The organism is Dokdonia sp. Dokd-P16, assembly GCF_003095655.1.
In the GTDB taxonomy this organism is placed as follows: Bacteria; Bacteroidota; Bacteroidia; order Flavobacteriales; family Flavobacteriaceae; genus Dokdonia.
In genome coordinates, this window is the sequence record NZ_CP029151.1 from 978,015 (window position 1) to 1,035,685 (window position 57,671).

Annotated in this window: 57 protein-coding genes, 2 tRNA genes and 1 pseudogene (2 of these 60 cut by a window edge); 32 read left to right on the forward strand and 28 right to left on the reverse strand. The window is 37.3% G+C overall.

The window, feature by feature from the left end; genetic code table 11:
- Together DCS32_RS04410 and DCS32_RS04415 are read left to right on the forward strand one after the other, a co-directional pair.
- Nucleotides 1-777 carry the 3' portion of an alpha/beta fold hydrolase gene (locus DCS32_RS04410; RefSeq protein WP_108877168.1) on the forward strand. It extends 18 nt beyond the left edge of the window, so the window shows 777 of its 795 coding nt (coding positions 19-795); its start codon lies beyond the left edge, outside the window; it ends in the stop codon at nt 775-777.
- 174 nt (nt 778-951) lie between these two features.
- On the forward strand, nt 952-1,206 hold the full coding sequence (locus tag DCS32_RS04415; RefSeq protein ID WP_108877169.1) for a hypothetical protein: 255 nt from the start codon (nt 952-954) through the stop codon (nt 1,204-1,206).
- Here the strand turns inward: DCS32_RS04415 and thiL are convergent.
- A complete protein-coding gene (gene thiL / locus DCS32_RS04420) occupies nt 1,203-2,255 on the reverse strand; it encodes a thiamine-phosphate kinase (RefSeq protein WP_108877170.1) in 1,053 nt (350 codons plus the stop codon). The genes DCS32_RS04415 and thiL overlap by 4 nt on opposite strands.
- Before the next feature lie 268 nt (nt 2,256-2,523).
- Here thiL and DCS32_RS04425 point away from each other — a divergent pair, with 268 nt between their 5' ends.
- Complete coding sequence (locus DCS32_RS04425) at nt 2,524-2,745, forward strand: hypothetical protein (RefSeq protein WP_013750994.1); 222 nt, start codon at nt 2,524-2,526, stop codon at nt 2,743-2,745.
- A gap of 16 nt (nt 2,746-2,761) precedes the next feature.
- On the opposite strand, the gene DCS32_RS04430 is transcribed toward DCS32_RS04425, so the two are convergent.
- From DCS32_RS04430 to DCS32_RS04440, 3 genes are all read right to left on the reverse strand, one after another.
- Entirely contained in the window at nt 2,762-3,823 is a 1,062-nt protein-coding gene (locus tag DCS32_RS04430) for a ThuA domain-containing protein (protein WP_108877171.1), read from the reverse strand.
- Nucleotides 3,824-3,898: 75 nt separating this feature from the next.
- Nucleotides 3,899-4,657 carry a sulfite exporter TauE/SafE family protein gene (locus DCS32_RS04435; RefSeq protein WP_108879235.1) on the reverse strand — a complete coding sequence of 253 codons (759 nt, stop codon included), beginning with the start codon at nt 4,655-4,657 and terminating at the stop codon, nt 3,899-3,901.
- Between the two features lie 4 nt (nt 4,658-4,661).
- The gene (locus tag DCS32_RS04440) at nt 4,662-6,713 is read right to left on the reverse strand and encodes a TonB-dependent receptor family protein (RefSeq protein ID WP_108877172.1); all 2,052 of its coding nucleotides are present in this window, start codon (nt 6,711-6,713) and stop codon (nt 4,662-4,664) included.
- Nucleotides 6,714-6,798: 85 nt separating this feature from the next.
- On the opposite strand from DCS32_RS04440, the gene DCS32_RS04445 reads away from it, so the two are divergent.
- Nucleotides 6,799-9,180 (forward strand): alpha/beta hydrolase family protein, encoded by a 2,382-nt coding sequence (locus DCS32_RS04445; RefSeq protein WP_108877173.1) that lies wholly within the window; start codon nt 6,799-6,801, stop codon nt 9,178-9,180.
- A gap of 131 nt (nt 9,181-9,311) precedes the next feature.
- Here the strand turns inward: DCS32_RS04445 and DCS32_RS04450 are convergent, their stop codons facing one another.
- Nucleotides 9,312-11,102 carry a ribonucleoside-diphosphate reductase subunit alpha gene (locus tag DCS32_RS04450; RefSeq protein WP_108877174.1) on the reverse strand — a complete coding sequence of 597 codons (1,791 nt, stop codon included), beginning with the start codon at nt 11,100-11,102 and terminating at the stop codon, nt 9,312-9,314.
- Complete coding sequence (locus tag DCS32_RS04455) at nt 11,103-12,380, reverse strand: ribonucleotide-diphosphate reductase subunit beta (protein ID WP_108877175.1); 1,278 nt, start codon at nt 12,378-12,380, stop codon at nt 11,103-11,105. It lies immediately after the preceding gene.
- A 493-nt stretch (nt 12,381-12,873) separates the two neighbouring features.
- On the opposite strand from DCS32_RS04455, the gene DCS32_RS04460 reads away from it, so the two are divergent.
- The 14 genes from DCS32_RS04460 (at nt 12,874) to DCS32_RS04525 (ending at nt 24,247) form a co-directional block, all read left to right on the forward strand.
- The gene (locus DCS32_RS04460; protein ID WP_013750987.1) at nt 12,874-13,203 is read left to right on the forward strand and encodes a HesB/IscA family protein; all 330 of its coding nucleotides are present in this window, start codon (nt 12,874-12,876) and stop codon (nt 13,201-13,203) included.
- Nucleotides 13,204-13,355: 152 nt separating this feature from the next.
- Entirely contained in the window at nt 13,356-14,801 is a 1,446-nt protein-coding gene (sufB, locus tag DCS32_RS04465) for a Fe-S cluster assembly protein SufB (RefSeq protein WP_108877176.1), read from the forward strand.
- 44 nt (nt 14,802-14,845) lie between these two features.
- Nucleotides 14,846-15,733, forward strand: coding sequence for an N-acyl homoserine lactonase family protein (locus DCS32_RS04470; protein WP_108877177.1), 888 nt, complete (start codon nt 14,846-14,848; stop codon nt 15,731-15,733).
- Between the two features lie 3 nt (nt 15,734-15,736).
- Nucleotides 15,737-16,156 carry a hypothetical protein gene (locus DCS32_RS04475; RefSeq protein WP_108877178.1) on the forward strand — a complete coding sequence of 140 codons (420 nt, stop codon included), beginning with the start codon at nt 15,737-15,739 and terminating at the stop codon, nt 16,154-16,156.
- A gap of 23 nt (nt 16,157-16,179) precedes the next feature.
- Nucleotides 16,180-16,932 carry a Fe-S cluster assembly ATPase SufC gene (gene sufC, locus DCS32_RS04480; RefSeq protein WP_108877179.1) on the forward strand — a complete coding sequence of 251 codons (753 nt, stop codon included), beginning with the start codon at nt 16,180-16,182 and terminating at the stop codon, nt 16,930-16,932.
- Between the two features lie 81 nt (nt 16,933-17,013).
- Nucleotides 17,014-18,327, forward strand: a complete 1,314-nt coding sequence (gene sufD, locus DCS32_RS04485) for a Fe-S cluster assembly protein SufD (protein ID WP_108877180.1) — start codon at nt 17,014-17,016, stop codon at nt 18,325-18,327.
- Nucleotides 18,328-18,451: 124 nt separating this feature from the next.
- Nucleotides 18,452-19,666 (forward strand): aminotransferase class V-fold PLP-dependent enzyme, encoded by a 1,215-nt coding sequence (locus DCS32_RS04490; RefSeq protein ID WP_108877181.1) that lies wholly within the window; start codon nt 18,452-18,454, stop codon nt 19,664-19,666.
- A gap of 107 nt (nt 19,667-19,773) precedes the next feature.
- Nucleotides 19,774-20,250 carry a GNAT family N-acetyltransferase gene (locus DCS32_RS04495; RefSeq protein ID WP_108877182.1) on the forward strand — a complete coding sequence of 159 codons (477 nt, stop codon included), beginning with the start codon at nt 19,774-19,776 and terminating at the stop codon, nt 20,248-20,250.
- 43 nt (nt 20,251-20,293) lie between these two features.
- On the forward strand, nt 20,294-20,722 hold the full coding sequence (locus DCS32_RS04500; protein ID WP_108877183.1) for an META domain-containing protein: 429 nt from the start codon (nt 20,294-20,296) through the stop codon (nt 20,720-20,722).
- Between the two features lie 2 nt (nt 20,723-20,724).
- Entirely contained in the window at nt 20,725-21,150 is a 426-nt protein-coding gene (locus DCS32_RS04505) for a SufE family protein (RefSeq protein ID WP_013750978.1), read from the forward strand.
- An 87-nt stretch (nt 21,151-21,237) separates the two neighbouring features.
- Nucleotides 21,238-21,555, forward strand: a complete 318-nt coding sequence (locus DCS32_RS04510) for a DUF59 domain-containing protein (protein WP_013750977.1) — start codon at nt 21,238-21,240, stop codon at nt 21,553-21,555.
- A 64-nt stretch (nt 21,556-21,619) separates the two neighbouring features.
- A complete protein-coding gene (locus DCS32_RS04515; protein ID WP_108877184.1) occupies nt 21,620-22,129 on the forward strand; it encodes a DUF2480 family protein in 510 nt (169 codons plus the stop codon).
- Between the two features lie 65 nt (nt 22,130-22,194).
- The gene (locus DCS32_RS04520; protein WP_108877185.1) at nt 22,195-23,151 is read left to right on the forward strand and encodes a DUF3078 domain-containing protein; all 957 of its coding nucleotides are present in this window, start codon (nt 22,195-22,197) and stop codon (nt 23,149-23,151) included.
- 154 nt (nt 23,152-23,305) lie between these two features.
- Nucleotides 23,306-24,247: a DUF3078 domain-containing protein gene (locus tag DCS32_RS04525; protein WP_108877186.1), complete on the forward strand. Its 942-nt coding sequence runs from the start codon at nt 23,306-23,308 to the stop codon at nt 24,245-24,247.
- A 160-nt stretch (nt 24,248-24,407) separates the two neighbouring features.
- On the opposite strand, the gene DCS32_RS04530 is transcribed toward DCS32_RS04525, so the two are convergent.
- Together DCS32_RS04530 and DCS32_RS04535 are read right to left on the reverse strand one after the other, a co-directional pair.
- Nucleotides 24,408-24,482 (reverse strand) — tRNA-Pro (locus DCS32_RS04530).
- A 74-nt stretch (nt 24,483-24,556) separates the two neighbouring features.
- Nucleotides 24,557-25,003, reverse strand: a complete 447-nt coding sequence (locus DCS32_RS04535; RefSeq protein ID WP_239057562.1) for a hypothetical protein — start codon at nt 25,001-25,003, stop codon at nt 24,557-24,559.
- Nucleotides 25,004-25,140: 137 nt separating this feature from the next.
- Between DCS32_RS04535 and DCS32_RS04540 the strand changes: the two genes are divergently transcribed.
- Nucleotides 25,141-25,215: transfer RNA gene (locus DCS32_RS04540), tRNA-Pro, on the forward strand.
- A gap of 94 nt (nt 25,216-25,309) precedes the next feature.
- Nucleotides 25,310-26,206, forward strand: a complete 897-nt coding sequence (locus DCS32_RS04545) for a metallophosphoesterase family protein (protein WP_108877187.1) — start codon at nt 25,310-25,312, stop codon at nt 26,204-26,206.
- A gap of 43 nt (nt 26,207-26,249) precedes the next feature.
- On the opposite strand, the gene DCS32_RS04550 is transcribed toward DCS32_RS04545, so the two are convergent.
- From DCS32_RS04550 to trmB, 7 genes are all read right to left on the reverse strand, one after another.
- On the reverse strand, nt 26,250-26,579 hold the full coding sequence (locus tag DCS32_RS04550) for a 2Fe-2S iron-sulfur cluster-binding protein (RefSeq protein WP_108877188.1): 330 nt from the start codon (nt 26,577-26,579) through the stop codon (nt 26,250-26,252).
- A gap of 43 nt (nt 26,580-26,622) precedes the next feature.
- Nucleotides 26,623-27,675, reverse strand: a complete 1,053-nt coding sequence (locus tag DCS32_RS04555) for an NAD(P)/FAD-dependent oxidoreductase (RefSeq protein ID WP_108877189.1) — start codon at nt 27,673-27,675, stop codon at nt 26,623-26,625.
- 75 nt (nt 27,676-27,750) lie between these two features.
- Nucleotides 27,751-27,993 carry a NifU family protein gene (locus DCS32_RS04560; protein ID WP_108877190.1) on the reverse strand — a complete coding sequence of 81 codons (243 nt, stop codon included), beginning with the start codon at nt 27,991-27,993 and terminating at the stop codon, nt 27,751-27,753.
- Between the two features lie 2 nt (nt 27,994-27,995).
- Nucleotides 27,996-29,132: an Mrp/NBP35 family ATP-binding protein gene (locus DCS32_RS04565; RefSeq protein ID WP_108877191.1), complete on the reverse strand. Its 1,137-nt coding sequence runs from the start codon at nt 29,130-29,132 to the stop codon at nt 27,996-27,998.
- A gap of 168 nt (nt 29,133-29,300) precedes the next feature.
- Entirely contained in the window at nt 29,301-29,651 is a 351-nt protein-coding gene (locus DCS32_RS04570; protein ID WP_108877192.1) for an MGMT family protein, read from the reverse strand.
- Nucleotides 29,648-30,277, reverse strand: a complete 630-nt coding sequence (locus DCS32_RS04575) for a LysE family translocator (RefSeq protein ID WP_108877193.1) — start codon at nt 30,275-30,277, stop codon at nt 29,648-29,650. The genes DCS32_RS04570 and DCS32_RS04575 overlap by 4 nt, the downstream gene beginning before the upstream one ends.
- A gap of 9 nt (nt 30,278-30,286) precedes the next feature.
- Complete coding sequence (gene trmB, locus DCS32_RS04580; protein ID WP_013750960.1) at nt 30,287-30,961, reverse strand: tRNA (guanosine(46)-N7)-methyltransferase TrmB; 675 nt, start codon at nt 30,959-30,961, stop codon at nt 30,287-30,289.
- Nucleotides 30,962-31,668: 707 nt separating this feature from the next.
- Between trmB and DCS32_RS16200 the strand changes: the two are divergent.
- A pseudogene (locus DCS32_RS16200) lies at nt 31,669-31,950 on the forward strand (glycosyltransferase); the annotation flags it as partial.
- Between the two features lie 111 nt (nt 31,951-32,061).
- On the opposite strand, the gene DCS32_RS04590 reads toward DCS32_RS16200, so the two are convergent.
- Together DCS32_RS04590 and DCS32_RS04595 are read right to left on the reverse strand one after the other, a co-directional pair.
- The gene (locus DCS32_RS04590; protein ID WP_108877194.1) at nt 32,062-33,117 is read right to left on the reverse strand and encodes a sensor histidine kinase; all 1,056 of its coding nucleotides are present in this window, start codon (nt 33,115-33,117) and stop codon (nt 32,062-32,064) included.
- The gene (locus tag DCS32_RS04595) at nt 33,117-33,800 is read right to left on the reverse strand and encodes a response regulator transcription factor (protein ID WP_108877195.1); all 684 of its coding nucleotides are present in this window, start codon (nt 33,798-33,800) and stop codon (nt 33,117-33,119) included. Before DCS32_RS04595 ends, DCS32_RS04590 begins: the two co-directional genes overlap by 1 nt.
- A gap of 314 nt (nt 33,801-34,114) precedes the next feature.
- Here DCS32_RS04595 and DCS32_RS04600 point away from each other — a divergent pair, with 314 nt between their 5' ends.
- Both DCS32_RS04600 and DCS32_RS04605 read left to right on the forward strand, forming a co-directional pair.
- A complete protein-coding gene (locus tag DCS32_RS04600; RefSeq protein WP_108879237.1) occupies nt 34,115-35,092 on the forward strand; it encodes an acyl transferase in 978 nt (325 codons plus the stop codon).
- Nucleotides 35,093-35,155: 63 nt separating this feature from the next.
- Complete coding sequence (locus DCS32_RS04605; protein ID WP_108877196.1) at nt 35,156-35,605, forward strand: YHS domain-containing (seleno)protein; 450 nt, start codon at nt 35,156-35,158, stop codon at nt 35,603-35,605.
- A gap of 100 nt (nt 35,606-35,705) precedes the next feature.
- On the opposite strand, the gene tyrS is transcribed toward DCS32_RS04605, so the two are convergent.
- The gene (gene tyrS / locus DCS32_RS04610; RefSeq protein WP_108877197.1) at nt 35,706-37,001 is read right to left on the reverse strand and encodes a tyrosine--tRNA ligase; all 1,296 of its coding nucleotides are present in this window, start codon (nt 36,999-37,001) and stop codon (nt 35,706-35,708) included.
- Nucleotides 37,002-37,132: 131 nt separating this feature from the next.
- Here tyrS and DCS32_RS04615 point away from each other — a divergent pair, with 131 nt between their 5' ends.
- Complete coding sequence (locus DCS32_RS04615) at nt 37,133-38,128, forward strand: NAD-dependent epimerase/dehydratase family protein (RefSeq protein WP_162533592.1); 996 nt, start codon at nt 37,133-37,135, stop codon at nt 38,126-38,128.
- On the opposite strand, the gene DCS32_RS04620 is transcribed toward DCS32_RS04615, so the two are convergent.
- Genes DCS32_RS04620 through DCS32_RS04630 form a run of 3 tightly spaced genes read right to left on the reverse strand, consistent with a single transcriptional unit; the run spans nt 38,112 to nt 40,692 of the window.
- The gene (locus DCS32_RS04620) at nt 38,112-38,627 is read right to left on the reverse strand and encodes a DUF4296 domain-containing protein (RefSeq protein WP_108877199.1); all 516 of its coding nucleotides are present in this window, start codon (nt 38,625-38,627) and stop codon (nt 38,112-38,114) included. The two genes, DCS32_RS04615 and DCS32_RS04620, sit on opposite strands and share 17 nt — an antisense overlap.
- Complete coding sequence (locus DCS32_RS04625; RefSeq protein WP_108877200.1) at nt 38,627-39,967, reverse strand: dihydroorotase; 1,341 nt, start codon at nt 39,965-39,967, stop codon at nt 38,627-38,629. Before DCS32_RS04625 ends, DCS32_RS04620 begins: the two co-directional genes overlap by 1 nt.
- A 2-nt stretch (nt 39,968-39,969) precedes the next feature.
- Nucleotides 39,970-40,692: a polyprenol monophosphomannose synthase gene (locus DCS32_RS04630; protein WP_108877201.1), complete on the reverse strand. Its 723-nt coding sequence runs from the start codon at nt 40,690-40,692 to the stop codon at nt 39,970-39,972.
- A 109-nt stretch (nt 40,693-40,801) separates the two neighbouring features.
- On the opposite strand from DCS32_RS04630, the gene DCS32_RS16340 reads away from it, so the two are divergent.
- Nucleotides 40,802-41,461, forward strand: a complete 660-nt coding sequence (locus tag DCS32_RS16340; protein WP_162533593.1) for a DUF4271 domain-containing protein — start codon at nt 40,802-40,804, stop codon at nt 41,459-41,461.
- A gap of 23 nt (nt 41,462-41,484) precedes the next feature.
- On the forward strand, nt 41,485-42,231 hold the full coding sequence (locus tag DCS32_RS04640) for a uroporphyrinogen-III synthase (protein ID WP_035335512.1): 747 nt from the start codon (nt 41,485-41,487) through the stop codon (nt 42,229-42,231).
- Between the two features lie 82 nt (nt 42,232-42,313).
- Here the strand turns inward: DCS32_RS04640 and DCS32_RS04645 are convergent, their stop codons facing one another.
- Nucleotides 42,314-43,087, reverse strand: coding sequence for a DUF3050 domain-containing protein (locus DCS32_RS04645; protein ID WP_108877203.1), 774 nt, complete (start codon nt 43,085-43,087; stop codon nt 42,314-42,316).
- Nucleotides 43,088-43,304: 217 nt separating this feature from the next.
- Here DCS32_RS04645 and aspS point away from each other — a divergent pair, with 217 nt between their 5' ends.
- The 3 genes from aspS (at nt 43,305) to DCS32_RS04660 (ending at nt 45,777) form a co-directional block, all read left to right on the forward strand.
- A complete protein-coding gene (gene aspS / locus DCS32_RS04650) occupies nt 43,305-45,062 on the forward strand; it encodes an aspartate--tRNA ligase (protein ID WP_108877204.1) in 1,758 nt (585 codons plus the stop codon).
- Nucleotides 45,063-45,227: 165 nt separating this feature from the next.
- The gene (locus DCS32_RS04655) at nt 45,228-45,494 is read left to right on the forward strand and encodes a hypothetical protein (RefSeq protein ID WP_108877205.1); all 267 of its coding nucleotides are present in this window, start codon (nt 45,228-45,230) and stop codon (nt 45,492-45,494) included.
- Nucleotides 45,495-45,585: 91 nt separating this feature from the next.
- The gene (locus DCS32_RS04660) at nt 45,586-45,777 is read left to right on the forward strand and encodes a cold-shock protein (RefSeq protein ID WP_013750944.1); all 192 of its coding nucleotides are present in this window, start codon (nt 45,586-45,588) and stop codon (nt 45,775-45,777) included.
- A gap of 91 nt (nt 45,778-45,868) precedes the next feature.
- Here the strand turns inward: DCS32_RS04660 and DCS32_RS04665 are convergent, their stop codons facing one another.
- The 3 genes from DCS32_RS04665 to DCS32_RS04675 are packed head-to-tail and all read right to left on the reverse strand — an operon-like array spanning nt 45,869 to nt 48,857.
- A complete protein-coding gene (locus DCS32_RS04665) occupies nt 45,869-46,774 on the reverse strand; it encodes a geranylgeranylglycerol-phosphate geranylgeranyltransferase (RefSeq protein ID WP_108877206.1) in 906 nt (301 codons plus the stop codon).
- Between the two features lie 31 nt (nt 46,775-46,805).
- Entirely contained in the window at nt 46,806-47,744 is a 939-nt protein-coding gene (locus DCS32_RS04670; RefSeq protein WP_108877207.1) for a mevalonate kinase, read from the reverse strand.
- A gap of 30 nt (nt 47,745-47,774) precedes the next feature.
- Nucleotides 47,775-48,857, reverse strand: a complete 1,083-nt coding sequence (locus tag DCS32_RS04675; protein WP_108877208.1) for a diphosphomevalonate/mevalonate 3,5-bisphosphate decarboxylase family protein — start codon at nt 48,855-48,857, stop codon at nt 47,775-47,777.
- Between the two features lie 95 nt (nt 48,858-48,952).
- Here DCS32_RS04675 and DCS32_RS04680 point away from each other — a divergent pair, with 95 nt between their 5' ends.
- Nucleotides 48,953-49,429 (forward strand): TspO/MBR family protein, encoded by a 477-nt coding sequence (locus tag DCS32_RS04680; protein WP_108877209.1) that lies wholly within the window; start codon nt 48,953-48,955, stop codon nt 49,427-49,429.
- On the opposite strand, the gene DCS32_RS04685 is transcribed toward DCS32_RS04680, so the two are convergent.
- The 3 genes from DCS32_RS04685 to DCS32_RS04695 are packed head-to-tail and all read right to left on the reverse strand — an operon-like array spanning nt 49,422 to nt 52,638.
- Entirely contained in the window at nt 49,422-49,952 is a 531-nt protein-coding gene (locus tag DCS32_RS04685) for a DUF1697 domain-containing protein (RefSeq protein ID WP_108877210.1), read from the reverse strand. The genes DCS32_RS04680 and DCS32_RS04685 overlap by 8 nt on opposite strands.
- Before the next feature lie 9 nt (nt 49,953-49,961).
- The gene (locus tag DCS32_RS04690; RefSeq protein WP_108877211.1) at nt 49,962-51,203 is read right to left on the reverse strand and encodes an NAD(P)/FAD-dependent oxidoreductase; all 1,242 of its coding nucleotides are present in this window, start codon (nt 51,201-51,203) and stop codon (nt 49,962-49,964) included.
- On the reverse strand, nt 51,196-52,638 hold the full coding sequence (locus DCS32_RS04695) for an alpha-amylase family glycosyl hydrolase (protein ID WP_108877212.1): 1,443 nt from the start codon (nt 52,636-52,638) through the stop codon (nt 51,196-51,198). Before DCS32_RS04695 ends, DCS32_RS04690 begins: the two co-directional genes overlap by 8 nt.
- 324 nt (nt 52,639-52,962) lie before the next feature.
- On the opposite strand from DCS32_RS04695, the gene DCS32_RS04700 reads away from it, so the two are divergent.
- Nucleotides 52,963-56,097 (forward strand): SusC/RagA family TonB-linked outer membrane protein, encoded by a 3,135-nt coding sequence (locus DCS32_RS04700; protein WP_108877213.1) that lies wholly within the window; start codon nt 52,963-52,965, stop codon nt 56,095-56,097.
- Nucleotides 56,098-56,113: 16 nt separating this feature from the next.
- Nucleotides 56,114-57,671 carry the 5' portion of a RagB/SusD family nutrient uptake outer membrane protein gene (locus tag DCS32_RS04705; RefSeq protein ID WP_108879238.1) on the forward strand. It continues 59 nt past the right edge of the window, so 1,558 of the gene's 1,617 nt are visible here — the first part of the coding sequence; its start codon is at nt 56,114-56,116; its stop codon lies off the right edge, out of view.

Genomic DNA, 57,671 nt, shown 5'->3' on the forward strand with positions numbered 1-57,671 from the left:
GGTGCTACCATATTTTATACAGATCAAGGAAAAGGAACACCCGTAATCTTACTACACGGATTCTTAGAAAATCACACGATGTGGGATCATTTCCTTAGCGTTTTGTGTGAGCAATACCGCATTATCTGCATTGACTTACTAGGCCATGGATTTTCAGAGTCCGTAGGTTATGTTCATAGTATGGAAGAAATGGCTGCTGCAGTTGCTGCCGTAACAAATCAGCTAGCGCTTAAAGACATTACGATAATAGGACATTCTATGGGAGGTTATGTGGGTATTGCTTTCGCGAAAGCGTATCCAGAATTTATATCAAAAATATGCCTTCTTAACTCAACTCCAGAAGCAGATGACGAGGCTCGAAAAAAATTGAGATCACGGGCAAATGTGATGGCAAAAAAACAATATGAGCAACTTGTTAGAATGTCATTTATAAATCTTTTTGACAAAAAAGCAAGTACAAATCATACTCTCGAAATAAAGGATGCACTTGAACAAGCACTTAACACACCTGTACAAGGATATATTGCTGCAAATTCTGGAATGAAAGATAGACCAGACAGTTCTGAGTTTTGGAAAACAACTGCTATCACAACGGGAATGATTTTAGGAAATTCTGATTTGCTCATTGATGCTGAAATTCACGAGCAAAGCTATAAAGAGAACACAAATTTCTTTTCTATCATAGAAAGCGGACATATGTCACATATTACTAATGCTACAGAGACTATTAGTAATATACTTTACTTTCTATCTGCCTCAGGATCATCTAGCATATGAAAAGCTAGTTATCAAGATGATTAAGCAATTTTCTCGCATGAGGAAGCACTAATTAAGGGTGAATAGATATTTTGATGGTTGGGGTTAAATGTTAAAATTTTAAGTATTTAATCGGTAAATTTGTGTATTTCATAGATGATTCCTTTATTTGTGTATCCCAAATCAACCCCTAGAATGAAAACTATCAACCTTAAATCGGAAAAACAAAGTATTAACCCACTCACTACTGTAGGCTGTAAATTATTTGGACATAAGTATAGAATCACAAAGCGTTACGAATCCAATCTAAAAGAATTTGAATGCTCACAGTGTAAAAAACAATACACGCTAGATGGCTATGGTCATTACACACCATTGACACCTAAGTTACGTCGTATTAATGAAGTATATGAGGAGTTTTACATGCGTAAACTTGCTCGCACCTCTTAGTCTTCTTTTTGAAGTGCATTCCATCCGCGAGCAACTAATGGTATTTTAGTATTTCCTCGTGTGATGAGGTGTATGCCTTCTTTTTCTTCTGTCATGTGACCTATAATAGAAAAATTAGGGTTTGCTTTTATTTTTGGAAAGTCGTCTTGACTAATCGTAAATAAAAGCTCATAATCCTCTCCTCCGCTTAATGCTATAGTAGTACTATCTAGTTCAAATTCCTCACAACTACTTATAACTTGAGGATCTAGCGGAATTTTATCTTCATAAAGATTACATCCTACACCAGAGTTTTTACATATATGTAGCACCTCAGAAGATAGTCCGTCACTTACATCAATCATTGATGTAGGCTGTACTTCTAGAGATTCTAGAATTCCCTTAACATCTTTACGTGCTTCTGGTTTAAGTTGGCGTTCAATAAGGTAGCTATACTGCTCAAGATCTGGCTGGCTGTTAGGATTTACCTTAAAAACTGCCTTTTCTCTTTCTAGTATTTGTAAACCCATATATGCTGCACCTATATCTCCTGTTACCACAAGTAAATCTCCAGCTTTGGCAGTAGATCTCTTTGCAATTTTCTTAGGTGCTGCGTGGCCTATTGCCGTAACACTTATTACTAAACCTACGTTAGACGAGGTAGTATCTCCACCTATAAGATCTACTTTATAATTAGTACACGCAGTTTGAATTCCTGCATATAATTCTTCTAGTGCCTCTAGTGGGAAACGATTTGAAACCGCGATTGAAACTGTAATCTGAGTTGCCTCTGCATTCATAGCATACACGTCAGATAGATTTGCCATCACTGCCTTATAACCTAAATGTTTTAATGGCACGTAACTTAAATCAAAATGTACACCCTCTACAAGAAGGTCTGTAGTAACAATAACCTGGCTTTTAGGAAATTTCAACACTGCAGCATCATCACCTACACTTACTACCGTGCTTTTATGATGAATTTTAAAGTGCTTTGTTAAGTGGTCAATAAGACCAAATTCTCCTAATTCTGAAAGCGAAGTGCGCTCTTGATTTTTATCTTCTAACATAGCTGCAAAGATACTTAAACATCTTCTTTTAATACTTTCAAAATAGGATAGCTAGTATTACAAAATATAGAAACACTTATTCCAATTTCATCTAGAAGTGAAATTAATTATTTTCTTGTTTTTTCAATTTTAAAGAAGAAAAGAGGTGAAAAACTAGAATATTACAGATAAAACAGCCATGTTTTCATAAAGTATTCTTAAAAGCCAGCAATTGCGTAGGTTAGTTATAATTGTTTAAGTAATTTAACCTAAAATTAAACAATTTCCTATGGACCTCTTACAACAAGCAGAAGTATATGAAAATAGAACGATGAGTCATATGTCTACTAGTGATCGAGTAGCAGCATCACGCGAAGGCAAAAAATTGATTCTTGCTATTAATGAAATATACAAGAAAACAAAAGACAGTAAACTTATGGACGTTATGAAGCGTCTTACTGTAAAAAAGAAAAAAATTGAAAAACGTATTAAGGGCAGATTAGCCGCATAATACTTTAACCATATAATTATTTCCAGGAGCGCTTTACGGCGCTCTTTTTTGTTGGGAAATCACTGGGCACTTCTTGTGTTACTCTCCCAGTGGCTGCCCACTCTGCTCCTCGCTGCAAGGTCGTAATAAAGCCGACACTCTCCATAGAAATATCCATATGTCCTAAAGCCGTATGAAACACGCGCCCTTTCTCATAGTTTATAGTCATAATGAGGGGCTCTCCTCTACCTGATCCTTTATTTTCTGGAGCCCAAGGCTGTGCGTTTCCTTCTACATCTGAATGTGCGTAATACAACACATTTACATTTTCGGCAGGGCCGCGTAAACGATCGTAGAGCTCATCTTTAGTGTGCATCCACTGTTTAGGCAATCCTCGTGTAATAGGGTGTAATGTATCCCAAGCGGTAAGTACAAATTCCTTTTCTGGGCCGTGTGAAGATTCTTCTCCGTTACTTGGCTCAATTTTAAGTTGTTTCTCTTCGTTAATGTAAATCTGATTAAGTCCATCGTGTGGGCGGTTTCCCCAACCACCTACACCTATCATCTTATTAAATGCAGGCCAGTCTCCCCAAGAATTATTTGCTCCATGCACAACCACAAGACCTCCACCATTCTTCATATAAGATTCAAACTCTTCTTTTGTATCCTCAGGCCAATTTGCAGTTTTGTCACCAAAGTTTGATAAGACCACATCATATGTATCAAATTCGGGCTTAAAAGAAGCATCGGCTACGATGCTGTCTTTTACTTCATGTATTCGCGCATCATCCACTCGATACTTTTCGACTAATTGTGTGATACTATCATGATTGAGTCCGTCTACAATACCGTGATGAGGTCCCTGATATGTATAAGCCGTTCTATAAATATCAACTTCAAAAAGACCGGTTTCTTCTAGATATGACTTCATCATCATTGTTGTTTTGGGCCACACTCCATGATTGTTTTGACCGTCTACAATGAGTGCTCTAAGTTGCTTAACTGGTTCATCTATCACCAGCTTCTTATCTTCAGTCTGATAGCAACTAGTAATAAATAGTATACAGAAACTTATTTTGAGTAACATTTTGACACGCATAATATCTTATTTAGATTCCTAAAAATACTTACAAAATAATTAAATGGATAAGCACGCTTTCGCAAAAGCGGACTTTTAAAACAAAAACATCTTTCCTATGGCGCCTATAAGCACAATAATAAGAACGTAATATGCTACTTGATCTGCCCATTTATTCTTGCTAGCAAAGCGGGCAGTAAGAAATCCTCCTGTGGTTTGCCCTATTGCCATAATGCCACCCAGCTTCCAGTCAATGAGTCCTTGATAATGGAAAATCGCGATTACAAAGAGCGTATAAAGTCCTATTACAAAACTTTTAAGCGCATTGCTTTCTATGATATTAAAGCGCATTCCTAACACCATGATTATAAGGAAAAACACGCCCATACCCATCTGGATAAATCCTCCATAAAACCCAAGAGCAAAAAGCAACGGGATATAAATGTACCATTTAGGCTTGAACGTAAGATCTGTTTCTCTTAGCCAGCGCTTAGGCTTTACCAATACCGCAAGCAACATGAACACCATCATAAATTTAAATACTGCTCTGAACTGCTCATTACTTACATTTATGGCAAGAATAGCTCCCGCAATAGCGCCTATAAAAATAGGAATGATATATTTTTTGTTCTTTGCGACATCAAGTCTCCCATTCTTGTAAAAAACCCACGAGGTTGCCGAACATTGTGTAAAAATCCCAATACGGTTGGTTCCATTTGCAATATTGCCTGGCAGCCCAAGCACCTCCGTAAGAATCGTTAAGGTAATGGCGCTTCCATTTCCTGCAAGGGTATTGATCCCCCCAGCGATAAGACCTCCTATTATAGCAATAATATATGTTTGTACTTCTGTCACAATATTAAAATTCAAGTGTGATTCCTCCAAAAACAGTGAGTCTCGGCGCAGGCTCATAAAACCTTCCTCCAAAGGCATTAATGCGCACGTTATCGGTATATTTTTGATCTAACACGTTATTTATCCCAATGTATGGCCTCAACTTGACCTCTCTAAATAATGTCTCATAGCTTGCTCTCACATTAACGAGTTCATATCCATCTATGGTAGTCTCGTTGCTATCTTGAGCATATTGCTCTCCTATAAAATTTGTACTTATACTTGCGCTCACACCAGTATCACCTGCATATTGCAACCCTACACTAGACATGTGCCTTGCAATTCCTGGTAAGAAGTTACCGTCAAAATTTCCATTTGGCGTTTCAAATTCATCATAGGTAAAGTCTGAGTACGTATAGGAACCCGTAGCGTTCAACCAACCATTTCCTATGGGTAATGCTCTGTATGAAGCCTCAATCTCAATACCATGACGCTCGGTTTTTCCTGCATTTCTAAAAAACTCACGATCTGGAAATTGCGCCAACTCAAACGGCACTAAATCATCTTTTGTGTTTATCAAAAACGCAGCGAGTTGATATTGCAACTTGCTTGCAATAGTCCCTTTTAAACCCACCTCAAAGCTAGTTGCCTTTTGCGCTTTTAGATTTTCATTGAATCCTATAGCCCCATCAGGATTTGATGATAATTCTGATAATGATGGTGTCTCAAAACTTGTTGCGACATTCATGTATGCAGATAAAGCTTTCGCGAAAGCGTAACTAACACCAACACTAGGATTAAAAGCATTTAATATAATGCTTCCAGAATCATCTCCATTATCCAGAAAATCATCATCTGCCGAAAGTTTATTGTAATCGAACCTCGCTCCGGCTGTAATCAATAATTTACCTAGCGAAAGGTGGTCTGTAATATAAACACCTAGGTTAGTAAATTTCTCACGCTGTCCCAGCGTTTGACTTCCCTCTTCTCCATCAAGGTTTCTAAATCTGTTTCTGCGATCATTTTGATAAGCAAAGTCGTATCCTGCGCGTATGATATTCTTATTTTTCTTGTAAGTTATGCTCGTTCCTTGCCCTATGTAATTACGTGATAAATCAACAATACCTCCAAATTCAAAAGGCAACAATCCATTAAACTGTCGGTTGCTATAAAAAGCATAGGCATTTACAGTAATATGCTCACTCTTATTCCACGCTAGGCTAGTTCCTACTTTAAACTGCTCTATAGCCTCACCAGTTTTAAACTGCACATTTCTATCTCTCGCCTGTCGTCTATTAGCATTAACTTCCTCTAGAGTCAATCCTCCTGGATCATCTGCCTGTGGTGAGTCTGCATAATTAAGAATAGCCGTTAGAAAAGTATTCTCGCCTATTTTAAATTGCCCTTTAAAGTTGGTGTTTATTTGCTCAAAACCGCTTTGATCTCTGTAACCATCGCTAGTCGCATAATTACCATGAAACGTATAGTTTGCATTTGCATCTCCTATGGTAGCCGTTGCTTGATAGTTTTGAAATCCAAAAGCACCTATTCCAGCTTTTACTGAGGTGCTATTTCCCGCCAGGGTGTCGAAAGATTTTGTGGTAATATCAATCACACCACCAGATGCATTCCCGTAAAGGCTAGCACTTGCTCCTTTTGTAATCTCAATACGGTCTATGATACCTAGATTAATATTATCTAATTGTCCCTGTCCATCTGGAGTAGTCTCTGGAATCCCATCTACAATAAGTTTTATACCACGTATCCCAAAACTAGATCGTGCTCCAAAACCACGAATGGATATTCGTAAATCCTGAGCAAAGTTGTTTGCATTTTGAGTAAACACACCTGGCACTTGCTGCACATACTCTTGTAATGATAATTGCTGTCTAGTGGCATCTTCCTTGCTCGTGGTAATGACGGAAACGGCTGCAGGTATTTGCTGTACGGTACTCTTAATTCTCGATGAGGAAATTACAATAGTATCAATAGTCTGGTTAGGTATAGATCCCGTCTGACTATAGGCACCATAAAAGAATGCAATCGAACAGATAAAAGAGGTGATAATATTTTTCAAGGGTAGAAATTTTTGGCGAAAAGTACTGCCTATAACAAGAAATTCAAAATAAAGCTACATTTACTTGTGTAAACATGTTCATGATATGAAACGATTATTACAACTTAAAAAGTGGATTTATAAGCAATTAAAGACAATAACTCCTGGTGCGATTGCCACTAAAGGTGCCGCCAGAGGACTTTTTATAGGGACCTCCATTATCTTTTTGATTTTTGCGATTCACGCTATACAAACGATGGGTGACAGTACACTCATATTATTACAGCTCGCTATTCTTATAGGGATTGTACTATCTGTATACTTAGGATTATGGGTGCTCAAAAAGCTTGCTCGCATTCCTAAAATTCTCCAGCTAGCACTGCTAATCACTACACCGCTCCTTCTGCTATCATTATCAGAAGAACTCGTTTACTGGTTATGGGCTGTGATTACACTTGCAACCGCCGGGGCTACTATTGCTGTCCTTACTAGCAAAGGATTTAGACAAAAGACTATCATAAAAAAAGCAATAACACTTCTGGGAGGCGTACTCGCAATTACTGGATGTACACTTGCAATTTTAGGGCTTTCACCTAAAGGGTTTGACATGAAACCGATAGCAAATGCGGCTGCTCTTAGCTCAGATAATATTGCGCCTATCAACGCTCCTTCTCCATCCCTAAATGGCAATTACAAAGTACAGACGTTAACTTATGGAAGCGGTACTGATAAACACAGACCTGAATATGGAGAAGAAGCAACTATTATCACAAATACTATTAATGGAATACCGTTTTTAGATAATTGGGAAGGAATGAGTGGATGGTATAGAGAACGTTTTTGGGGATTTGACGCTAGAGAACTTCCTGTAAATGGTCGGGTGTGGTATCCAAAGGGAGAAGGCCCGTTCCCACTTGCATTAATTGTTCACGGTAATCACTCCATGCACGACTTCTCAGACGAAGGGTATGCGTATCTAGGAGAATTAATGGCATCAAGAGGATTCATTTTTGCATCTGTAGATCAAAATTTCATCAATAGCAGTTGGTCAGATATCCCTCAAGGTCTTGATGAAGAAAATGACGCCCGTGGCTGGATACTTCTAGAACATCTAAAAGCATGGCATGAGTGGAATGAAGATACAGAAAGTAGTTTTTATAAAAAAATAGATACTACTCAGATAGCGTTACTCGGACATTCTAGAGGTGGCGAAGCTGTGGCACATGCCGCCCTACTAAACAAGCTTTCACATTACCCTGATGATGCAACCATCGCTATGGATTACAACTATAACATCAACACTGTCATTGCGATTGCTCCTGTAGACGGACAGTACGAACCTGGAAATACACGAACATCACTCAAGGACATCAACTACTTTGTGATGCATGGCGCTCAAGATGGTGATGTGAGTTCTTATGCAGGATCCAAGCAATATGAACGCATTACATTTTCTGATAGTACAGATTACATAAAAAGCGGACTTTATATACAAGGAGCAAATCATGGACAGTTTAATACTAGGTGGGGAGCTAATGATGCGGGACTTGCAGTAACGCCGTTTTTAAACAACAAGCAATTGCTTCCCAAAAAAGATCAAGAACAAATCGCCAAAGTTTACATAAGCGCCTTTCTGGAAACTACACTCAACAATCGGAAGGAATACTTACCGCTATTTATTGATGCTCGTAAAGGGAAAGAATGGCTTCCAGAAACCATCTACCTTAACCAATATGAAGATAGCTCTTTTGAGGCTATCGCAACTTATGATGAAGATTTTGATGTTGTGACTACTGTAGACACTACCACAACAATATTAACGGAAAACCTAAGCGTCTGGAGAGAACAAGAAATAGCACTAAAATGGGGAGAGAAAGGTAGTCGTGCGGCATATATAGGCTGGAGCTATGACAATATTGATGAAGAAGCAACTCTTCCCGATAGCATTGTTGCTAGTTATTCATTTGTATTTAAAAAACCGCTCAACACGATAGACAACAGTAAGGTGTTTACATTTTCACTGGCAGAATCCACCGAAAGTACAAATCCAAAATCTAGTGGAAAATGGATAAACGATGAAGACAACAATATAAATAAGGAACCATTACCGACTAACAATATCGCTAACAACAGTGAGGAACCTACCGAAGATAGTATAGATGATAGTGAAGGCACAGAGCTACCAGAAGAACCTATTGACTTTACAATTACCATAGAGGACGCCACTGGAAACACCGCTTCTATCTGTTTAAGTGACTTCTCTGCATTGCAACCTGAAATAGGTGTGCGTGTATGGAAGTCTCAATTTATAGAAGAGAAAACACTCTCAGAAAATGTATTCCAGACCTATTATTTCCCATTAGCTGACTTCCAAGATCGCAACAAGGCTCTTGATTTGAAGGAAATTGTGAGTGTCACATTCGTTTTTGACAATACGCAAGAAGGCGTTATCATTTTAGACAATGTAGGTTTTATGAAACGCTTGTGATGTGAGTACGCTTTCGCGAAAGCGTATTAAAAACAGTATAAACACAAAAAAAAGACCCGCTATCACAGCAGGTCTTTCTCTTATATGCTTTGCTCAACATACATTAAGCAATGCTTTTAATCTTTTACAGATTATGCTTCACAACTCGCACAGTCTTTCTTCTGCTTGAATTTTTGTGCTGCATTCATACTGTGCTGATAGTATAGAGATTTTAATCCTAGCTTCCATGCTGTCACGTGGATCTTGTTAATCTCTTTTACCGGCATCTCTGGGTGCACAATAATGTTTACAGATTGTCCTTGATCAATGTGATTTTGACGGTTTGCTGCTTGATAGATAATATCCATCTGATCAATTTCTGAATACGTTTTAAAAGTATCCTTCTCATTCTCACTCAAGAACTCTAAGTGCTGCACAGATCCATCCATATCACGGATGCTTCTCCACACCTCTGTACTATTCATTCCTTTTTCCTCAAGAAGCTCTTCTAAGAATGGGTTCTTGATCGTAGTCTTAATCTTTGCAATATCTTTTACATAAATATTTGACCAGATAGGTTCAATACCTTGAGATACTTGACCTAAAATGAAAGCAGATGATGTTGTAGGTGCAACCGCATTAAGTGTCGCATTACGTCTACCATATCCTTTAAGTACTTCTGGCTCTCCAAAAGTTTCGGCAAGCTCTTCTGATGCTTTATAAGATTTCTCTTTAATTACTTTAAAAATCTCACTGTTAAGATTAAATGCTTCTTGACTATTAAATGGTAACATTCTAGATTGTAATAATGAGTGCCATCCTAGCACTCCTAAACCTAATGAACGGTTAGCCTTTGCAAAGTTATAAGCACGCTCCATAAATAAGAACGTCTGGCGATCTTCTCTAGAATCTGAATCTCTATATCTTTCTAATTTTTCTAAGAACTCAGTAATAACTGCATCTAAGAAATACACCATAGTTTCTACAGCATCTGTATCCTTCCACTTATCATAGTGTAATACATTTACCGAAGAAAGTACACATACAAATGACCAATCATCATTAGAAGGTAACATGATCTCTGTACAAAGGTTACTTGCGTAGATTTTGTGATCATTGTCCTTATATACATCGGCAGCACCATTGTTTGCGTTGTCTGTAAAGAAGATGTATGGGTATCCCATTTCTCCTCTAGACTGCAATACTTTTGCCCATAATGAACGTTTTGCACTATCTCCTGCAATCATTTCTTCCATCCACTCGTTTGTCACAGTTACACCGTGTGTAAGCTCTTGGATGCTATTTCCTTCTGTTCCTATTTTTAAGAACTCTTCAATATCTGCATGTTCGATAGGTAAGTATGGAGAAAAACGACCACGTCTTACAGACCCTTGACTTACTACATCTACCATAGATTCAAAAAGCTGCATGATGTGCACAGAACCAGACGCCTGCCCGTTGTTCTTTACATCTGCTCCTCTTGGTCTTATTTTACCGAAGTAACCAGAAGTACCACCCCCTAGTTTTGACATCATTCCTACCTCAGACTGCGTATATAAGATGTTACCCATATCGTCAGAGATATGTGATCCGAAACAGCTTATAGGAAGTCCTCTTTCTTTTCCAAAGTTTGACCACACTGGAGAAGCTAGTGAGTAAAAACCTTCAGACATATACCCATAGAATTTATCACTAAATCCTGGCATCCCTAAAATTTGTTCTGCTCTATCTGCAACTTCTCTTATTCTTTGCTCTGGAGATACTCCAGGGCTTAAATATCCTGCACCTAAAAACTTACGACTATTTTCTGTAAGCCACTTAAATCCGGCTCCTTCACTCTCTGTTTTATTAGACAACGCTTCTTTACGAGCAGTTAGCAATTCATTTTCTTTTCCTGCTGTCGTTGCAGAAACTTGTCCTTTAATTAGTTCTTGATCGTTCATTTAAAATAGGTCGTCTTCGGTTATACTTTGTGCTCTTTTTGTGTAGTTGACAGATCTCTTAACAAAGAAATCGCCATGTTTGGTCCCTATGATTTCATCATCAAACCACTCTGCATCTTTTAATAAAGTTTCATCAACTTCAAACACAGGTTCAATACCAATACTCGTAAGAGATTTATTGAATCTGTCTTTTATAAATTCGTTTACAAGCGCTTTAGGTAAGAAATCTAATTCTCCAGCCTCAAAGATCCAGTCTACAATATTGCTTTCTGCTTTGAATGCTTCCTTACACATTTCTTGTACGGTTGCGCTGTGGGCTGCATCAAACCACTCTGGGTTTTCTGCTTTGATTATTTTTATAATGTCAATACCAAAATCTCCGTGTATTTGCTCCTCCTTAGAAGTTGCCTCTACTACGTTTGAGATTCCCTTAAGCATATTTTTATGCTTATTAAATGCCATGATAATTAAGAACTGAGAAAACAGTGATACGTGCTCAATAAAGAGAGAAAATAATAAGATAGACTCTGAGTATTCTTTATTGTCTTCACTTTTTGCATTCTTAAGTGCCGTCTCGAGGTACTGCACACGCTTCATCATTACTGGCTTTTTCTTGAGTAATTTAAACTCTTTATTAAGACCTAGTATTTCAAGAAGGTGTGAGTATGCATCTGCATGACGCACTTCACTCTCTGCAAATGTCGCTCCTACTGCTCCTACTTCTGGCTTAGGCATTTTGTGATAGATATCTCCCCAAAATCCTTTTACTGCAACTTCTATTTGAGAGATTGCTAGCATTGTGTTTTTAATAGCACTACGTTCTACATCTGTAATACGAGTTTTGAAATCCTGTATATCACTCGTAAAGTTATACTCCGTATGTATCCAGTAAGAGTGTCTTATTGCTGGTACATAATCATATAATTGTGGGTACTCGTAAGGCTTAAGATTAATACGCTTTTCAAAGATGTTTGTTTTACGCTTTTGTGCTTGTTCATCACGATACAAAATGTACGTTTTTGCAACATCTACAAACTCCTCACTTAACATTAACTTGCGCTCTACAAGATCTTGTATTTGCTCAATAGTAGGAATGTAACCAGCGTCAAGTTCCTTTCTCTTCTTAAGGTCGCTATAAACCATATCAGAAATACGTTGTGCATCTTCAGGACCTCCATGTTCAATAGCTGTCATGGCCTTAAGAATGGCACTTGTAATCTTCTCTTGGTGAAAGGGTTTCGTTTGAAAGTCGCGCTTGACGATGTGGGTAATTTCCATAGCTATATTGAGTATAATAATTAGAATTATGCGGATAATAAAGGTCTACTTTTTATGGGTTCAAACAACCGTTTATCTTTCAACGTTTTCAACAGGATATTCACAATTGCCATTTTACTAGGCTTCACAAAGGTTTCATTTTCACGCTCATCTCTGTCATCAAGTCTATTTGCATATGATGACACGATTTACACAAATCTATCAACATTAGGGTGTGGAAAACTTAGTCAAAAAACTTCTGCCTTAAATTAGGTTTCAAGAGTCATTTCAAGTAGAAATGGCTTCGCTTTTTAGAGACACCCGCAAATACAAAGCTTTAACTCAAGACATGTAGCATCTTCAGTTATTTTATCACCTCTAAAACTTCAAAACACCTTTAAATCTCGTTTGAATCACCTATAAGAAATCCCTATCACACTATGCATTAGTTATATGTTAGGATTCGTGTAAAAACGAGACCTAAACCTTATATTTGCAAACTATTTATAACGATATGATTAAAGTAGATTCACAAGCAAAAACTAAAATCGCAAGCCTCATGCAGGAAGACGGTTTTGATGTAACTACAGACTATGTGCGCGTAGGCGTAAAAAGTGGTGGTTGCAGTGGTTTATCATACGATCTTCATTTTGACAAAACGCATCAAGAAGATGACAAAGTTTTTGAAGATAATGATGTAAAGCTAATCGTAGACAAGAAGAGCTTCCTTTATTTAATAGGTACCACATTAGAATATAGTGGCGGACTTAATGGAAAAGGATTTGTTTTTAACAATCCAAATGCACAGCGCACCTGTGGATGCGGAGAAAGCTTTTCTCTATAATAACTTAATTGGTTACGCTTTCGCGAAAGCGTAACCAATTTAAAACATATTACAGTTTTCTTGATGACACCCTAGGACAAGAAAACTAGCATACCACGAAAAGTCAACCTTAGGGCAGGAATACTTTTCTATCACACATTGAAAAAAGAAACATGGCATATACTGAAGATGATTTAAGGGAAGAACTAAAAACCAAAGAATACGAATATGGTTTTTTTACAGACATTGAGTCTGAAACATTTCCTGTAGGTTTAAATGAAGACATTATACGAGCTATTTCTAAGAAAAAGGATGAGCCGCAATGGATGACTGAGTGGAGACTTGAGGCATACAAGGTTTGGCTATCTATGGAAGAGCCAGACTGGGCAAACGTAAATTACGAGAAGCCAGATTTTCAAGCAATCGCTTATTACTCTGCTCCCGTAGCTGTAGACCCTAATAAAACACTAGATGACGTAGATCCAGATCTACTCGCTATGTATAAGAAATTAGGAATCTCTGTAGATGAGCAAAAGAAAATGAACAACGTCGCGATGGATATCGTGGTAGATTCTGTTTCTGTAGCAACTACCTTTAAAAAGACGCTTGCAGAGAAGGGAATTATTTTCATGAGTATCTCTGAGGCTATAAAAGAGCACCCAGAATTAGTACGTAAGCACTTAGGAACTATCGTTCCTGTAAAAGACAATTACTATGCAGCATTAAACAGCGCAGTATTTTCTGATGGCTCTTTCTGTTATATTCCTAAAGGTGTAAAATGTCCGATGGAACTTTCTACTTACTTCCGTATTAATCAAGGAGGAACTGGACAGTTTGAAAGAACATTACTTGTAGCAGACGAAGGTAGTTATGTAAGTTACCTTGAAGGTTGTACTGCTCCTAGTCGTGATGAGAATCAACTGCATGCTGCCGTTGTAGAACTGATCGCAATGGATGATGCAGAGATTAAATATAGTACCGTACAAAACTGGTACCCTGGTAATGCAGAAGGAAAAGGTGGGGTTTACAACTTTGTAACAAAGCGTGGTCTTTGCGAGAAGAATGCAAAAATCTCATGGACACAAGTAGAAACAGGATCTGCAGTAACATGGAAATACCCTTCTTGTATTCTTAAAGGTGATAACTCTATAGGTGAGTTTTACTCTATCGCCGTGACAAACAATCACCAGCAGGCAGACACAGGTACTAAGATGATCCACCTTGGAAAAAACACCAAGAGTACAATCATATCAAAAGGTATCTCTGCAGGAAAATCTCAGAACTCATATAGAGGTCTTGTAAAGATTAACGCAGGAGCGACAAACGCTCGTAACTTCTCCCAGTGTGATTCATTATTAATGGGTAACGAGTGTGGAGCACACACTTTCCCATACATTGAGACTAAAAATAAAACTGCTCAAGTAGAGCACGAAGCAACTACTAGTAAGATAGGTGAAGACCAAATCTTTTACTGCAACCAGCGCGGTATTGATACAGAAAAGGCAATTGCTTTAATTGTAAACGGATTCTCAAAAGAGGTACTTAACAAACTCCCTATGGAGTTTGCTGTAGAAGCTCAAAAATTACTTGAGATTAGTCTAGAAGGATCTGTAGGATAGTATTTATCAATACAATTAAACTGTAAACCAAGATTATCACAACAATGAAAAATATATTATTAATTGCCGCTCTTGCCATCACTACAATCTCTTGTGAAGAATTCAAGAAAGGATATGAAGATGGAAAGCAAAAAGCAGAAGATCGTAGAGAAACAGCTGCTATAAATAAATCACCAAAGGTAACTTTATATAAACTAGACGGTGGTACTGTAATGGCAAATAACTTAAACTTATTTGCACAAGGCGACACGTACAAAGGAGAATCAAAGGAGCTTGCAGATGCATTTTTTGTAATCAAGCACCCTAAAGGAACTCTTTTATGGGATACCGGTTTACCTGAAATGCTAGTAGGTCAAGAACCATATACTCCAGAAGGAGGTGCTTTTACCATTACTCGCAAAGACTCTATAACAACCCAACTTAAAGGTATCGGGATGACTCCTGAGGATATCGATATGATTGCGTTTTCTCACATTCATTTTGATCACACAGGTGCTGCAAATCATTTTGCAAAAGCTACGTGGTTAGTTCAAGAATCAGAATATGATTTTGCACATGGAGAAGATATCAAAGGAAATTCGTTTTATGCGCCAGATAGCTTTAACAAGCTTACAAACGTAGAAAAACTGAATGGAGAGAAGGATGTTTTTGGAGATGGCACGGTGGTAATAAAATCTATGCCAGGACACACACCAGGACACCAAGTATTGTTCTTACGTTTAAAGGATAATGGACCAACGCTATTATCTGGAGATATCTATCATTTTGAGCAAAACCGCAAGGATGCGATTGTACCTCAGTTTAACTACGATATCCCAGCAACGGAGGAAAGTATAAAGGACTTTGAAGCTTTCGCGAAAGCGGAAAATGCAAAAGTAATTATCCAGCATGATGCAGGAAACTTTGCACAAACACCAGCGACACTTAATTAAGTTATGAAGAAGATTCTCTTTTTATTAATAGCAAGTCTCGTACTTGTATCATGTAATCAGAAATCTACCGAAGACTCGTCTTCTACCTCATATGAGGTTATTGAAGGTGAGTTTATATATCTAGTAGATGCTGCTATCATTAAAGGAGATTCCTTTATTTATGGTGTAGCTCTAGATGATAAGATGCACGAACTAGCAACCATAGTCAAACCACTACAACGTGATGAATATGATATGGTGCCAGTTATTATAAAGGGAATTATTAATCCTAAGCCCACTAATGAAGAAGGCTGGGATTACATAATAACCATTAAAGAAATAGTAGAAGTTAAAGCACCAACGGCTGACACTTCAATTAAATTAGAAGCAGGAGACAAACTCAAGACAGAGGGCGGTTCCATTAAAGTAGAAAGCGGTAAATAATCGCACAATAAGAACGTAGAATTATGTTATCAGTTAAAGATTTACACGCACGAATTGAAGAGAAAGATATCCTTAAAGGTATTAATCTTGAGATAAAAGCTGGCGAAGTGCACGCTATCATGGGACCAAACGGTTCTGGAAAAAGTACACTCGCTTCTGTTATAGCAGGAAAAGAAGAGTATGAAGTAAGCGGTGGAGACATCGAACTTGAAGGAGCATCTATACTAGAAATGGATCCAGAAGAAAGAGCACACGAAGGTGTTTTCTTATCTTTTCAATATCCTGTAGAGATCCCTGGAGTTTCTGTAACTAACTTTATCAAGACTGCCATAAACGAGACTCGCAAAGCAAAAGGCTTAGAAAATATGCCAGCTAGCGACATGCTTAAAAAGATTAAAGAGAAGGCAGAACTTCTTGAGATGGATCGTAAGTTTCTTTCTAGATCATTAAACGTAGGATTCTCCGGAGGAGAGAAGAAGCGTAATGAGATTTTCCAAATGGCAATGCTAGAGCCTAAACTTGCCATTCTTGATGAGACAGATTCTGGTCTTGACATTGACGCACTGCGCATTGTTGCAAATGGTGTAAATAAACTAAAGAGTAAAGATAACGCAGTACTAGTGATCACTCACTACCAGCGTCTTCTAGAATACATCGTTCCTGATTTTGTACACGTTCTTATGAATGGTAAAATTGTACGTTCTGGAGGAAAAGAGCTTGCTCTTGAACTTGAAGAAAAAGGATACGACTGGTTAAAAGAAGAAGTGGGAGCGTAATACGTTTAGACAACTCATAAGAGATATTCCCAATAAAAATATCCCTTATACTTGACTGTCTAGATTCATAACTTAGAAAAGATGAGTTTAAAAGATAAATTAGTAAGTAATCATATCGTACTTCAAGAAAGTATTGATGCAGACTCTCCTATATACGACATTCGTAATGAGGCCATCAAGACTTTTGAAGCAGAAGGGTTTCCTACAAAGAAATTAGAAAACTGGAAGTACACATCTCTTAACAGCATTCTTAAGGAAGATTATAACATCTTCCCTAATAAAGAAGCTGCACTAGACTTTAAAGATGTTAAGCAGTATTTTCTTAATGATGTAGATACTTATAAAATCGTTTTTGTAGATGGGGTGTATAGCTCATTTCTTTCAGAAACTACGCATGATGGTATTGATGTATGCACCATGGGTGCAGCACTATCAAAACCAAAGTACAAGCAAGTTATAGATGTTTACTTTAATAAAATAGTAAAGGGAGAGTCTATGGATTCTCTTAATACTGCATTTGCAAAAGATGGTGCTTACATCTACATCCCAAAAGGAAAAGTAGCACAAAAGCCCATCCAGATTGTACACTTTGCTACAGGAGCAAATGATGCTATGATGTTACAACCACGTAACCTTATTGTTGCCGAAGAAAATTCTGAAGTACAAATTATAGAGCGCCACCAGAGTCTTACAGACAAGAAAGTGCTTACTAATGTTGTAACAGAAATCTTTGCAGATAAAAGAGCGCTTGTAGATTACTATAAGATTCAGAACGACAACCTAAGTGCTTCCCTTGTAGATACTACAGAGATAGAGCAGCACAAAGAAAGTATCGTTTCTGTACATACTTTTTCTCTAGGTGGAAATATTACTCGTAACAACCTGAATTTTTACCAAAAAGGAGAGTACATGGACTCTATCCTTAAGGGAATTACGATTATAGAAGGGAAGCAGCACGTAGATCACAACACACTAGTACACCACATTACTCCTAACTGCGAGAGCCACCAGGATTACAAAGGTATTTTTGCAGACAAATCTGTAGGAGTATTTAATGGGAAAGTAGTTGTTGAGAAAGAAGCTCAAAAAACAAATGCTTATCAATCTAATAATAATATTTTATTAGATGACACTGCAACTATCAACTCAAAGCCTCAATTAGAGATTTTTGCAGATGACGTACGCTGTTCTCACGGCTGTACTATCGGCCAACTAGATGAGAGTGCACTTTTCTATCTACAATCTCGTGGGATTGGAGAAAAAGAAGGACGCGCGTTATTGATGTATGCCTTTGCAAACACAGTATTATCAAGTGTAAAAATTCCTCAACTAAAGGAAAGAATCACAAAACTTATTGCTAAGAAAATCGGTGTAAACATCGGCTTCGAGCAGTAGGTAATTAGATCTATACATTTAAAGCCGTTACTCTCTAGTAACGGCTTTTTCATTTTAAACACAATACGCGCTGGAGTAGTCTAGAAGTAGTCCAGTTTGTATCTTTGTAACAAAGAAAAATGCTATGCTAGACGTTAATAAAATACGCAAAGATTTCCCTATTCTCAAACGAGAAGTAAATGGAAATCCGCTTATTTATTTTGATAATGCCGCCACTTCACAAACACCACAAGTGGTGATAGATGCTATTGTAGACTACTACTCAAACTATAATGCAAATATCCATCGCGGCGTACACTCACTTTCTCAAGAAGCAACAGATGCTTATGAGGAGGCTCGTATTACAATTCAAAAGCATTTTAACGCAGCAAAGCCTTACGAGATTATTCTCACTGCAGGAACCACACATGCTATTAATCTTGTGGCACATGGTTTTGCCTCCATACTCAAAGAAGGTGAAGAGATTTTAGTTTCGGCGCTAGAGCATCACAGTAATATTGTACCGTGGCAAATGCTTTGTGAGAAAACTGGAGCTATCCTTAAAGTAATACCTCAGACAGAAAGTGGTGAACTGGACATGGACGCTTTCGCGAAAGCGTTATCTCCTAATTTAAAGTTAGTTTTTGTAAACCATGTATCTAATGCCTTAGGAACGATAAATCCTATCAAGCATATCATTGACGAAGCTCATAAAGTAGGCGCTGCCGTACTTATTGATGGCGCACAAGCTACGCCACACATCAAACCAGATGTACAAGCACTAGACGCCGACTTCTACGTATGTTCTGCTCATAAAATTTGCGGTCCTACTGGAGTGGGAATTCTCTACGGAAAAGAAGAATGGCTTACTAAATTACCTCCTTATCAAGGTGGTGGCGAGATGATAGATCAAGTAAGTTTTGAAAAAACCACTTATGCTGGTTTACCTCACAAATTTGAAGCAGGAACGCCTAATATTTGTGGAGGAATTGCAACGGCTGCAGGTCTTGATTATATGAATGCTATAGGTTTTGATAATATCGCTAGCTATGAAGATGAGCTATTACAATACGGAACAGAGAAATTACTAGAAATAGAAGGTCTCAAAATTTATGGCACTTCTGCACACAAAACGGCCGTTATTTCATTTAATGTGGGCAATATTCATCCTTATGACATAGGGACTATACTTGATAAACTAGGTATTGCTGTACGTACAGGTCATCATTGTGCACAGCCTATTATGGAGTATTATAAAATACCAGGAACCGTGCGCGCTTCTTTTTCATTTTATAATACCAAGGAAGAAATAGACACCTTTGTAACTGGATTAAAACGAGCGGTCACCATGCTCTCGTAATATCTAGCAGAACATCGTTTTCAGACATTGTTATATTGATACAGGTAAATTCACATATCACATTATCGCCCGTCACCCTAGTTGATCAAGAGCTATTATATAATTTGATGAAAAGGGTGTATCCATCTGCATATTCCCATTTTTGGAAAGATGAAGGCTCATGGTATCTCAATCAGATTTATAGTAAGGAAAACTTAAAACAAGAGCTTAGTGATGTAAATAGCATGTACTACTTTGTGCATTATAATGATGATTTAGTAGGCATTTTGAAACTTATATCAGATTGTCTTTACCCTCCGCTAGCGTCTGAAAAAGGCTTTAAAATACATCGTATTTACCTAGACCCTTCTGTTCAAGGTAAAGGCGTAGGTAACGCCTTGATGGATTATGCACAAGAAGTCGCAATAGCGCAAAAACACAGTCTCATCTGGCTTGACGCTATGGATACACATATGCAAGCACAGCGCTTTTACAAGAAACTAGGATTTCAAAAGACAGAAAAACAAAGACTAGATTTCCCATTATTACATGACGAGCATCGTCCCATGTGGTTTATGCATAAAATGCTAGGCTCGACAGAATGACAGTTAATCTTCTGGGCACTATCTTTGCAAATACTCTTTTACTATGAAACACACATATTACATAATTGCTTTAGCAATAGGCCTCTTTTTAAATAGCTGTGCTACCGAAAAAAAGGAAAGTGAACCTGATGTAAAAGCTCCTAGATTTTCTGGATACTACACACTTACGAGTATAGAGGATACTCCTATTACAAAACAAGGAATCACTTTTAATATAGAAAGTCAAAAAAGAAGAATAACTGGTTTTTCTGGATGTAACTCCTATAATGCAGAATTTACGCTTACGAAGGATAAATTAGATATTACAGATCCGTTATCTACTAAGAAAGCATGTCCTGCAGAGGCTATGGACTTAGAGAAAAAAGTATTTAAAAATCTAATCAAGGTAAATAGATACACTCTCAAAAACGGAACACTTACTTTATATAATAAAGATCAAGTACTTTTTAAAGCAACATCAACAGCACTATAATTATGGCAAGCATAAAAGAAATACAAGATGAAATCGTTGATGAATTCAGCATGTTTGAAGACTGGATGCAACGTTACGAGTATATGATAGACTTAGGGAAATCACTTCCTATGATTGATAATCAGTTCAAAACTGATGACTATATTATAAAAGGTTGCCAGAGCAAGGTTTGGGTACACGCAGATATGACAGACGGCGAGATTGCCTTTACTGCAGATAGTGATGCGATTATTACAAAAGGAATCATAGCGATACTTATACGTGCTTTTTCTGGACAGCCGCCACAAGCAATTATAGATGCAGACACTTCGTTTATAGATGAGATAGGACTTAAAGATCACCTCTCTCCTACCCGTGCAAATGGACTTGTGAGCATGATCAAGCAGATAAAGCTATATGCTGTAGCTTATCAAACCCAACTGAATTAGATTACAAATTACGCTTGCGCGAAAATGTGATGCAATTCACCATTATTAACTAAATAAAAGAGACTGCATTGCAGTACCACAACACATATGGAAGTAAACACAGAAGAGTTAGGAGATAAGATTGTACGAGTACTAAAAACCATTTACGATCCAGAAATTCCTGTAGATATTTATGAGTTAGGATTGATTTATGATGTTTTTGTAAACGAAGACATGGATACAAAAATCCTTATGACACTTACCACCCCTAATTGCCCAGTAGCCGAAACATTACCACTTGAGGTGGAAGAGAAAGTAAAATCTCTCAAAGAAGTAAAAGATTGTGAAGTAGAAATCACATTTGACCCACCATGGACACAAGACCTTATGAGTGAAGAAGCAAAACTAGAATTAGGAATGTTATAATAGTATTGTGATGCGTTTTAGATGTATAGATTAAAACGCATCATCACTTTTTAATTACATTATTATGGCAGAAGAAATCATAAATAGAGTTGCCGGAAGTAAACTCATCACTTTTGATTTGGAAGATTTATATCCCAAAGGAAAGAGAGAAACACTAGACATTTCTGAATGGCTAGACCAAGGTTTTATTTTACGTGAAACTCAGTTTCGCGAAAGCATAAAAAATCACGATTGGCAGCAATATTCAGGCTCATTTGTAGCGCTACATTGCAGCACAGATGCTATTGTTCCAGCATGGGCATATATGCTTGTTTCTACCCAATTACAAGATATTGCACAAAAGACCATCGTAGGATCTCTAGAGCTTCTAGAAACTATTCTATACATCGCAGCTATTGCAAATCTTGACACGACACCTTATCAAGGTGCTCCTTTGATAATAAAGGGATGCTCTAATAAACCAGTGCCTCCTAACGCATACTTACTGCTTATAGAAAAACTACAACCTGTGGCACGCAGTATTATGTTTGGAGAAGCTTGCTCTACTGTACCTCTCTTTAAAAAGCGCGCTTAAAAATTACCTTGACATCCACACACTCCCTGTGTATATTTACTTCCTTAATTTTTAAGCAAGTCCCTATGAGAACATATCTTTTTTTATTGCTACTAGCCACAAGCAGCATTCTAGTCGCCCAAACTAAGACTAAGAAAAAAGATTCTCTTCCTGATGGATGGAAAAGCAAAGGACTTGCAGAATTACTTTTTAGCCAAAGTGCCTTTAACAAAGAATGGCAAGGTGGAGGTACTTCTAACATCGCAGGAAATTTTAATATAAACTGGGATCTAAATTACAAACGCAACAAGCTTACATGGGACACAAAGCTCACATCAATACTAGGACTTGCCGCAGCAAAAGATCAAAAATTTGCACGTAAAACTACAGACAGGCTGGAACTTAACAGCCTTGTAGGTAGTAGAATCAATAAGTCCAACTGGTACTACTCTGGAGTTTTTAACTTTAGAACGCAAATGGCGCCTGGTTATGAATTTTTTGACCGTAACATTCTTGATGATGATGGAGAGATTATCACCACTGTACAAGATAGAAGAGAAATAACAGACGCCTTTTCTCCAGCCTATATCCAGGCAGGACCAGGTATACTCTGGAAAAAAAGTAATGACTTTACAGTAAACCTAGCACCTGCTACGTCTAGACTTATTTTTGTACACTCTAAATTTACTAGAGTAGATGAAAACGATCCTGTGGCTGTAGCAGCATATGAACCATTCTTTGGTGTAGCTGCAAATGAAAATACCCGTTTTGAATTAGGATCATCATTAAGTGTCTATTATAAAGAAGAGCTTTTTGAAAATGTGGTTTTTGAAAACACCTTAAACCTGTATGCAGATTATCTAGAGAAAGTGAAAAATGTCGATCTAGATTACACGCTGAATGTTGCCATGCAAGTAAATAAGTATGTCACTACTAATCTCGCACTGCAACTCATTTATGATGAAAATGCAGTAAGCGGCTTACAAGTGCGAGAAGTACTTGGAGTAGGCCTTAAGTACGCTTTTCTTGAGTGGAAATCTTAGATAGCACAACACTTTACAAAACTATGTTAACTAGCTAACGATTAATGTCACATTTAATCGATAAAAAGATAATACCATTAATTTACATGAGATTGAACAGCGCAGTTTTTATTTAATTATATCTTTGCGCTACAAATCTTAACTAATAATTATTATGAAAAGACTTATTGTTTTAGGAGCAGCTATACTCCTCACAATCAGCGCGCAAGCACAAACAGAAGAAGAATTAAAAGCGCAACAAGCTCCTAAGAAAGCAGAAATCGCAAAACTTCAAGGAGAAGTAAATAGTTTACAAGCACAAATCGATGCCCTTCCAGGATGGAAATACGGAGCATTTGGAACTATAGGAGGAAATTTCTCGAAATTTAATGATTGGTATTCTCAAGGTGCACCTAACGTATCTTCAGGTAACATAGGTATTACTGGTAATGCTTTTGCAAATAAACTAGAAGAAAAATACTTCTGGAGAAACAGCCTTAGCGTAAACTTAGGATGGGTAAAATTTGATGAAGAAGGTGAGGAAGAAGAAGGCTTTCAAGAAGCTACAGATGTTTTTAATGTGTCTTCTTTATACGGTTACAAACTAACTGACAAGATTGCTGTATCTGCATTAGGTGAATACAGAACTACATTACTAAACAACTTTAACGATCCAGGTTACTTAGATCTAGGTGTTGGTGCTACATGGACTCCTATTCCTAATCTTATTGTTGTGGTACACCCACTTAACTATAATTTTGTATTTAGTAGTGGTGATTCTGTTTTTGAATCTTCTTTAGGGGCAAAAATTGTTGCAGATTATACGCGTCAGATTGGTAAAATTGCATTCAAGTCTAACTTATCTGCTTTCCAAAGCTATGAGTCTAGCGACTTATCAAACTTTACATGGATTAACTCTTTTAGCTATAAGCTATGGAACCAAATCGGTGTTGGTTTTGAATTTGGTTTAAGAGGAAACAGACAAGAGGCAGTAAACTTCGCAAATAACAATTTACTTGCTGAAGATCCAACGGCTATTCCTTTTGAAGTAGGTGATAGCGCTGTAGATAACAAGATACAATCATACTACCTTCTTGGACTTACGTATGCATTCTAAGTAATTGCAATACTACTAGCTTAAAGGCTAGTGATACATAATAAAAATGCGAGCCTGCACAGGCTCGCATTTTTGCTTTGTAGCAACTTCATAATATAAAAGATTAGGAATACCCAAAACCTTTTAAAATGAAAAAACCAGCCTAAAAGGCTGGTTTTTGTCGGGGTAGCAAGATTCGAACTTGCGACCTCCTCGTCCCAAACGAGGCGCGATAACCGGGCTACGCTATACCCCGAGTATTTAACGGGGTGCAAATATAATAAAATCTATTATATAATCACAAACTTTATTGACCAATTATTTTAAAATTTACTCTATTCTTATATAACTCTCGCCTTCTGTTCTATTTCCATCTTCGTCTAGCTGTATTTGCTGGTAGCTATTTACTCCCATCACTAGCTCAAATCTAAAAATTTGAGTCGTATCTACTATATTCATCATAGGCCCAGAAGCGTATTCCAACCGCTCTACTAGAAAACCATCTGTCACCTTATATGTCCCATACCCAAACCACTCATTACTATCTGAAGGATCGTTACGCGTCCACATCACCTTCCCTTTGCTATACATCTTAACCTGCCTATAGCCATTCTCATTGGGCAACATTTCTGAGAGCATCCCATTTTCATACATCTGCTGGTTTTCTAATTCCCACACGCCTTCTAAGACCATCGCAGGTTCATCGGTATTCAATCCATCACTTGTTAAAAGTGTAGCACCCATCACATAAAAGCAAAGCATCATTAGTGTTTTCATAATATTTGGGTTTAGTTAATAATTTATTTTTCAACACTTTAAGGTACGAAAAAATTAATAAGATATGCGTTGAGCGTTTTTTTGAACCCCGCTATTTCCCTAATGATTACGCTTTATTATATTTACGCACATAAAAACGGGTAGTAGCTTAGTCCGGTTAAAGTGCTGGTCTGGGGGACCAGAGATCGGAGGTTCGAATCCTCTCTACCCGACTTTAAGTAGATACGTAGTGTTTATTTTACGCTTTCGCGAAAGCGTACTCCTCTCAACCCTATTAATCTCAGTCTTTTTTAAGATATTTAACCTGTGAATACAAGACAGCGTTTAGACAGAGCTTACAAAGCAGCAAAGGAAATACCATTTTCTGATGCCGATAAACTAGTTTTCTTTTCTGACTGTCACCGCGGAGACAAAAGCTTTGCCGATGATTTTGCGCGCAATGAGAATATCTATTACCACGCCTTAAAACATTATTACAAGGAAGGGTTTACCTACTATGAACTAGGAGATGGTGATGAGCTATGGGAAAACAATTCCTTTGAAAGCATCTTACGTGCTCATAAAAACGTCTATACGTTACTCCAGAAGTTTCACTTTGAAAATCGACTTCACCTCATCTGGGGAAATCACGATATGGTATATCGCGATAAAAACTACGTTCAAAAACATTTAAGCACCTATTTTGACCCAAAAGACGGCAGAGAAGAGGTTTTATTTAAAAATCTAGAGTATCATGAGGCATTGATATTAAAACATCGGGAAAGCGCTCAAGAACTCTTTTTATGCCATGGTCATCAAGCCGACTGGCTCAATTATCACGGGTGGCGTTTTAATAGATTTCTAGTTAGAATCTTATGGAAACCACTTCAAATATTTGGTATCTCTGATCCTACGAGTCCTGCAAAAAATTACAAAGAGCTTATAAAAGTAGAGCGCCGTATTAAAAAGTGGATTACCGAAAATAATAATCTACTCACCATTGTAGGGCATACGCATAGACCTCGTTTTCCTGAGCCAGGAGATATTGCTTTTTTTAATGATGGTAGTTGTGTTCACCCGCGTAGCATCACAGGTTTAGAAATAGAAAATGGCGCCATCTCTCTTATAAAATGGCATATTACCACGACAGAAGAAGGTCACCTCCATGTAAATCGCGTGCTACTAGAAGGGCCTCAAAAAATAAGGGATTATAAAACTAGCTAGTTTTATAATCCCCATGTATAATTTCTAATACGATATTTTAGTGCTACTCTTCTGGCGCAAGTGTTACTCGTAATCCATCCATTTCAGGATGTATATGAAGCTGGCAACCTAAACGGCTATTATCTTCTACATGAAAGGCTTCTGCAAGCATTGCTTGCTCGTCATCACTCATCTCTGGCAAGACGTGATCACTCTCAACATAACACTGGCAAGAAGCACACATTGCCATACCGCCACAAATACCTATGGTACCTTCTGGAGCGAGCTCATAAGAGCGCACAACCTCCATTAAGTTCATATTCATATCTGTAGGAGCATCAATCTCGTGAGCTACGCCATCGCGATCTGTGATTGTAATTTTAATATCTGTCATGGATAGCGATTTATACTGTAATACTTATAAGATTCACCTATTGCTAGTCTATTGCTTTAACTACAGCTTTAGGAGCTTCTTTCTTTGTTCCATCAAAGCCTGTTACTCCACCTACAGTTGTATATTTCATTACATAACGCTTATCTGGAAAGATGCGCTGGTAGGCACTCTGACACATTAACGTCGCTTCGTGAAAACCACAAAGAATTAACTTCAATTTACCAGGATACGTATTTACATCTCCTATTGCATAAATACCTGGGATGTTCGTTTGATAATCTAAACTATTATCCACTTTAATAGCATTTTTCTCAATCTCTAGTCCCCAGTCTCCTATAGGACCTAATTTTGGTGCAAGTCCAAAAAGCGGTATAAAGTGATCACAAGGCTCATTAAAAGTATCTTCACCTTGCTTAATAGTCACTCCGCTTACATGCGCATCCCCTAGTACATCAACTACCTCTGCAGGAGTGATTAATTTAATGCGTCCTTGATTTTTGAGTTCTTGAACTTTCTCCACACTATCAAGAGCACCACGGAATTCATTACGACGGTGCACTAGTGTAACCTCACTAGCAACATCTGCTAGAAAAATACTCCAATCCAAGGCACTATCTCCACCACCAGCAATAATCACTTTCTTATCACGGTACAACTCAGGATCTCGTATAATATACTCTACCCCGATATCTTCGTAACTCGCAATATTAGGTATAGGTGGTTTACGAGGCTCAAAACTCCCTAAACCTCCTGCAATTGCAACTACAGGTGCGTGGTGTTTTGTTCCTTTATTTGTGGTTACTATAAAGCTGCCATCCTCTTGTTTATCTATAGTTTGAGCACGCTCACCTAATGTAAATCCAGGCTGGAAAGGCTCTATTTGCTTCATTAAATTATCTACAAGATCTCCTGCAAGCACTTCTGGAAATGCAGGGATATCATAAATAGGCTTCTTAGGATAAATCTCAGAACACTGCCCTCCTGGTTGAGGAAGTGCGTCAATAAGATGACATTTTAACTTTAATAATCCTGCTTCAAAAACGGTAAAAAGCCCTGTAGGACCAGCACCTATAATGAGTATATCTGTTTTAATCATTGATTCTTATTAATACGCTTTCGCGAAAGCAAAAATAAACACATCCTCTTTCTAAGAAAATGACCTTTATCAATCTTACGCCTTAACATTAATAACTTCTTCTATCTGTGGAGCAAATTTTTTAATAGTCATCTCCACACCACTTTTAAGTGTCATTTGATTTACAGAGCATCCTACGCAAGCTCCTTGCAATTGAACACGTACAATTGTATCGTTTTCTATACCTAAAAGGGTAATATCTCCACCATCACTCTGTAAAAATGGACGAATTTCTTCTAGTGCATCTTCTACTTTCTGGGTTAACTCTGCTCCGGTCATAATTAATTCTTTACAGCAGAACAACCTGCCATGGTAGTAATCTTTATAGCCTCTGTTGCAGGTAAGTTTTTATTACGTCTTACCGTTTCTTCAACTACATTTTTAGTAAGCTCGTCAAAGGCTAGCATTGTAGGCGTATTTGCTTGTAATGCAGCTGGACGACCTATATCTCCCGCTTCACGTATACTTTGTACTAGTGGTATCTCTCCTAGTAAGCGCACTCCTAAATCTTCGGCAAGGTGTTTTGCTCCTTCTTTTCCAAAGATGTAGTATTTATTGTCTGGCAACTCATCTGGTGTGAAATAAGCCATGTTCTCTACGATACCAAGTACTGGCACATTAATACTCTCTTGTTGAAACATCGCTACACCTTTCTTTGCATCTGCAAGTGCCACATTTTGTGGTGTACTTACAACAACAGCACCTGTGATAGGTAGTGATTGCATAATACTCAAGTGTATATCTCCAGTTCCTGGAGGAAGGTCTAGCAGTAAGAAATCTAGTTCTCCCCAAGCAGCATCAAAAATCATTTGATTTAAAGCTTTTGCCGCCATAGGTCCTCTCCAGATAACTGCTTGATCTGGCTTAGTAAAAAATCCAATTGAAAGTACTTTTACTCCGTAGCTCTCTACAGGCTTCATTTTTGACTTCCCATCTACAGTAACAGAAAGTGGTCTCTCGTTTGCTACGTCAAACATAATAGGGACAGAAGGACCGTAAATATCTGCATCTAGAATTCCTACTTTGAATCCCATCTTTGCAAGTGTTACTGCAATATTTGATGTTACTGTAGATTTACCTACACCTCCTTTTCCAGAAGCAATAGCTACAATATTTTTAATACCAGGAATATCCTTTCCTTTTATCTCGTTACTTTCATCTTTGGCTGGTGCGTTGACTTTTACATTAACCTTCACTTGTGCTTTTGCAAACACCTTATCGTGTATGGTTTTCATAATATCAACCTCTGTTTTTTTACGTGCTTGTAGTGTTGGGTTATTGATAGTAATATCTACTATCACCTCATCACCAAATGTAAGTACGTTTGTAACAGCACCACTATCTACCATATTTTCTCCAGCACCTGGAGCTGTTATGGTTTTTAAAGCCTCAAGAATATCGTTTTTTTGTAGTTTCATTGTCGTGTTTAAGCAATTCTGAATAATCTCTAATTAGATTGATTCTAAATGCAAAGATACAACCGCAAGGAGGTATATTCCAACCTTTGAAATTTCAAATAATTTGACATTTCAAGTTTAATTAATCCTTAAATAATACATTGAATTTTAAAGGTTCTCCCTCAAGTTTCATAAGTCTTGAGACAACTCCATACTAGGATCCCAAAAGTGTTTTTTAAAAGCTACAATTTTATCATCTACCACTTCTACTCCTTCATTTTCCAGCAGCTGCTGCATGAGGTTAGTTTGCGGAAAGTGATGCTTACCAGTGAGTAATCCCACACGATTTACAACTCTATGGGCAGGAACTTCACTATGCGTGTGTGCCCCATTCATTGCCCATCCTACCATGCGGCTACTTCTCGCTGCCCCTAGATACTTTGCGATGGCTCCATAACTGGTTACACGGCCATAAGGTATCTGGGCTGCGACAGCATAGACCTTTGTAAAAAAGTTTTCGGTTTTTGGGGCGTAATTCATTCGAAGTATATGGTTCTTACCAGTGTAATGATCATGAGTATCACCATGAGACACGCCATAAAATAATTAGAATACTTTGTAAACGTAGTTGCCCTATTTTGAATTCTAGCAAAAAATATCACATAAAAATATAATGCTGTAAAGGTGCCCAATGCTGCTGCTAGCACAAAAAAGGCAATAGCAACAATATCATATTCTACCTTACCACTCACATTTAATGCAGCTCCTAGTGCACAGAAATATGGTATAGGTAAAATATTAAGCGCCGAAATCATCATCCCTTTACCAAGACTCTTAAGTCCTCTGTTTTTAGAAAGCTTGACTTTAGGAACTTTTCCGCGCTTTGCTTTCATAAAAAAGAACACTGCCATAATCAAGAAGATTACAAGTCCTGTTCTTAATAACATGTTCTGTACAAATGGATTGCCAAAAATATATTTGGCCAGTAATACCGCAATAAGTGCTTGTATGATTACAATAAATGAAGCACCAATAGCGACCAGCAATCCATTATTACGACCACGCTCTACGCAAGTTTTTGCAACCGACATATTGATTAGACCAGGAGGGATAACTCCTGCTAAAGCAGCAAAGAATGTGATTAAGAAGAGTTTTGTTATCTCCAAGGCTAGCGTTTACTTAACTCTAAATTTAATATAAGTAATTGGTTTTCCTTGTTCTAGATATTGTTTTTCGTAAAAAGTTTGAATACCTACCACTTCCTTAGGAGAATATTCATTCTTGTATACATTATGATTTGCCTCTAAAATCTCGTGACCTTCACCGTGAAGTAGTCCTAGGGTATATCCATGCATAAACTCAGAGTCTGTTTTTAAGTTTACACACCCATCTGGTTTAAGCACACGCTTATACTTTTGGAGAAACTCCGTATTAGTCATTCTGTGTTTTGTACGCTTGTACTTAATTTGAGGATCTGGAAAAGTAATCCATATTTCATCTATTTCCGCTTTCGCGAAAGCGTGCTCTATCAACTCAATTTGCGTACGCATAAAACCTACGTTAGTCAAGTTATCTTCGATAGCGGTTTTTGCTCCTCTCCAAAAACGGGCACCTTTGATGTCAATACCTACAAAGTTTTTATCTGGATATGATTGTGCAAGACCCACAGAATATTCCCCCTTACCACAGCCTAGCTCGACCACAATAGGGTTATCATTCTTAAAAAAGTCCTTATTCCATTTACCCTTTAATGGGAATGTACCATCTACGAGTTCTTCTCTCGTAGGTTGTACTACATTTGAAAAAGTCTCATTTTCTCTAAAACGCTTAAGCTTATTTTTACTTCCCACAGGTATATTTAATGTTTTGGTAAAATTAAGGAAACTTTTAGTAGTTAGAAGTGTTAGATATTTGCATTGTGAATTATAAAAAACACATACTAGTTGCACCCCTCAACTGGGGACTGGGTCACGCTACGCGATGCATCCCTATAATTCGCACCTTAACTTTTCATAATTATAAAGTAACAATCGCTAGTGATGGCCAAGCGTTGAAACTGCTTACAAAGGAATTTCCAAAGCTTGCTACCGTCACTTTACCTTCATATAACATTGAGTACTCTGAGAAAGGATCGCATTTTAAAAGAAAATTAATTGCAGATCTCCCTTCCATAAGAAGAACCATAAAAGAGGAGCATAGAGACCTTGAGGAACTTATCTATAAGTTAGGTATAGATGGTGTGATTTCTGACAATAGACTTGGACTATACACTAAAAAGGTGCCCTGTGTGATTATAAGCCACCAGCTGCAGGTCTTGAGTGGTAAAACCACTTGGTTCTCATCTGCCGCACATAGAATGTATCTCCAAAGATTTAATGAATGCTGGGTTCCTGATGTAGCCGGTGATATAAATTTAAGTGGCGTCTTAGGGCATCCACAAAAAAAACTATCTATCCCTACTAAATATATAGGCCCTTTGAGCAGAATGAAATCTTCTGAAGAAGAAATTATATATGACTATATCGCTGTGCTATCTGGACCAGAACCACAGCGCACTATGCTTGAAGGCATTATTATCGCACTTTTTAAGAAAGCCAGCGTAAAACTACTTATTGTGCAAGGAAAGGTCTCCACCGAAGAGGAGATTGATAAAATAGGCGCTAATATCAAGGTTGTAAACTTTCTAACAACGGCTGCATTAGAAAAAGCGATTAATCAAAGTAGATATGTGATTGCTCGATCTGGATATACCACAATCATGGACCTTGCTGTAATGAGAAAAAAGGTGTTTTTTATACCTACACCTGGTCAAACTGAACAAGAATATCTCGCCGAATTATTAAAATCAAAAAAGATTGCTCCCTACTGTACGCAAGACAGCTTTAAGAGTAAAGAGTTACCAAGATTAAAAGTGTATCCTGGCTTTGAGCAAGGGATACCTGCTCATGATTTAACTCAATTCTTCGGCCTTTTCAATGGTGAAGGAGAACTCAGAACCCACTCCAAATTCGCTTTCAACATACACTCTTTCTTCATGCGCTTCAATGATGTGCTTGACAATAGAGAGGCCTAATCCTGATCCACCCACCTTACGGTTACCAGATTTATCTACACGATAAAAACGCTCAAAAAGCCTAGGTATATGTACACTTTCCACACCTTCTCCATTATCTGTAATACGCACGAGGACTTTATTCTGGATTAAGTCTTGTACACTTACTTCTGTCGTTCCGTTTTCTTTACCGTACTTAATGGAGTTCTCTATAAGATTAGTAAGTAACTGCTGTATGCGCTCCTTATCTGCATTGACCATCACACCCTCATCATAAGGCGCATCAAAAGCAAGTGTGATATTTCTCTTTGCAGCCTTCATTTCTAGCATTTCAAAAGTGCTGCCTACTAACTCAATAATATCAAAATACTCGTAATTAATGTTGAGATCGCCCACTTCAAGCTTTGTAATCATATCTAGATCATTTACTAGATATATGAGCCGCTCCACTCCTTTATCTGCCCGTTCAAGATACTTTTTACGTACAGCTTTATCATTCATTGCTCCATCTAATAATGTAAGAATGTAACCCTGTACTGTAAAAAGTGGAGTTTTTAATTCGTGCGCCACGTTTCCTAGAAAATCTCGTCTATATTCATCTTGGATACGTAGCGATGATATTTCGATTTTCTTACGTTTTGCATAACGTTCTACCTCCTCAGATAAGGAAGCCATGTCTGTAGTTATATTATCCGGTGTAAAGCTTACGTCCTCAAGAAGTTTTATGTTATCATAAATCTCCTTTACTCCCCTGATAATAAAAAACTGCGTTCTATAATGGATGATTAAAAAAGAAATCACAAAGCATAGCCCAACACCAACTACTGGAGCCTTCCAAGATGGCTCGCCATCACGGAATAACTCAAGCATTACAATTAGTATCGCAAATACTATCGATATGTAACTCGCTGTAATAAGAGAGAATGAGTAAGACTGCTTATCTCCTGCGGCCATTACATTACAAATTTATAGCCTACACCTTTTACTGTCTTAAATGATGCATCTCCTATTTTTTCTCTAAGCTTACGTATGTGCACATCTATCGTTCTACCACCTACTACAACTTCAAGACCCCAGACTTTATCAAGTATATCTTCACGAGTAAAGACTTTACCTGGTTTTGAGGTTAATAATGATAATAATTCGAACTCTTTGCGTGGTAGAGACAGTTCTTCTTTGCCTTTGTATACTTTATATTCTTCTCTATTTATTACCAAGTTACCCACTTTTGTAATTTGAGAAGAAACCTCCTCTTCCTTAAACCTACGCAGTAATGCTTTCACTTTACTTACTAACACTTTAGGCTTAATAGGCTTTGTGATATAATCATCTGCTCCCGCATCAAATCCTGCTACTTGAGAATAATCTTCTCCCCTAGCGGTAAAGAATGTGATGATAGTTTGATCGAGATCACTATTTGCACGTATTACTTCACAAGCTTCTATACCATCCATCTCTGGCATCATCACATCAAGAATAATTAAATGAGGTGAGTGTTTTTTTGCCAGTTTTACAGCTTCTACACCGTTTGACCCAGTTATCACTTGGTAACCTTCATTAGATAAATTATAACCTACTATTTCAAGAATATCCGGTTCATCGTCTACAAGAAGTATTTTTAGGTCCTTTTTTTTCATGCTCTAAATATTATATGCCTAGTGTAAATATACGTTGTTTTAGTCTTTTGATATACCCTGCAATGTATTAGCAAAATTGCCCGTTCTCATGTTAAGAGCATTAAGATTTCGTTAAGCTTTCCTACAACCACAATTATTGGCAAGGTAAAATTAAATCATTTAACTACATGATTAACAACACCTCACTTGTAAAAAAATATTTTACAAAAGCAGACAATCGTCTTAAAAAACATTCACCTATCATTAAACTTCTTAAAAAACTAGCTTGAGTACGGGTAGATATGTTTTATATCTTTGCACAAACACTATTCTCAATGCCCCAACAGTCTATTTTTGATATCACTACAGCTCCACAATTTGAAGAAGCTGCTCTGGAGACATTTCGTTTTCAATTTGAGAATAATAGCACTTACAGATCTTTTTGTGACTTGCTATACAAACACCCTAGTGAGATAAAAAGAAGTAGAGATATTCCTTTTTTACCTATTCAATTTTTTAAATCGCATACCATTCTCACATCTGGATCAGAGACTTCGGTTGTTTTTAGTAGTAGTGGGACTACGGGGAGCATCACTAGCAAGCACCACGTTGCAGACTTGAGCTTGTATGAGGATAGTTTTAGGCACGCTTTCGCGAAAGCGTATGGAAACCCAAAAGATTATGTAATCCTAGCATTACTACCTTCCTATCTAGAAAGATCTGGATCTTCCCTCATATATATGGTGGATGACTTAATAAAGACTAGCGAACACCCTGACAGTGGTTTTTATTTAAACAACCTCAACGAACTTGCAAATAAACTAGACTCACTAGACAAGGCAGGGCAAAAAGTATTACTTATAGGTGTGTCGTTTGCGCTATTAGACTTGGTAGAATCTCACCGCTTTAACCTCAAGAATACTATCATAATGGAAACTGGTGGTATGAAAGGACGTCGCAAAGAATTAGTGCGTAATGAGCTGCATGAAATACTTTGCAAAGGCTTTGGCGTAAGTTCAATACATAGTGAATATGGGATGACTGAGTTATTGAGTCAAGGCTATTCTAATGGAAAAGGAATATTTACCACGCCTCCGTGGATGAAAGTATATACTCGAGATACAGAAGATGCACTAAGCTTACTAGAAGGCACAAAAACCGGTGGCCTCAATGTAATTGACCTAGCAAATAGATTTTCTTGCCCATTTATAGCAACTCAAGATCTTGGACGAGTATACAAGGATGGGAGCTTTACCGTAATAGGCCGTTTTGACAACTCAGACATACGCGGCTGTAACCTGATGTCCCTGTAAAATGTAAACTTGCTAAAACTAATACGACTTACTTTACGTACGTATTACTAAAATAGCAAGTTTATGAGATCACTATCATTTATTCTTCTGGCATTATTTACAATTGCCGCTACCGCTCAAAAGACAGATTACAATCTTAAAAAAGGATATGTAGCCGAAGGGTATGATGTTACAGAGTACTTTAATAATACTGCAGTAGAAGGAAATAAAGAATTCACCACAACATATGATGGTGCAAAATTCCAATTTGCAAGCCAAGAAAACTTAGAAGCTTTTAAAAAATCTCCAAAAAAGTTTATCCCTCAATACGGAGGATACTGTGCCTACGCTATTGCAGATAAAGGGAAAAAAGTATCTATAGATCCAGAAACTTTTGAGATAAGAGATGGTAAACTATATCTCTTTTATAACTCTTGGGGAGTAAATACCTTAGAGAAGTGGAATGAAGAAGGAGCGACTACTTTAAAGAAAAAAGCAGATATTGAGTGGGAAAGTGTAAGGACTAAAAATTAAGAACGACTTTATAATAGATTGGTTAGTTAGTTAGAAAGCCCCAGATGTTCACTTGAACTCTGGGGCTTTCATATTTCTATAAATAAAGTTTTTATCCCAACTAGACTGCTCTAATAACAAAGTAGTTTTTCTTACCTCTTTGAAGTAAGACAAAGGTTTCATTTATTAAATCTGTAGTCTGGATGGTATAATCCTCCCCTACTTTTTCCTTATTTATCGAGATTGAATTTTCTTTAAGTGCACGTCTCGCTTCTCCATTAGATTTTAAGAATCCAGTTTTTTCTGCAAGAGCTGCGATAATATCTAATCCAGCTTCTATTTCAGATTTTTCAATCTCTGCTTGTGGTACACCTTCAAAAACATCTAAAAATGTCGCCTCATCAAGAGACTTTAGATCATCACTTGTACTTTTACCAAATAATATATTTGATGCCGCAATTGCTTTCTCTAGCGCCTCTGCGTCGTGAACCGTTGTGGTTACTTCTTCTGCTAGTCGCTTTTGTAAAGCTCTCTCGTGTGGTGCATCTTTATGAGCCGCAACAAGTGCTTCAATTTCTTCTTTATCTAAAAAAGTAAAGATTTTAATATACTTCTCTGCATCCTCATCTGTTGTATTTAACCAGTACTGGTAAAATTTATATGGAGATGTTCGTTTTGCGTCTAGCCATACATTTCCTCCCTCACTTTTTCCAAATTTACTTCCATCAGATTTTGTGATAAGCGGGCAGGTAAGTGCATATCCTTTTCCGCCTCCTATACGGCGTACTAATTCTGTACCCGTAGTAATGTTACCCCACTGGTCACTTCCTCCCATTTGGAGTGTGATTCCTTCGTTTTTATATAAATGCAAGAAGTCATATCCTTGTACCATCTGGTACGTAAACTCTGTAAATGACATACCATCTGCATCTTCACCAGTAAGTCGGTTTTTTACAGAATCTTTTGCCATCATATAATTAACCGTAATATGCTTACCTACATCACGAATAAAGTCAAGAAAAGAAAACTCCTTCATCCAGTCAAAGTTATTTACTAAAAGTGCCTGATTTTTTGCGCCAGAAGTAAAATCAAGAAACTGTGATAATTGTTTTTTCACACATTCTTGGTTATGACGTAATGTTTTCTCATCAAGAAGATTACGCTCAGAAGATTTTCCAGATGGATCTCCTATCATACCTGTAGCTCCACCTACTAACGCGACAGGCCTATGACCAGATCTTTGATAATGTGCCAGTAGCATAATAGGAACTAAATTTCCGATGTGTAATGAGTCTGCCGTAGGATCAAAACCTACATATGCAGAGCGCATCGCTTCCATTAAATGTTCCTCTGTTTGTGGCATCACATCGTGTATCATTCCACGCCACTGTAATTCTTCTACAAAATTCTTAATCATTGCTATTGTATTTAGGCAGTAGCAAATATAAAAAGAAGCATGTGACCATGGCTATTGTTTCTCTTAAAAAGACAAATGACGTATGCAGTTCATTTTATTAAGAATTAACTCATGAGATGTATCTTTACCATATGATTTTAGTTACTGGGAGTACTGGACTTGTAGGCAAACATTTACTGTTGAGCCTCACACAAAAAGATCAAAGCGTTAGAGCTTTGTACCGAAGCGAATCTAAGAAGGCGGAGGTTGTTTCTTTTTTTGCTTTCGCGAAAGCGGAATCTCAACTACACCGTATAGATTGGGTTCAAGGAGATATTACAGAAATACCCAGCCTCACTACTGCTTTTAAAGATGTAACCTATGTGTACCATTGCGCGGCACTCATTTCATTTGACCCTTACCAATTTAAGGAGCTCACTAAAACAAATATTGAAGGAACAGCAAATGTTGTAAATCTAAGCCTAGCAAACAATATCAAAAAACTAGTGCATGTAAGCTCTATTGCCACGCTGGCAAGCACACCAAACAGTCCAATTACAGAAGATAATTTCTGGGATCCAGATGCCCTAAACTCAGTATATGCACTCACAAAAAATGGTGCAGAGATGGAAGTATGGAGAGGAACACAAGAAGGATTAAACGCAATTATTTTAAATCCCGGAATCGTAATAGGTGAAGGAAACTACCAGACCGGTAGCGGAAAGTTCTTTAATCATATTCTTGAAGGAAAAGCTTTATATCCCACTGGAGGTAGTGCCGTAATAGATGTAAAAGACTTAGTAGCATTAATGGAGAAAGCTATGAATAGCACCCTAGCACAAGAAAGATATATTGCGACTGCTTACAATGTCACTTATCGTGATTTACTAGAAGAAATAGCAAAGACCTTAGGCAATAAAGCACCTAGTAGACCTCTAAGCAACGGCTTACTGCAATTTTTAAACTTCTTAGACTCGATAAGAGGCATATTTACTCGTAAAAGGCAAATAACTAAAATAGGCTACAAGTCATTGCAAAGACAGACATTGTACAGTAATAATAAAATAATAGAAGCGTTTAATTACATTCCCACTCCGCTAGATGTGACGTTGTCACGTATAGCGCTACACATTAATCAAGCTCGCTAGAATCTTCTTTAACTTGTATCATTTTTCTACTAAAAGTATCAGTAACTAAACGCCTCGGGATCTCTTTAAACTTAGTAGAATCTTTTTGTTTAAATCTTGCTTTTACCTCTTTTGCTTTTAAAGTCCTCAGAGAATCTTGCTCTTTTTTCTGCACTGTTTCTATAGAGTCATTTACTTTTAACTCTGCCTGTACTCTTGCAAGTACTTTTGCGTTTATTCCTTTGTATAAATCTACATCTGCTGTGTAATACGCTAGATTTTGTGCGTACGTAAGACTGTCAATATCAAACTTATCATAAATATAAGTTTCTGGCTGAATTCCTAAAAGTTTAAGTTGCGCAACATTATAACCTCTAGCACTAGATATAAGTACAGATTCATATAATATGCTCTCCATGGTATTCTCATCAATAAAGTTACCTGGCTTTTCTACAGGTGGAATGTCTTGACAACTTATCAAGCATAAAAAACCTAGAAATAAAGCATATAATCCTCTCATTATCTATCAAACGTAAGACGTTCACCAAAAAGTTCATCGTATACCTTAAAGTTTTTATGAGCAAGGCGTCCATTTACAAATGTGTGTGTTATTCTAGACTTAAACGTAGTCCCTTCAAAAGGAGACCAGCCACACTTATAAAGAATATTGTCTTTTTGTACCGTCCAAGGCGCATTTAGGTCTACAAGTACAAGATCTGCTTTATACCCTTTACGTATATATCCTCTTTTTTCTACTTGAAAAAGTATTGCTGGGTTATGACACATCTTCTCTACAATCTTCTCTAAAGAGATTTTCCCTTGATGATAAAACTCTAACATTGCCGGTAATGCATGCTGCACTAGTGGGCCACCACTAGGAGCTTTTGTGTAGACGTTATTTTTTTCTTCTAGAGTATGTGGCGCGTGATCTGTGGCTATGACGTCAATCTTATCATCTAGCAACGCTTGAAATAACTCATCCCTATCCTTAGAAGTTTTTACTGCTGGATTCCATTTAATTTTAGATCCTTTCTCATCGTAATCTTCATCAGAAAACCAAAGATGATGAATACAAACCTCTGCTGTAATTTTCTTTTCGGCTAGTGGGATACTGTTATCAAAGAGCGCTGTTTCTTTACCCGTAGATAAGTGAAAAACGTGAAGTCTCGCTCCAGTTTTCTTTGCTAGCTCTATTGCTCTAGATGAAGATATATAACAAGCTTCCTCGCTTCTTATGATAGGGTGAAGATTCATAGGGATATCATCACCATAGCGCTCTTTATATATCGCTAGGTTTTTTCTAATAGTTTCTTCGTCTTCACAGTGGGTTGAGATAACCATATCTGTAGACTTAAAGATCTTTTCAAGCACAGCCTCATTATCAACTAGCATATTACCTGTAGAGCTACCTAAAAATAATTTAAGTCCCGCGACATTCTTCTTGTCAACTTTTAAAATTTCTTCTAGGTTATCGTTAGTTCCGCCAAACATAAAAGAATAGTTTGCTGCAGACGAATTTGCTGCAATTTCAAACTTCTCTTCAAGTTTTTCAATCGTAGTTGTTTGAGGTACTGTGTTAGGCATTTCAATAAATGATGTAATACCTCCTGCAACGGCAGCCTTAGACTCTGTAGCTATATTTCCTTTATGAGTAAGCCCAGGCTCTCTAAAGTGCACTTGATCATCAATCACTCCAGGTATAAGGTAAGTACCCTCTGCATCAAAAATATGCACGTCACCAGATTTTGCACTTATACTCTCTGCAATTTCTTCTATAACACCATTATGTATTAACACGTCACCTCTAAAGATGGTTCCTTCGTTAACAATATGAGCATCTTTTATTAAAATCTTTTCCATAATTATTTTTTAAAAAGATGTTGTAATCGCATTTTAACAACACCAAAAATCGCCTCAGAAATAATACCTGAACTCATTTTACTCTCACCTTTAGTTCTATCTGTAAACACCACAGGAACCTCAACTATTTTAAACTTTTTAAGATATGCTTTATACTTCATTTCTATTTGAAACGCATAACCTACAAATTTAATATTCTCTAGATCTATTGCTCTAAGTACCTTATGATGATAACAAATAAAGCCAGCCGTAGTATCATAGATATCCATCCTTGTAATAAACCTCACATATCTTGAGGCTCCCCAAGAAAGTAAAACTCTCCCCATAGGCCAGTTTACCACATTAACTCCCGTTACATATCTAGACCCAATAGCAAGGTCTGCACCATCTTTAATACAAGCATTATAAAGCCTGATTAAATCATTAGGGTTGTGTGAAAAATCTGCATCCATCTCAAAAATATATTCATATTCTTGATTAAGTGCCCATTTAAAACCCGCTATATATGCAGTCCCTAACCCATTTTTTTTAGGCCTATTTAAAAGAAATAATTTCTCTTTATATAGTTCTTGAAGTTCTTTTACCTTGGCTGCTGTTCCATCTGGAGAGTTATCATCAACCACTAAAATATGGAAAGCGCGTTGTAACGCAAATATATTGCGCAACAGCCTCTCTATATTTTCAATTTCGTTGTAGGTGGGTATGATAACTACAGCGTTTGCCATGCAATCTTGTTTGAGGCAAATGTACTTATTTTAATAAGGTCATTACACCTCAGGAGCACCTTTTGGTATAATTTGTAGTATTTTTAACGCTCTAAAAAAACTCCTCAATTTGGAAAGTAGCCTACGTCTTATTACATATCAAAACTGGATAACAATAATCATTGTAAGTTGTGTCATATTACTAGCTGCTACCAAGTTTTTTTATCAAGCAAGATTTTCAGATTTTTTAAATATAGTAGGTGCAGATCGTTTTTTCAGCACAAGATCGAAGGGTGTTTTTATATTACACCCCTTACAAGTTGTATTACTCGTCATACAATTTATAGGTATTTCTCTTTTGATTTACTTAGCATACTGCTCATTACTAAATCTCCCTTATTCAGAGAACTTCGACATTTTCAAGTATATCTTTTTGGGATACTCCGTCTTTGAGATTGTAAAATTCTTACTAGAACGATTTATAGCATATGTTTTAAATTTTGACAAAAAAACGCAGTCCTTTTTTTACAAGCGACTTAATGTAAAACACCTTTTAGGCCTGTTTGCTCTTTTAGGAAGCGCCTTTATCGTGTACCAACTACAAATTCCTTTTTATTTCATTTACAGCATCCTAGGTATAATCATTACTATTTACACTATTTCGCAATTTTGGCTCATCCGTAAATACAAGAGTGACTTTTTTAGGTTTCCTTTTTATTTTATTTTGTATTTTTGCACTCTCGAAATTGGACCCTACTTTATTTTGTACTCATTCATCGCAAAACAGTAACCCAATTAAAAAAATGAGTGTTTATGAAAGTGAAAACTATCCTCGTTTCGCAACCAAAGCCTAAGGTTGAAAACTCACCTTATTTTGAGCTAGAACAAAGACAACGCGTTAAAATAGACTTCATCCCCTTCATCCATGTAGAGGGTGTATCTGGAAAAGAAGTTAGATTACAAAAAGTAGACCTTAAAGACTACACAGCAATCATACTTACAAGTCGTAATGCCGTTGACCACTTCTTTAGAATTGCAGAAGAAATGCGTTTTAAAGTGCCCGATACCTTAAAATATTTTTGTCAAAGTGAAGCTGTTGCTTATTACCTACAGAAATACGTGGTATACCGTAAGCGTAAAATATATGTTGGTAAACGCACATTTCCAGAGCTTATTCCATTAATTAAAAAGCATAAGAATGAGACATTCTTATTGCCATCATCAGATAAGTTCAAACCTAACGTACCAGAACTTTTAGATGCTTTAGGAGTTAAATGGATGCAATCTACTTTTTACAAAACAGTAGTAAGTGATCTTTCTGAATATGAAAATGTGTTTTACGACATATTAGTATTTTTTAGCCCGAGTGGTATTCAATCATTATTTGAAAACTTCCCTAACTTTAAGCAAAACGACACACGTATTGCTGCTTTTGGGAACACCACAGTAAAAGCTGCCGAAGAAGCAGGACTTAAAGTAAATATTCAAGCACCTACACCAGAAACTCCTTCTATGACAATGGCGTTAGAGAAGTATATTAAAGATGTAAACAAGAAGTAATATTCTTCTATTGTATATAAAAAAACCTGCTCGATAAGCAGGTTTTTTTATGCCTGTTAATGAAATGTATTATCAAGATAATCTAAGCGTAAACCTCCTCGCGTTTTATTTCACTTAATATACCATCCCAAAGATTTAATCGCACTTTTAATGCTTCCTTAGACACAGCGACCACTTCATCCCATTTACTATTATCATCTCCACATAAATGTTCAATCATTTTCAACGCCATAGGCCCATGCTCATCTTCATCTAGCTCAATATGGCGATCAAAATAATACTTAAAATCAGATAAATCCTTAGCTGGGAAGTTCTCTTCTATTTCTCCAATAATTGCAGTAAACATTGCTGGAATGAGATTTTCACGGCCAAAGGTGAATGCCGCAGCAATCTCGTGTAACTTGCCTCTGTCTATAATATCAAATGTAAATTTCAAAAACTGACTTACACCCGCTGGCAAATCTGCAATAGCATCATTTAATGAAATTACATCAAAATCTGTAGCAACTAGATTATCTATTACAACCGTACTCGCACCAGCTTTTTGCATAGCATCAATGTACATCTCATAATGACTCTGTCGCTCCCCTTTTGCATTTATATCTGTCTCCTCAGCAAGAACAATTTCATTGATTAAATATCGAGTTTCGGTACTTCCTACTGGTTTCCATGGAGTTTGTGTACACGTTAATCCATTTTGCAAAGCCTTCAGTAAAGACATAAAATCCCAGACAGCATAAACATGATACTCCATAAAAACCAAAAGATCATCTGGAGTTTTTATCTCTTTGTACAAAGAATGGCTGAGCAACTGCTCTTGAAGTGGTTGTATTTCTTTTGTGACGTGTAAAATCATTTACTATAAATTTATTATATATAATACGCATATAATCGCGCTGTGGTTCTCATAAATAGGTGACAAATTTACAGTATTAAGAAGGGATATTTGATTTTTACGCTTTCGCGAAAGCGTAACTAAACCATATAAAAACACTTCCTTAACATTTATAGACACTAACTGTTTAAATCCCCTTTGATATATTTATTTTTGCACATCTCAAACAGAGCAAGAAATGTACAGAACGCACAATAATGGAAGCCTAAGAGCTGCCGATGTAAATAAGGAAGTTACCCTCGCAGGATGGGTTCAAAAATCTAGAGATAAAGGATTTATTATTTGGGTAGATCTACGTGATCGTTACGGAATGACGCAACTTGTTTTTGATGAGGAACGTACCGATGCATCTATCATGGAGCAAGCACGTAAACTAGGACGTGAGTTTGTAGTTCAAGTTACTGGAACCGTAATAGAGCGTGACTCAAAAAATCCAAATATCGCAACAGGAGATATCGAGATTTTAGTATCAAAACTAGAAGTGCTTAACGCTTCACTCACTCCTCCTTTCACTATAGAAGATGAAACTGATGGTGGTGAGGATGTACGTATGAAATACCGTTACCTAGATATACGCCGCAAGCCAGTGCGCGATAGCTTAATCTTTAGACATAAAGTTGCACTAGAAGTACGTAAATATCTTTCTGATCAAGATTTTATTGAGGTAGAAACACCATACTTAATCAAATCTACTCCAGAGGGAGCACGTGATTTTGTAGTTCCTTCTCGCATGAACGAAGGACAATTTTATGCATTACCACAATCTCCACAAACCTTCAAGCAATTGCTTATGGTGGGAGGAATGGATAAGTACTTCCAGATTGTAAAGTGTTTCCGTGATGAAGATTTACGTGCCGACAGACAGCCAGAGTTTACGCAAATAGACTGTGAGATGGCTTTTGTAGAGCAGGAAGATATCTTGAACATTTTTGAAGGACTTACAAGACACTTACTTAAAGAAGTAAACGGTGTTGAGATTGAGAAATTCCCACGCATGCTGTATGATGATGCCATGCGTTTATATGGTAATGACAAACCGGATATCCGTTTTGGGATGAAATTTGGAGAGCTCAATGAAGTAGCACAACATAAGGAGTTCGGAGTATTTAATAATGCAGAGCTTGTAGTAGGGATTGCTGTTCCTGGAGGAAATAGCTATACTCGCAAAGAAATAGATAAACTTATAGACTGGGTAAAGCGTCCACAAGTAGGCGCACTAGGAATGGTGTATTCTCGTTGCAATGACGATGGATCATTCAAGTCTTCTGTAGATAAATTTTATGATCAAGAAGATCTAGCAAAATGGGCCGAAGTTACTGGTGCTCAAAAAGGAGACCTTATCTGCATCCTATCTGGAGAGACTTCAAAAGTTCGCGCTCAAATGAGTGCATTACGTATGGAGCTGGCAACACGTTTAGGATTAAGAGATCCTAAGGTATTTGCTCCATTATGGGTAATAGATTTCCCATTACTTGAACTAGACGAAGAGACTGGACATTACCACGCAATGCACCACCCATTTACATCTCCTAAACCTGGACAGATAGAACTACTTGACACAAAACCAGGAGAGGTAAAAGCAAATGCATATGACCTTGTACTTAACGGTAATGAAATAGGAGGAGGATCTATACGTATACACGATAAAGAAACGCAAGCTATCATGCTACGCCACTTAGGCTTCTCTGAAGAAGAGGCTAAGGCGCAATTTGGCTTCCTTATGGATGCCTTTGAATATGGAGCACCTCCACACGGAGGTCTTGCTTTTGGGCTAGATAGACTTGTTGCAATATTAGGTGGTCAAGAGACGATACGTGATTTTATTGCTTTCCCTAAAAATAATAGTGGTCGTGACGTTATGATAGACGCGCCTGCTTTTCTTGATGATGAGCAAATGAAGGAATTGAATTTGAAGTTACGTGATCAAAAGTCATAACACCAACAAACTCATACTTAACAAAGCCAAATCTTGGAAACAGAAGAAAATCAAAGCAACTCTAAAGTATTTAAAACTGTTTTAAAAACGATAGCAATCACGATGGTTAGCATCTTGGTACTAGCGATTATTGCTTTTTTTATAACCATTACATTCTTTGAATAAATGAACAAAGCTCGACGTATTTTTATCATTGTTCTTTTCTTTATTCTAGCAGCAATGCTCGCATATGGATTTTACTGTAAAGACAATGTAGATGTTGCCTTGGGTCATAAATTTATTGGCCTTTCTATTGCTGGTGGTTTCTTTATCTTAATGCCCACTTTTATATATCATCGCTGGAAAGATCGCAAAGTAGCAGATTATATGCTCACCGATGATGCTTTTAAGAGAATGAAAGAATTTAACAACTCCAAAGATAAAAAGTGCTGAATTTAAAGAGTTTACATTAATATAATATTGGCAAAAGTTTGGTTTACCAAATAAAAGTGTAAGTTTGCACTTTATTAATACATATTTTATAATGGAAGGAACAGTAAAATTTTTCAATGAGTCAAAAGGTTATGGTTTTATAACTAACGACGACACCGGTAAGGACATCTTTGTACACGTTACAGGTCTTAACGGGGAAACTATCAACGAAGGAGACAAAGTTGAGTACGTAGAAGAAGAAGGAAGAAAAGGATTAACTGCTGCACAAGTACGTGTACTGTAGTTATCAAGATAGATAGATACTTTTTTACGATTACAAAAGCTCGCCTATGGCGGGCTTTTTTCGTTTACAAAAACTTTATAAAAGGTATAGTCTAGAATATTCTATTAAGTACCACACTTGCATCTAGAAGTACTATACAGAACACCCCAGCTACAATAATAAACTTCAAAATATTATGAAGTAGCACATAGTGAGGTCTCGCTACAGATCGCCATAAGATGGCCAGAAATAACAACAACAAAGCCACACTCCCGTAAAAGTAATAGCTCATATACCCCAACTTAAAGTGGTTTATTAAGAAAAAGATAGGGACTATTGTAAGACCTCCTAAAATAGTAAGTAACCACTTTGAGGTAGTAGTGCCATAAATAACAGGTATTGTTCTATAGTTCTGAACGAGATCGCCTTTTAAATTCTCTAAATCTTTAACCATCTCGCGCATGGCAATAACTAGAAACAGAAATGAACCGTGTACAAAAATGACAGGTGCTAGATTCCCGTAATAAATAAACACGGCAAAGAATGGAGTAATAGCCAGCGTTGCCGCTACTAGATTCCCTACAAAAGGATATTTTTTAAGCTTATGGGAGTAGATCCAGATCCCAAAAATATAAAGCGCATAAAATATCACTGCTTTAAAAGACACATAACTAGCAGCTATAGCGGCTAGAAAGTTAAGCACAAAATATATAGATAACTTTGTGTTTTGACTCACGAGCCTATCTAACATAGTTTTTTTAGGCCTGTTAATCAAGTCTTTTTCAGAATCATAAAAACTGTTGATGATATAACCAGCTGCAATAGTAAAAACTCCAGCAAGCACTAGAAATAAGAGATTGAGATCAAATATGATTTCGCGTAGGCGCAAATCTGGTGCTAATATAAATATAGATGTAAGGTACTGTGCGATGACGATTACTAGAATATTGTAACCACGTACCACAGAAAAGAGGCTAATTAACTTAAGGATAAAACGTTTGTTTTTTCTCGAAAGCATCAGTTGCCTTTTAAGTAAATAATATGAATTACTAGAAGGTATAAACCACTTCTAGCTTGTGTCCTTTGAGAGCGTGTTGTGCCTTTTCTAAGTCTTCAGTAAAGCCAAGCATGTAACCACCACCTCCAGAGCCGCAAAGCTTCAAGTAATAGTCATTAGTATCTATTCCTTGCTTCCATAAATCATGAAATTTTGCAGGAATCATAGGCTTAAAGTTGCTAAGCACCACTTTAGATAATTGCTTCACATTTCCAAAAAGTGACTTTACGTCTCCCTTTAAAAAATCATCTACACAAGCATCTGTGTGTTTTACAAACTGATCTTTAAGCATCGCTCTAAAACCATCTTGCTTCATGCTCTCCATAAAGATGTTTACCATAGGAGCAGTCTCACCTACGATACCACTATCTAATAAGAATACAGCACCTGTACCTGTTTGAGCTTGAGAAGGAATCCCAGCAGCTTCAATATGATCTTTACTATTGATAAGAATAGGTAGGCTCAAATAACTATTAAGAGGATCTAAGCCAGAAGATTTACCATGAAAGAAAGACTCCATACCTCCAAAGATTTGCTTCAAATTAAGCAACTTCTCGCGTGTAAGATTTTCTAACACTGTAATTTTATCTACTGCATATTTATCATAAATAGCAGCTACTAGCGCACCACTACTTCCCACTCCGTAACCTTGAGGTATACTAGAGTCAAAGTACATTCCTGCAGCTACATCTTCTTGCATTTGATCAATATCAAATGAAACAAGCTCTGGCTGCTCAGTTTGTAAGTTCTTTAAGTAAATAACAAAACGTGCAAGATGCCCGTTTGATGCAATCGCATCATCACTAGGGTTCTCTTCTATTTTAAGGGCTCCATTATAGAAGTTATAAGGAATAGCAAGACCTTTGGAATCTTTTATGATTCCATACTCGCCGAACAATAAAATTTTTGAATAAAAAAGTGGACCTTTCATAATGGGGATCTCCTAATGAGTTACACAAATTTACAGTTTTTTTGCTCCATTACCCACACAATCATCAATATAGTGGTTGTTTTGGCAAAATTTTGAAAGTTCGCTAGCTATAAATTTCTGAACAGACTCCTTTTCATTTTCCGGATATAACACATGAACGTTTGCTCCAGCATCAAGTGTAAAGCAAATCTTAGAACCTGTTTCATTACGGTAAGCCCAGATTTCACTAATAATCTCGAGTGTTTTAGGCTTCATCAAGATAAAATACGGATGACTCGTCATCATCATAGCATGTAGAGTGAGTGCCTCACTCTCCACAATCTTAATGAACTGATCTACATCACCTTGCTTAAAAACTTGCATCAAGCTTGATAAATTTTCATGAGCTTGGGTAAATCTCGCTTTCGCGAAAGCGTGACCATGCATTAAATCATGTCCTACAGTACTACTTACCTGCTTCTCACCTTTATCAACTAGCAATATAGTGTCCTGATAGTTGTGGAATTTCTCATGAATTTCTCCTTCGTAAGATGTTCCATAAAAGTTTGTGCTCCCTTCTATTTCTGCATGTTTACCCCAGACCACAAGAGGTCCCTCTATACTTCTACACGCACTTCCAGAACCTAATCTTGCAAGAAAACTTGCCTTCTCATTAAAGAAAGTATCTGTCATGGCTACCTCCATACCTCGCTCCATTTCCATAAGACAGAGCGCAAGTGCACTCATACCAGATGCAGAACTCGCAATACCAGAACTATGTGGAAAAGAGTTAGATGTTTCAATTTTATACTCATATTCCTTTACAAAAGGCATATAAATGGCTATACGCTCAAAAAATTTGGCAATTTTCGGCTTGAAGTCTGGCACTGCTTCTCCATCTAAAAAGATTTCAAAAGGAATCTCGCCAGAAACATTACTATTCTTTTTGTAAGACAGCGTAGTTGTTGTATGGCAGTTAGATAAGGTAAAACTTATGCTTGGGTTTTGAGGTAACTGCTCACCATATTTACCCCAATACTTAACAAGGGCTATATTACTAGGAGATTGATAACTTACAGATCCTGAAGGTAAAACTTTGTAATCACCAGAGGGTATAAAATCGCTTTCGGTCATTGAGTTTGAGTAGAAATTTATACAAAGATAGCAATATCAACGCTTAGAGACGTCTAAGATTATTCACTACCTTTAAGTCTTAACCAATTTATTTTATGGACAAAGATTTATTAATTCGCATTGTTCTCAGTATAATCATTTGCCTTCTTGTAGGCACTATAGGTGCTCTAGCAACCCAAAGCAGTATAGATACGTGGTATGTAGGTCTTATGAAACCTAGCTGGAGTCCGCCTAACTGGATATTTGCACCCGTGTGGATTATACTTTATATCATGATGGGTATAGCCGCAGGTATTGTGTGGAATAGAGGCTTTTACCACAAGTGGGTAAAAGTAGCTTTATACCATTTTGGCTTTCAGCTTATACTTAATGGATTGTGGAGCATCATATTCTTTGGACTAGAACAACCTTTCTTTGCACTACTCACAATTTGCGGCCTTTTCATCCTCGTAATCTTGACGATAAAATGGTTTAAGGTTGTAAATAGGTGGAGTGCAGCATTACTTATTCCTTATATACTTTGGCTTGCTTTTGCCACAGCACTTAATTTTGAAATCTGGCGTCTTAACTAGAGAGCTCAAGCAGTTTCTTTATAGTCTTATAATTTCGGGTGGTTGCAGTCACGCCAAGTTTTTTCTCAAAAAATGAATTAGTGCCCTTCGCCCTGCCATATCCTTTTTCTGGATAAAAGTAGATGCAATTCTCTGTTACTACAAAATGCTCAAATGGAATCTCTATTGTATTTACTGCCGCAATATCTTCTGCTTGCGCAGGAGTATGTAACAATGTAAAGTAACTTGACTCTATATATGCTGGCGAAAGCGCATTGCTCTCATAAACCTGAGTGAGCATTGTACGAGTTAAAACAAATACTGGCACCTCAAAACCGTACGTATCTGCAATAGCTTTCTTTATAACAGCAGTTATCTCATCTATACCTATCTCGTGATATTTAAATATAATATTCCCACTTTGTATATAGGTGACTACCTCGGCATATCCTAGCGAAGTGAAAAGGCTTTTGAGGTCTACCATCTTGATTTTTTTATGACCACCCACGTTAATGCCGCGTAACAAACATATGTGCGTTTTCATAAACTTATTTTAAGATTCTATAGCCTGAGCAATGAGATAACCACCCGTCCATGCATTTTGAAAATTAAAACCACCTGTAATTGCATCTATATTGAGTACCTCTCCTGCTAGATAAAGATTTGGCACTTTTTTACTTTCAAAGGTTTTAAAATTCACCTCCTTTAAGTTAACACCTCCCGCAGTTACAAACTCTTCTTTAAACGTACTTTTACCGCTTACGCGAAAACGGGATTGCGTGAGCTCACGACTTAATGACTGCAATTGCGTCTTCGTCAGTTCGGCCCATTTGGTAGCCTGCTGAATCCCTGAGGCGATTAATAAATTATGCCATAAACGCTTAGGCAACTCAAGTTGTGCATAGGTAAACGGAGACTGTTTTGCGTGTTGCAACTTGAGCTCTAAAAGCTCATCTAAAGCATCTTCTTGTGTGAGAAACTGGAGCCAATTTACTTGAATCTCAAACTGATATTTCAAATCGGCAAGTTCTCTTGCTCCCCATGCAGAGAGTTTTAAAATAGCTGGACCGCTCATTCCCCAGTGGGTAATAAGTAAAGGCCCTTCAGATTTTTGTTTGGTTCCTAGCACCTTTACGGTGACATTAGTTGCCAGACCCATAAGGCCATCTATCTTTTCATCTTTAATATTAAATGTAAAAAGTGAGGGTACTGCATCTGTGATAGAGTGACCTAGCTTTTGCAATAAAGACCACATCTTAGGATTGCTTCCGGTAGTCATCACGAGGTGATTACAAATAAAATCTCCCTTACTCGTCTTTACATAAAACGGATCTTCATTTGAAATTCTCGCTTTCGCGAAAGCGGAATCAAAACCAACATCTTGCACAGAGTGGTTAGAAAGCACTTCAATATTGTGCTTATGAGCCTCTTTTAAAAAACAATCTACAATGGTAGATGAAGAATCTGTGATGGGGAACATTCTCCCATCTTCCTCAATTTTAAGTTCGACACCTCGCTCTTCAAACCAAGCGATAGTATCTCCAGTCATAAAAGTGTGGAAAGGCCCTAATAATTCTTTCTGTCCTCTAGGATATTTTTTTGAAAGTTCTTTAGGTATAAACTCGGCGTGAGTAACATTACAACGCCCACCTCCAGAGATTTTTACTTTAGTAAGCACATCCTTACCTCGTTCTAAAATGGCAATTTTGAGCGATGGTCTCTTCTCGGCTATATTGATAGCGGTAAAAAAACCAGCTGCTCCTCCACCTACTATAAGTATATCAAATTTATTCATCTGCGATATCTGGTACAATACGAGTGTCAAAGATAAGTGTATTCACAGGCTTTAAGATATAAAACTCCCAAGGCTCAAGTGCAAATTCATTATTTGAATTTACTATTACCTCTTCACCGCTTACAGCATTTGTAAATGTACCGCTATATGGGTAGGTAGTTTTTACAGTCTTTCTTGAGAAATTACCAATGAATACTAATTGCTCTGCTTCCTTTTCTCTTCCAAAACTCATTATAGTTGGATGATTTACGTCAATCTTAATGAGTGAAGCTTTTTCTTTACCTCCATGCAGTGCGCTATTGTTGTTTTTAAGATTCCCTAGTGTTGCTAAGAGTTTAAAATAATCTCCTCGCTCCTTAGGAATACTATCTTTTTCGAAAAAGGCTAAACGTTTATCCAAGTCATATTCTTGCCCACTATATATGAGCGGCATGCCAGGCATCAGGTATGTAAGTGTGGTAAAAAGTTCTTTATTATCTGGCATGCGCTCACCTAGCGTTCCGGCCCAGCTATTTTCGTCGTGGTTTGTAACAAAGTACATATTCATATCATCTTGAGCTAGCGTTTGATCATACTGCGCGAGTAGGGTCCAAAAATCCTCTACACTTTTTTCTTCTTTGGCCATTTTATTTAGCAAATGATGCATCTGCCAAGCGTAGTGCATATCAAACCCATTTGCCATTAAATCTACTTGCTCTGCCTCTGCTAGCATAAAGAGCGGTGACTTTATTTTTTCAAGAGAATCTATCGCTCTCTTAAAGAATGGCACTGGCACTTTATGAGCAACATCCATTCTAAAACCATCAACATTATGCTCCTTTACCCAGTACGATAAATCTGCTATCATCTCATCGCGCATCGCTTGATTATCATAATTAAGATCTGCAACATCTGTCCATCCCCACGATTTACCCGTTACTGGATCTATAGGATCTACAATCTCTCCTTTATCATTTTGTGTATACCATTCTGGATGTTTTGTAATCCACGTGTGATTCCATCCCGTATGATTAGGCACCCAGTCAAGCACAACTGCTATTCCATGCTCATGAGCAATCTCAATCATATCATCCACATCTTGTAAAGTTCCAAATTCAGGATTTACTTCTCTAAAATCTGAGACTGCATAATAACTTCCTAGGTTCCCTTTTCTATTAGTTTCAGATATTGTAAAAATAGGCATCACCCAGAGTATCTTAACCCCAAATTCCTTTAAAAAAGGTATATCTTTTGTAAAAGATGCAAAGGTGCCTTCCGGAGAATACTGCCTTATATTTACTTCATAAATAACTCCAGACTCTTCCATAGTTTCATCAAACTGAAAAGATGTGTTTGATAACGCTTTCGCGAAAGCTGGAGTTTCATTTGAAGTATTGAATTCACAAGAACATAGTATTGTTACAAGAACAACAAGACTTAAAAAATGTTTTTTCATGAGTTTAAATTTCAGGCAGAGGAAGTACAATTATGTAATCTAACCAAAGTTAATAAATTGTACCACTCGTACACCAAAACATGACATAAAGCAAAATCGAGTAATTATATAAAAAAACTAGCCCTAGTTAAATCACAATACAACAATCAAAGTCATTAAATATTGCGGTATTCTCACCAAAAAGAGTTTGTTCACACGAAATCGTTTTCGTAACTTTATGGGGGGTCACACACTATCTTAACATAAAATTTGCATATTTTTAACCCTTAGAACGTGTACAAACACTCAAATAAACTAAGCAAACTAATTTTAAACAAGATTCTTATGAAGAAAGTAATACTTAAAAGTATGCTCTTGTTTGTTGCAATTCTCTTTGTAGGAATTGCCCAAGCCCAGACGGTGACCGGAACGGTTACTGAGGAAAACGGCCCATTACCGGGAGCAAATGTTATTGTAAAGGGTACATCTAACGGTGCAACTACCGATTTTGATGGAAACTACAGTCTTAACAACGTACCAAACGATGCAACACTCGTTTTTAGTTACGTAGGTTATGCTACTCAAGAAGTAGCTGTAGGTGGAAGAAGCACAATTAATATTGCTCTTGCTTCAGATAATGCACTTGATGAAGTGGTACTTATCGGTTACGGATCAACAACTATAAAAGATGCTACGGGAGCTGTAGATAATGTAGGTGCTGAAGACTTTAACCAAGGTGTAATTCAAACACCAGAACAACTTATACAAGGTAAAACTGCTGGTGTTCAAATATCAGAATCTTCTGGAGAGCCTGGTGCTGGTGTTGCAATACGTATACGTGGTAATAACTCTATACGTTCTGGAAACGATCCATTATTTGTAGTAGATGGTGTGCCTCTAGCTGGAGGTGGAGCACCTGGTGTAACTACTGGAGGTATTGCTCAAGCTGGTGGTGGAAATCCGCTAAGCTTTATCAACCCAAATGATATTGAGAGCATCTCTATACTAAAGGATGCATCTGCAACTGCGATTTACGGTTCACGTGGAGCTAATGGAGTTATTATCGTTCAAACAAAAGGTGGTCGAGGAGCTTCTAAAGGTGTTTGGGAAATCAACTCATCTGTAAGTTCTTCTAACGCTGCACAACGATATGACCTACTTAACAGAGCAGAATATCTTGAGGCAATCGCAGATCTTCCAAACACTCCAATTATAGGTAATGCAGATACAGATTGGCAAGATGTTTACCTACGCAATTCTTTCTCAAGACAGACAGATTTGAGCTATTCTAAAAGCTACACTGGCGGTAACGTACGTGCATCTTTTGGGTATGGAAATAATAATGGTGTTGTAGAAAATACATCATTAGAAAGAATTTCTGGCAGACTTAACTTTTCACAAAAGTTTTTTGATAACAAACTTACAGTAACGGGTACTGGTAGTATATCTCGCATTAATAGAGAGACTGCTCCATTAAATGGCGGTGCAGGATCTAGAGGTGATATAATAGGAGCATCAATATCTGCAAATCCAACATTCCCATTAGATGAAGAATTCTTTTTACAAACACCTGGTTTTTTCAGCCCTGTAAACTATCTAAACAGTTTTCAAGGGCTTTCTGAAAGTGATCGTATACTTGCTAACTTGTCTCTAGATTATAATTTCACAGAAGAGTTTAGTGCTAAGGTTACTGTAGGTTATGATAAGACAGAATCAAATACAACCGGTGTAGTTGCTTCTTCAATATTAAACGCAGAAGGACTTAGTAATATAGGGCGAGGAGATTACAACATTAATAATAATGAAAACAAACTTCTTGAAGCTACACTTAATTATAAGAAAGATTTTGGCAATGTAACTCTTGACCTTTTAGGAGGATTTTCTTACCAAGAATTTCAAAGAGATGGTGTTTTCTCTAATGGAGCTGGGTTCAACACTACTGATTTAGGAGCAATGAGAAGTCAACTCATTGATCAATACAATATTTTAAATAGTGTAGTTCCAAGCAATGCTCAAGTATTTGGATATGGAAACGACGGAAGCTTTGTTACAACACTCCTTCCTGAAATACAAACAGGACTTACAATTCCTGAAGGTTTTAACCGTATACTACCTGCATATATAGCAGGACGCTATAACAATACAGACGAATTACAATCCTTCTTCACAAGAGCTAATTTAACTTTCAACGAGAAGTTCTTAGTAACTGCCACTTTTAGAGCAGATGGGTCATCTACTTTTGGTGAGGAAGAGCGTTATGGATACTTCCCTTCTGGAGCTTTCGCTTGGAAGCTAGATCAAGAAGATTTTATAGGAGATAATATTTCTACACTAAAATTACGTCTTGGAGCTGGTATTGTAGGTTCTCAAGAAGGATTAGGTTATGGTCAATTTACTACTAGAACTCAAGCTAACTTTACTGCAATTGATAATGGACTCAATATTATAGGCGGCGGTGATAATATACCTGGAACTTCTCCTGTGGGAGATGTGAATGCAGGTTTAAAGTGGGAAGAAACCACAGACTTCAACATTGGACTTGACTTTGGTTTTAATGATGATCGTCTTAACGGTTCTTTTAACCTATATCGCAAAGAAACTAATGATCTCTTATTACTTGCTGAAACAGCCGCACCATCAAACGTACAGACAGCCTTTGGTAATTTAAGTGATGGAACTGTTTTAAATCAAGGGGTTGAATTTGCTTTAAACTATGCCTTTATAGATACTGAGGACTTTGGATTTGATGCATCATTTAATATTGCATATAACAAAAATGAAGTTCAAGATACTCAACGTATCATTCAAACTGGAGCTATACGTGGTAACGGTCTGACCGGTGCTTTTGCTCAACAGCTACAAGCAGGACAGCCACTATTCTCTTTCTATATGGCAGAATTTACTGGTTTTGATGAGAATGGCGATCCTACTTACTTAGATTTTGATGGTGATGGTATAGGAGACCCAGATGCAGATAAGTTTTTTGTAGGAGAAAATGCCGTACCTAAAGTTACTTCAGGTTTATCACTTAGTGCTCGTTACAAAAACTTTGATCTAAGCACTTACTTCAATGGACAGTTTGGATTCTCAGTGTACAATGCAACAGATAATGCATTCTTTACTAAATCTGCCCTAATTATTGGAAGAAACGTAACACAAGACGCCGCAAATAGTTTAGAAAATCCTAACTCATCTGTAGCTGTTTCTACGCGTTTTCTTGAAAAAGGAGATTTTGTAAGACTACAGTCTGCTTCACTAGGTTATAACTGGCCTTTGAGTGGAGATGGAATGTTTGATTCTCTACGTTTGTCTTTCACAGGTCAGAATCTCTTCTTGATTACAGGATACAGTGGTCTTGATCCAGAAATCAGTTCTAATACTGGATCACTCAATGCATCTTCTATTCCAACAGCAGGAATCGATTATGCTCCATATCCAAGAGCTCGTACTTTTACACTTGGTGTAAATGCTAGATTTTAATAAAAAAAGAAAAATTATGAAACGAAACATTAAACTAAATGCAACCCGCTTCATAGCGGGAGCATTTATGATCGGAGCGCTGGCTACATCGTGTACTGATCTAGAAATCGAAAGCACAGATTCGGTAATTACTGGAGAAAGTTTTAACGGAGTACTTGAACCTACATCTTTTTTAGATAATATGTTTAATACTCTCAATGGGCAAATAGGAGATCAAGCAAACATCTTTGCACTTCAAGAAGTGACAACCGATGCGGCGATTATCCCGACAAGAGGTTCTGACTGGGGAGATAATGGTATCTGGAGACAATTACACCAACATAACTGGCTAACTACACACCAATTTATTCAAACGGCCTTTTTACAATGGAACACGACGCACTTTCAAGCTGCCCAGGTTCTTTCTGACTTATCTGTTAACGCTACAGCAGAGGACCGTGCAAATGCATACTTCTTAAGAGCGCTAGGAATGTGGTTTGTTCTTGATAACTGGGGTCAAGTACCTGTGCGTGATCCTGAACTTTCTTTATTTGAAGACCCTATCGTACTAAGAGGTGCTGAAGCAGTTGATCAAATTGTCTCTGATTTAAATCAAGCAATTGAACAACTTCCTGCTGGCGCTCCAATGACAAATAACAATAGGCCAAATAAGGCTGCTGCAAGGTATTTACTAGCTAAAGTACTCCTTAATAAGCACATTTATTTAGATACTGAAGCTGCAAGTGCAGACATGAATCAAGTAATATCTCTTGTAGATCAAATTAACGGAGAAGGTTACGACTTACAAGAAGGTTATTTTGATCTCTTCCGTGATTCTGGAGATAATGAGACTATCTGGTTCTTAGGAGCTGGTGTAAGTAACAGAATATGGAATGGACTTCACTACGCGCAAACTAGTGAGCGTGACAACACCGGTGGTGGGTGGAATGGATTTGCTACTTTATCTTCTTATTACGACCTTTTTGAAGGAGATCCAGAAATTAATGAAGAAGGAAGCGGTCAAGAGGAACGCAGAGGTGTAGTACCTACATCTGGTGAGCCTATTGGAGCATGTGATGGATGTACTGACAATAACGGAGATGGTATTGCAGATGCTTCACATATTGGTCTTGGATTCTTAATAGGACAACAATACGGTGCAGATGGAACACCACTTGAGGATAGAGCTGGAGCTCCTTTAACTTTTAAAAGAGATTTCCAGGATGGAGATGGTAACTCAAGTCTTATCAATAATGATGAAACCACAGGTATACGTTTACAGAAGTATGCTGCTCGTTATGGATCTTTCAATACTCACGAGATTTTCTTTAGATATGCAGATGCACACCTTATGAAGGCAGAAGCACTTTTCCGATCTGGAGGAGATGCTACACCATTAGTAAATGAACTTCGTGTATTAAGAGGAGCTACTCCACTTGGCTCTGTAGGAGCTCAAGAACTTATAGACGAGAGAGGACGCGAATTATATGCAGAATTATGGAGACGTAATGACTTAATTAGATTTGGACAATTTACTGCAGACTGGGAACTTAAAGCTCCTGGAGCTGTAGGAGATGAGACTAGAAACCTCTTCC

Coding starts and splice junctions, on each gene's coding strand:
- DCS32_RS04655 (WP_108877205.1), top strand. CDS start 45,228: ATGAACAAAGCTCGACGTATTTTTATCATTGTTCTTTTCTTTATTCTA.
- DCS32_RS04565 (WP_108877191.1), bottom strand. CDS start 29,132: ATGAAACTACAAAAAAACGATATTCTTGAGGCTTTAAAAACCATAACA.
- DCS32_RS04515 (WP_108877184.1), top strand. CDS start 21,620: ATGGCAGAAGAAATCATAAATAGAGTTGCCGGAAGTAAACTCATCACT.
- DCS32_RS04555 (WP_108877189.1), bottom strand. CDS start 27,675: ATGATTAAAACAGATATACTCATTATAGGTGCTGGTCCTACAGGGCTT.
- DCS32_RS04510 (WP_013750977.1), top strand. CDS start 21,238: ATGGAAGTAAACACAGAAGAGTTAGGAGATAAGATTGTACGAGTACTA.
- DCS32_RS04665 (WP_108877206.1), bottom strand. CDS start 46,774: ATGCTTTCGAGAAAAAACAAACGTTTTATCCTTAAGTTAATTAGCCTC.
- DCS32_RS04600 (WP_108879237.1), top strand. CDS start 34,115: ATGCCCCAACAGTCTATTTTTGATATCACTACAGCTCCACAATTTGAA.
- DCS32_RS04495 (WP_108877182.1), top strand. CDS start 19,774: ATGAAAAGGGTGTATCCATCTGCATATTCCCATTTTTGGAAAGATGAA.
- sufB (WP_108877176.1), top strand. CDS start 13,356: ATGGCATATACTGAAGATGATTTAAGGGAAGAACTAAAAACCAAAGAA.
- thiL (WP_108877170.1), bottom strand. CDS start 2,255: ATGTTAGAAGATAAAAATCAAGAGCGCACTTCGCTTTCAGAATTAGGA.
- DCS32_RS04490 (WP_108877181.1), top strand. CDS start 18,452: ATGCTAGACGTTAATAAAATACGCAAAGATTTCCCTATTCTCAAACGA.
- DCS32_RS04450 (WP_108877174.1), bottom strand. CDS start 11,102: ATGAACGATCAAGAACTAATTAAAGGACAAGTTTCTGCAACGACAGCA.
- DCS32_RS04445 (WP_108877173.1), top strand. CDS start 6,799: ATGAAACGATTATTACAACTTAAAAAGTGGATTTATAAGCAATTAAAG.
- DCS32_RS04685 (WP_108877210.1), bottom strand. CDS start 49,952: ATGAAAACGCACATATGTTTGTTACGCGGCATTAACGTGGGTGGTCAT.
- DCS32_RS04595 (WP_108877195.1), bottom strand. CDS start 33,800: ATGAAAAAAAAGGACCTAAAAATACTTCTTGTAGACGATGAACCGGAT.
- DCS32_RS04570 (WP_108877192.1), bottom strand. CDS start 29,651: ATGAATTACGCCCCAAAAACCGAAAACTTTTTTACAAAGGTCTATGCT.
- tyrS (WP_108877197.1), bottom strand. CDS start 37,001: ATGATTAAGAATTTTGTAGAAGAATTACAGTGGCGTGGAATGATACAC.
- DCS32_RS04500 (WP_108877183.1), top strand. CDS start 20,294: ATGAAACACACATATTACATAATTGCTTTAGCAATAGGCCTCTTTTTA.
- DCS32_RS04640 (WP_035335512.1), top strand. CDS start 41,485: ATGAAAGTGAAAACTATCCTCGTTTCGCAACCAAAGCCTAAGGTTGAA.
- DCS32_RS04695 (WP_108877212.1), bottom strand. CDS start 52,638: ATGAAAAAACATTTTTTAAGTCTTGTTGTTCTTGTAACAATACTATGT.
- DCS32_RS04415 (WP_108877169.1), top strand. CDS start 952: ATGAAAACTATCAACCTTAAATCGGAAAAACAAAGTATTAACCCACTC.
- DCS32_RS04630 (WP_108877201.1), bottom strand. CDS start 40,692: ATGGCAAACGCTGTAGTTATCATACCCACCTACAACGAAATTGAAAAT.
- DCS32_RS04625 (WP_108877200.1), bottom strand. CDS start 39,967: ATGGAAAAGATTTTAATAAAAGATGCTCATATTGTTAACGAAGGAACC.
- DCS32_RS04460 (WP_013750987.1), top strand. CDS start 12,874: ATGATTAAAGTAGATTCACAAGCAAAAACTAAAATCGCAAGCCTCATG.
- DCS32_RS04690 (WP_108877211.1), bottom strand. CDS start 51,203: ATGAATAAATTTGATATACTTATAGTAGGTGGAGGAGCAGCTGGTTTT.
- DCS32_RS04430 (WP_108877171.1), bottom strand. CDS start 3,823: ATGCGTGTCAAAATGTTACTCAAAATAAGTTTCTGTATACTATTTATT.
- aspS (WP_108877204.1), top strand. CDS start 43,305: ATGTACAGAACGCACAATAATGGAAGCCTAAGAGCTGCCGATGTAAAT.
- DCS32_RS04560 (WP_108877190.1), bottom strand. CDS start 27,993: ATGACCGGAGCAGAGTTAACCCAGAAAGTAGAAGATGCACTAGAAGAA.
- sufC (WP_108877179.1), top strand. CDS start 16,180: ATGTTATCAGTTAAAGATTTACACGCACGAATTGAAGAGAAAGATATC.
- sufD (WP_108877180.1), top strand. CDS start 17,014: ATGAGTTTAAAAGATAAATTAGTAAGTAATCATATCGTACTTCAAGAA.
- DCS32_RS04475 (WP_108877178.1), top strand. CDS start 15,737: ATGAAGAAGATTCTCTTTTTATTAATAGCAAGTCTCGTACTTGTATCA.
- DCS32_RS04645 (WP_108877203.1), bottom strand. CDS start 43,087: ATGATTTTACACGTCACAAAAGAAATACAACCACTTCAAGAGCAGTTG.
- DCS32_RS04620 (WP_108877199.1), bottom strand. CDS start 38,627: ATGAGAGGATTATATGCTTTATTTCTAGGTTTTTTATGCTTGATAAGT.
- DCS32_RS04505 (WP_013750978.1), top strand. CDS start 20,725: ATGGCAAGCATAAAAGAAATACAAGATGAAATCGTTGATGAATTCAGC.
- DCS32_RS04615 (WP_162533592.1), top strand. CDS start 37,133: ATGATTTTAGTTACTGGGAGTACTGGACTTGTAGGCAAACATTTACTG.
- DCS32_RS04605 (WP_108877196.1), top strand. CDS start 35,156: ATGAGATCACTATCATTTATTCTTCTGGCATTATTTACAATTGCCGCT.
- DCS32_RS04680 (WP_108877209.1), top strand. CDS start 48,953: ATGGACAAAGATTTATTAATTCGCATTGTTCTCAGTATAATCATTTGC.
- DCS32_RS04525 (WP_108877186.1), top strand. CDS start 23,306: ATGAAAAGACTTATTGTTTTAGGAGCAGCTATACTCCTCACAATCAGC.
- DCS32_RS04425 (WP_013750994.1), top strand. CDS start 2,524: ATGGACCTCTTACAACAAGCAGAAGTATATGAAAATAGAACGATGAGT.
- DCS32_RS04590 (WP_108877194.1), bottom strand. CDS start 33,117: ATGGCCGCAGGAGATAAGCAGTCTTACTCATTCTCTCTTATTACAGCG.
- DCS32_RS04520 (WP_108877185.1), top strand. CDS start 22,195: ATGAGAACATATCTTTTTTTATTGCTACTAGCCACAAGCAGCATTCTA.
- DCS32_RS04455 (WP_108877175.1), bottom strand. CDS start 12,380: ATGGAAATTACCCACATCGTCAAGCGCGACTTTCAAACGAAACCCTTT.
- DCS32_RS04660 (WP_013750944.1), top strand. CDS start 45,586: ATGGAAGGAACAGTAAAATTTTTCAATGAGTCAAAAGGTTATGGTTTT.
- DCS32_RS04670 (WP_108877207.1), bottom strand. CDS start 47,744: ATGAAAGGTCCACTTTTTTATTCAAAAATTTTATTGTTCGGCGAGTAT.
- DCS32_RS04470 (WP_108877177.1), top strand. CDS start 14,846: ATGAAAAATATATTATTAATTGCCGCTCTTGCCATCACTACAATCTCT.
- DCS32_RS04535 (WP_239057562.1), bottom strand. CDS start 25,003: ATGAAAACACTAATGATGCTTTGCTTTTATGTGATGGGTGCTACACTT.
- DCS32_RS04550 (WP_108877188.1), bottom strand. CDS start 26,579: ATGACAGATATTAAAATTACAATCACAGATCGCGATGGCGTAGCTCAC.
- DCS32_RS04675 (WP_108877208.1), bottom strand. CDS start 48,857: ATGACCGAAAGCGATTTTATACCCTCTGGTGATTACAAAGTTTTACCT.
- DCS32_RS04700 (WP_108877213.1), top strand. CDS start 52,963: ATGAAGAAAGTAATACTTAAAAGTATGCTCTTGTTTGTTGCAATTCTC.